Origin of the sequence: Ferruginibacter paludis (assembly GCF_030409685.1) — a bacterium.
GTDB classification, from domain to species: Bacteria; Bacteroidota; Bacteroidia; order Chitinophagales; family Chitinophagaceae; genus Ferruginibacter; species Ferruginibacter paludis.
The window spans coordinates 461,374-519,044 of the sequence record NZ_JAUFQJ010000008.1 but is presented as its reverse complement, the minus strand read 5'-3'; the positions used below and the strand labels follow the sequence as shown (position 1 = coordinate 519,044).

At 42.6% G+C, this 57,671-nt stretch carries 50 protein-coding genes (1 of these 50 running past the window's edge); 25 read left to right on the top strand and 25 right to left on the bottom strand.

The window, feature by feature from the left end:
* The first annotated feature begins 8 nt into the window (after nt 1-8).
* Nucleotides 9-173, top strand: coding sequence for a hypothetical protein (locus tag QWZ08_RS17495; RefSeq protein WP_290338801.1), 165 nt, complete (start codon nt 9-11; stop codon nt 171-173).
* A 56-nt stretch (nt 174-229) separates the two neighbouring features.
* On the opposite strand, the gene QWZ08_RS17490 is transcribed toward QWZ08_RS17495, so the two are convergent.
* From QWZ08_RS17490 to QWZ08_RS17475, 4 genes are all read right to left on the bottom strand, one after another.
* Nucleotides 230-718, bottom strand: a complete 489-nt coding sequence (locus QWZ08_RS17490; protein WP_290338800.1) for an asparaginase domain-containing protein — start codon at nt 716-718, stop codon at nt 230-232.
* 63 nt (nt 719-781) lie between these two features.
* Nucleotides 782-1,603, bottom strand: coding sequence for an aminotransferase class IV (locus QWZ08_RS17485; protein WP_290338799.1), 822 nt, complete (start codon nt 1,601-1,603; stop codon nt 782-784).
* Entirely contained in the window at nt 1,600-2,736 is a 1,137-nt protein-coding gene (locus tag QWZ08_RS17480) for a DmpA family aminopeptidase (RefSeq protein ID WP_290338798.1), read from the bottom strand. The genes QWZ08_RS17485 and QWZ08_RS17480 overlap by 4 nt, the downstream gene beginning before the upstream one ends.
* Before the next feature lie 139 nt (nt 2,737-2,875).
* Nucleotides 2,876-3,748, bottom strand: coding sequence for a hypothetical protein (locus tag QWZ08_RS17475; RefSeq protein ID WP_290338797.1), 873 nt, complete (start codon nt 3,746-3,748; stop codon nt 2,876-2,878).
* A 199-nt stretch (nt 3,749-3,947) separates the two neighbouring features.
* On the opposite strand from QWZ08_RS17475, the gene QWZ08_RS17470 reads away from it, so the two are divergent.
* Both QWZ08_RS17470 and QWZ08_RS17465 read left to right on the top strand, forming a co-directional pair.
* Nucleotides 3,948-4,433, top strand: a complete 486-nt coding sequence (locus tag QWZ08_RS17470; protein ID WP_290338796.1) for a PH domain-containing protein — start codon at nt 3,948-3,950, stop codon at nt 4,431-4,433.
* A 147-nt stretch (nt 4,434-4,580) separates the two neighbouring features.
* Nucleotides 4,581-5,579, top strand: a complete 999-nt coding sequence (locus QWZ08_RS17465; protein WP_290338795.1) for an amidohydrolase family protein — start codon at nt 4,581-4,583, stop codon at nt 5,577-5,579.
* Between the two features lie 43 nt (nt 5,580-5,622).
* On the opposite strand, the gene QWZ08_RS17460 is transcribed toward QWZ08_RS17465, so the two are convergent.
* Nucleotides 5,623-6,891 carry a Gfo/Idh/MocA family protein gene (locus QWZ08_RS17460; protein ID WP_290338794.1) on the bottom strand — a complete coding sequence of 423 codons (1,269 nt, stop codon included), beginning with the start codon at nt 6,889-6,891 and terminating at the stop codon, nt 5,623-5,625.
* A 68-nt stretch (nt 6,892-6,959) separates the two neighbouring features.
* Entirely contained in the window at nt 6,960-7,220 is a 261-nt protein-coding gene (locus QWZ08_RS17455; RefSeq protein WP_290338793.1) for a hypothetical protein, read from the bottom strand.
* Nucleotides 7,221-7,482: 262 nt separating this feature from the next.
* Here QWZ08_RS17455 and QWZ08_RS17450 point away from each other — a divergent pair, with 262 nt between their 5' ends.
* The 5 genes from QWZ08_RS17450 to QWZ08_RS17430 all read left to right on the top strand — a co-directional run bounded on the left by QWZ08_RS17450 (nt 7,483) and on the right by QWZ08_RS17430 (nt 14,678).
* The gene (locus tag QWZ08_RS17450; RefSeq protein WP_290338792.1) at nt 7,483-10,830 is read left to right on the top strand and encodes a ThuA domain-containing protein; all 3,348 of its coding nucleotides are present in this window, start codon (nt 7,483-7,485) and stop codon (nt 10,828-10,830) included.
* 140 nt (nt 10,831-10,970) lie between these two features.
* Complete coding sequence (locus QWZ08_RS17445; protein ID WP_290338791.1) at nt 10,971-11,399, top strand: tetratricopeptide repeat protein; 429 nt, start codon at nt 10,971-10,973, stop codon at nt 11,397-11,399.
* 130 nt (nt 11,400-11,529) lie between these two features.
* Complete coding sequence (locus tag QWZ08_RS17440) at nt 11,530-12,042, top strand: hypothetical protein (RefSeq protein ID WP_290338790.1); 513 nt, start codon at nt 11,530-11,532, stop codon at nt 12,040-12,042.
* 195 nt (nt 12,043-12,237) lie between these two features.
* Nucleotides 12,238-13,818, top strand: a complete 1,581-nt coding sequence (locus tag QWZ08_RS17435; protein WP_290338789.1) for an amidohydrolase family protein — start codon at nt 12,238-12,240, stop codon at nt 13,816-13,818.
* Nucleotides 13,819-13,841: 23 nt separating this feature from the next.
* Complete coding sequence (locus tag QWZ08_RS17430; protein ID WP_290338787.1) at nt 13,842-14,678, top strand: hypothetical protein; 837 nt, start codon at nt 13,842-13,844, stop codon at nt 14,676-14,678.
* Nucleotides 14,679-14,848: 170 nt separating this feature from the next.
* Here QWZ08_RS17430 and QWZ08_RS17425 read toward each other — a convergent pair whose 3' ends face one another.
* Nucleotides 14,849-17,266, bottom strand: a complete 2,418-nt coding sequence (locus tag QWZ08_RS17425) for a TonB-dependent receptor (RefSeq protein ID WP_290338786.1) — start codon at nt 17,264-17,266, stop codon at nt 14,849-14,851.
* A 271-nt stretch (nt 17,267-17,537) separates the two neighbouring features.
* On the opposite strand from QWZ08_RS17425, the gene QWZ08_RS17420 reads away from it, so the two are divergent.
* Complete coding sequence (locus QWZ08_RS17420) at nt 17,538-18,008, top strand: GNAT family N-acetyltransferase (RefSeq protein WP_290338785.1); 471 nt, start codon at nt 17,538-17,540, stop codon at nt 18,006-18,008.
* 136 nt (nt 18,009-18,144) lie between these two features.
* Nucleotides 18,145-18,552, top strand: coding sequence for a DoxX family protein (locus QWZ08_RS17415; RefSeq protein WP_290338784.1), 408 nt, complete (start codon nt 18,145-18,147; stop codon nt 18,550-18,552).
* Nucleotides 18,553-18,688: 136 nt separating this feature from the next.
* Here the strand turns inward: QWZ08_RS17415 and QWZ08_RS17410 are convergent, their stop codons facing one another.
* Nucleotides 18,689-19,696 (bottom strand): YncE family protein, encoded by a 1,008-nt coding sequence (locus tag QWZ08_RS17410; protein WP_290338783.1) that lies wholly within the window; start codon nt 19,694-19,696, stop codon nt 18,689-18,691.
* Nucleotides 19,697-19,707: 11 nt separating this feature from the next.
* On the bottom strand, nt 19,708-20,673 hold the full coding sequence (locus QWZ08_RS17405; RefSeq protein ID WP_290338782.1) for a DUF1259 domain-containing protein: 966 nt from the start codon (nt 20,671-20,673) through the stop codon (nt 19,708-19,710).
* Nucleotides 20,674-21,104: 431 nt separating this feature from the next.
* Between QWZ08_RS17405 and QWZ08_RS17400 the strand changes: the two genes are divergently transcribed.
* Entirely contained in the window at nt 21,105-21,575 is a 471-nt protein-coding gene (locus tag QWZ08_RS17400) for an Lrp/AsnC family transcriptional regulator (RefSeq protein WP_290338781.1), read from the top strand.
* Between the two features lie 3 nt (nt 21,576-21,578).
* On the top strand, nt 21,579-22,562 hold the full coding sequence (locus QWZ08_RS17395) for an EamA family transporter (protein WP_290338779.1): 984 nt from the start codon (nt 21,579-21,581) through the stop codon (nt 22,560-22,562).
* A gap of 251 nt (nt 22,563-22,813) precedes the next feature.
* On the opposite strand, the gene QWZ08_RS17390 is transcribed toward QWZ08_RS17395, so the two are convergent.
* The 4 genes from QWZ08_RS17390 to QWZ08_RS17375 form a co-directional block, all read right to left on the bottom strand.
* The gene (locus QWZ08_RS17390) at nt 22,814-23,650 is read right to left on the bottom strand and encodes an AbiH family protein (protein WP_290338778.1); all 837 of its coding nucleotides are present in this window, start codon (nt 23,648-23,650) and stop codon (nt 22,814-22,816) included.
* 26 nt (nt 23,651-23,676) lie between these two features.
* Entirely contained in the window at nt 23,677-24,303 is a 627-nt protein-coding gene (locus tag QWZ08_RS17385; RefSeq protein ID WP_290338777.1) for a hypothetical protein, read from the bottom strand.
* A 276-nt stretch (nt 24,304-24,579) separates the two neighbouring features.
* Entirely contained in the window at nt 24,580-24,708 is a 129-nt protein-coding gene (locus QWZ08_RS17380; RefSeq protein ID WP_290338776.1) for a hypothetical protein, read from the bottom strand.
* Between the two features lie 64 nt (nt 24,709-24,772).
* Nucleotides 24,773-25,351 carry a hypothetical protein gene (locus QWZ08_RS17375; protein WP_290338775.1) on the bottom strand — a complete coding sequence of 193 codons (579 nt, stop codon included), beginning with the start codon at nt 25,349-25,351 and terminating at the stop codon, nt 24,773-24,775.
* A 362-nt stretch (nt 25,352-25,713) separates the two neighbouring features.
* Between QWZ08_RS17375 and QWZ08_RS17370 the strand changes: the two genes are divergently transcribed.
* Nucleotides 25,714-26,577, top strand: a complete 864-nt coding sequence (locus QWZ08_RS17370) for an alpha/beta hydrolase family protein (RefSeq protein ID WP_290338774.1) — start codon at nt 25,714-25,716, stop codon at nt 26,575-26,577.
* A gap of 785 nt (nt 26,578-27,362) precedes the next feature.
* Nucleotides 27,363-27,929, top strand: a complete 567-nt coding sequence (locus QWZ08_RS17365; protein WP_290338772.1) for a hypothetical protein — start codon at nt 27,363-27,365, stop codon at nt 27,927-27,929.
* A 154-nt stretch (nt 27,930-28,083) separates the two neighbouring features.
* On the opposite strand, the gene QWZ08_RS17360 is transcribed toward QWZ08_RS17365, so the two are convergent.
* From QWZ08_RS17360 to QWZ08_RS17350, 3 genes are all read right to left on the bottom strand, one after another.
* The gene (locus QWZ08_RS17360; protein ID WP_290338771.1) at nt 28,084-29,112 is read right to left on the bottom strand and encodes an acyltransferase; all 1,029 of its coding nucleotides are present in this window, start codon (nt 29,110-29,112) and stop codon (nt 28,084-28,086) included.
* A gap of 326 nt (nt 29,113-29,438) precedes the next feature.
* The gene (locus QWZ08_RS17355) at nt 29,439-32,801 is read right to left on the bottom strand and encodes a T9SS type B sorting domain-containing protein (RefSeq protein ID WP_290338770.1); all 3,363 of its coding nucleotides are present in this window, start codon (nt 32,799-32,801) and stop codon (nt 29,439-29,441) included.
* A 268-nt stretch (nt 32,802-33,069) separates the two neighbouring features.
* Nucleotides 33,070-34,155 (bottom strand): Gfo/Idh/MocA family protein, encoded by a 1,086-nt coding sequence (locus QWZ08_RS17350; protein WP_290338769.1) that lies wholly within the window; start codon nt 34,153-34,155, stop codon nt 33,070-33,072.
* Nucleotides 34,156-34,420: 265 nt separating this feature from the next.
* On the opposite strand from QWZ08_RS17350, the gene QWZ08_RS17345 reads away from it, so the two are divergent.
* Nucleotides 34,421-35,521, top strand: coding sequence for a nickel-binding protein (locus QWZ08_RS17345; RefSeq protein ID WP_290338768.1), 1,101 nt, complete (start codon nt 34,421-34,423; stop codon nt 35,519-35,521).
* Between the two features lie 146 nt (nt 35,522-35,667).
* On the top strand, nt 35,668-36,060 hold the full coding sequence (locus tag QWZ08_RS17340; protein WP_290338767.1) for a DUF4242 domain-containing protein: 393 nt from the start codon (nt 35,668-35,670) through the stop codon (nt 36,058-36,060).
* Between the two features lie 146 nt (nt 36,061-36,206).
* Here QWZ08_RS17340 and QWZ08_RS17335 read toward each other — a convergent pair whose 3' ends face one another.
* On the bottom strand, nt 36,207-39,563 hold the full coding sequence (locus tag QWZ08_RS17335; RefSeq protein ID WP_290338766.1) for a ligand-binding sensor domain-containing protein: 3,357 nt from the start codon (nt 39,561-39,563) through the stop codon (nt 36,207-36,209).
* Between the two features lie 393 nt (nt 39,564-39,956).
* On the opposite strand from QWZ08_RS17335, the gene QWZ08_RS17330 reads away from it, so the two are divergent.
* Complete coding sequence (locus tag QWZ08_RS17330; protein ID WP_290338765.1) at nt 39,957-40,280, top strand: hypothetical protein; 324 nt, start codon at nt 39,957-39,959, stop codon at nt 40,278-40,280.
* Between the two features lie 60 nt (nt 40,281-40,340).
* Here the strand turns inward: QWZ08_RS17330 and QWZ08_RS17325 are convergent, their stop codons facing one another.
* Entirely contained in the window at nt 40,341-40,661 is a 321-nt protein-coding gene (locus QWZ08_RS17325) for a hypothetical protein (protein WP_290338764.1), read from the bottom strand.
* A gap of 897 nt (nt 40,662-41,558) precedes the next feature.
* Here QWZ08_RS17325 and QWZ08_RS17320 point away from each other — a divergent pair.
* From QWZ08_RS17320 to QWZ08_RS17305, 4 genes are all read left to right on the top strand, one after another.
* Nucleotides 41,559-42,548: a hypothetical protein gene (locus QWZ08_RS17320; protein WP_290338763.1), complete on the top strand. Its 990-nt coding sequence runs from the start codon at nt 41,559-41,561 to the stop codon at nt 42,546-42,548.
* Nucleotides 42,549-42,773: 225 nt separating this feature from the next.
* Nucleotides 42,774-43,604 carry a TatD family hydrolase gene (locus QWZ08_RS17315; protein ID WP_290338762.1) on the top strand — a complete coding sequence of 277 codons (831 nt, stop codon included), beginning with the start codon at nt 42,774-42,776 and terminating at the stop codon, nt 43,602-43,604.
* A gap of 155 nt (nt 43,605-43,759) precedes the next feature.
* Nucleotides 43,760-44,641 carry an aldo/keto reductase gene (locus QWZ08_RS17310; RefSeq protein ID WP_290338761.1) on the top strand — a complete coding sequence of 294 codons (882 nt, stop codon included), beginning with the start codon at nt 43,760-43,762 and terminating at the stop codon, nt 44,639-44,641.
* Nucleotides 44,642-45,029: 388 nt separating this feature from the next.
* The gene (locus tag QWZ08_RS17305; RefSeq protein WP_290338760.1) at nt 45,030-46,376 is read left to right on the top strand and encodes a porin; all 1,347 of its coding nucleotides are present in this window, start codon (nt 45,030-45,032) and stop codon (nt 46,374-46,376) included.
* A gap of 115 nt (nt 46,377-46,491) precedes the next feature.
* On the opposite strand, the gene QWZ08_RS17300 is transcribed toward QWZ08_RS17305, so the two are convergent.
* The 5 genes from QWZ08_RS17300 to QWZ08_RS17280 form a co-directional block, all read right to left on the bottom strand.
* On the bottom strand, nt 46,492-47,763 hold the full coding sequence (locus QWZ08_RS17300) for a glycoside hydrolase family 172 protein (RefSeq protein WP_290338759.1): 1,272 nt from the start codon (nt 47,761-47,763) through the stop codon (nt 46,492-46,494).
* Between the two features lie 221 nt (nt 47,764-47,984).
* Nucleotides 47,985-48,524, bottom strand: coding sequence for a hypothetical protein (locus tag QWZ08_RS17295; RefSeq protein ID WP_290338758.1), 540 nt, complete (start codon nt 48,522-48,524; stop codon nt 47,985-47,987).
* Between the two features lie 115 nt (nt 48,525-48,639).
* Nucleotides 48,640-50,925, bottom strand: coding sequence for a xanthine dehydrogenase family protein molybdopterin-binding subunit (locus QWZ08_RS17290; protein ID WP_290338757.1), 2,286 nt, complete (start codon nt 50,923-50,925; stop codon nt 48,640-48,642).
* Nucleotides 50,926-50,949: 24 nt separating this feature from the next.
* Nucleotides 50,950-51,954: an FAD binding domain-containing protein gene (locus tag QWZ08_RS17285; protein WP_290338756.1), complete on the bottom strand. Its 1,005-nt coding sequence runs from the start codon at nt 51,952-51,954 to the stop codon at nt 50,950-50,952.
* Nucleotides 51,955-51,986: 32 nt separating this feature from the next.
* Nucleotides 51,987-52,769: a 2Fe-2S iron-sulfur cluster-binding protein gene (locus QWZ08_RS17280; RefSeq protein ID WP_290338755.1), complete on the bottom strand. Its 783-nt coding sequence runs from the start codon at nt 52,767-52,769 to the stop codon at nt 51,987-51,989.
* Nucleotides 52,770-53,197: 428 nt separating this feature from the next.
* On the opposite strand from QWZ08_RS17280, the gene QWZ08_RS17275 reads away from it, so the two are divergent.
* Nucleotides 53,198-54,022: an aldo/keto reductase gene (locus QWZ08_RS17275; RefSeq protein ID WP_290338754.1), complete on the top strand. Its 825-nt coding sequence runs from the start codon at nt 53,198-53,200 to the stop codon at nt 54,020-54,022.
* A 52-nt stretch (nt 54,023-54,074) separates the two neighbouring features.
* Here the strand turns inward: QWZ08_RS17275 and QWZ08_RS17270 are convergent, their stop codons facing one another.
* Nucleotides 54,075-54,449, bottom strand: coding sequence for a T9SS type A sorting domain-containing protein (locus tag QWZ08_RS17270; RefSeq protein WP_290338753.1), 375 nt, complete (start codon nt 54,447-54,449; stop codon nt 54,075-54,077).
* A gap of 89 nt (nt 54,450-54,538) precedes the next feature.
* Between QWZ08_RS17270 and QWZ08_RS17265 the strand changes: the two genes are divergently transcribed.
* Together QWZ08_RS17265 and QWZ08_RS17260 are read left to right on the top strand one after the other, a co-directional pair.
* Entirely contained in the window at nt 54,539-55,567 is a 1,029-nt protein-coding gene (locus tag QWZ08_RS17265; protein WP_290338752.1) for an LLM class flavin-dependent oxidoreductase, read from the top strand.
* Between the two features lie 449 nt (nt 55,568-56,016).
* Nucleotides 56,017-56,733 (top strand): hypothetical protein, encoded by a 717-nt coding sequence (locus tag QWZ08_RS17260; protein ID WP_290338751.1) that lies wholly within the window; start codon nt 56,017-56,019, stop codon nt 56,731-56,733.
* Nucleotides 56,734-56,807: 74 nt separating this feature from the next.
* On the opposite strand, the gene QWZ08_RS17255 is transcribed toward QWZ08_RS17260, so the two are convergent.
* Nucleotides 56,808-57,221, bottom strand: coding sequence for a DsrE family protein (locus QWZ08_RS17255; RefSeq protein ID WP_290338750.1), 414 nt, complete (start codon nt 57,219-57,221; stop codon nt 56,808-56,810).
* 154 nt (nt 57,222-57,375) lie between these two features.
* Here QWZ08_RS17255 and QWZ08_RS17250 point away from each other — a divergent pair, with 154 nt between their 5' ends.
* On the top strand, nt 57,376-57,671 hold the 5' portion of the coding sequence (locus tag QWZ08_RS17250) for a DinB family protein (RefSeq protein WP_290338749.1). It continues 172 nt past the right edge of the window; only the first 296 of its 468 coding nucleotides appear in the window; its start codon is at nt 57,376-57,378; its stop codon lies beyond the right edge, outside the window.

Here is a 57,671-nt window from a genome sequence, read left to right as displayed (position 1 = left end):
CGACTAAAATGGACAATGCAATGGTAGTTGGTGAAAAATACACAACCACAACTTTCGGAAGAGGCTGGTTTATTTTTCCTGTTTCGGAACAAAAGAGAAGAAAAGCTTTCCGGGGTCTGCCAGCCTGGTCTATTGTTTCCCTACGCTCCACTCAACACTGGCCTGCTCAATGAACGTTTAATCCTATTGTTCACACAATTAGATTTATACAGCCTCCTGTGTAGTTAACTCATTTTATTTCTTCAAAAACGCCCGTCTGCCGGTTCTTCCGTACATTATCCCAGTTAAAGTAGCGGCCATTCATGGCAACGTAAACACCAACGGGCAGGCTTTGCGCAAAAGCCAGGGCACTGCCGAGGTTAAACAATCCATCTGAACTGCCAAATTTAATCGGAATCATGGCACCGGTTAGGATGATGGTTTTATTAATTTTTTTCTGTGCAATTATTTTGGCCGTCTCTGCCATGGTATCTGTGCCGTGCGTAATTACAATTTTAGTTTCATCACATTGGTTGCACTGGTGTACAATCAGCTCCCTGTCTTCGGCCGTCATTTCGAGGCTGTCGATCATCATCAGTGTTCTTATTTCAACGGGTACTTTATTGCGTCCCATTTCCAGCAGGTCGCTCAGGTGCGTATCTTTAAAATACAGTTGTCCGTTCAGCTCGTTGTACTCTTTGTCAAAAGTGCCGCCGGTAATAAATATGCGGATAGCCATATTAATCAGTTTAGATGATGAAGGTAAAAGAAATTTTTGGGCTTGTTTAATGGAAGCACTGTATCACTTAATTCCCTGCAAGCTGAGCAGCCGGTTAAATATTGCTCTTGTAACTGTACCGGGTTTTCCATCACCAATGGTATTGCCATTGATGCTTAAAACAGGTAAGACAATTTTGGTGGTGCTGGTGATGAATGCTTCTTTAACGGAAGTGATCTGTTCAGGATGTATAGCGTCTGCTGCTGTGTTGAATCCGGTTAGTTGCAATATTTTTTTTCGGGTGATGCCATGGAGGATGTTTTTATCCGACGTGATGATTTCATCATTGTTTGTTACAACAAAAAAATTCGATCTCGGGCATTCGCCCATGCCGGAAGCACTGTGGTACAATACATCATCTGCATTGTTTTGCTTGATGAAATGCTGCAGGCGGATGGCTTGCAGGTAATCGATGGTTTTAACATGTGGTAGTTGCCGCTGGTGTTCAAACGTTACCAGCCGGATACCTTTTTCAAAACCTGCTTTATCAAACGTTAAGGCCGATTGTGTCATCAGCAGGTTGGGTTTTGCAATAGTATAACCATCTTCGGAATAGCCACCGGTAAGCGTAATACGGATACCGGAATCCGGGAGGTTATTTTTTTTCATTAATTGCCTGATCACTTTCTCTAGTGCCTTGCGATCAAGAGTAACCTGCAAAAACATGTCAGCTGCAGAAGCATACAACCGGTCGAGGTGATCATCCAAAAAGACAGGTTCTCCCCGGACGGTTTTGAAAAAATCAAAGACACCGTAACCGCGTTGCACCGATAAATCGCTGATTAAAATGCTGGCATCCTGTTTCAACACAAAGTCGTCATTGATCAATACATAGTTTACACTCATTTTTTTATCCGGTTGTATTTTTTTAAAATGGGAATTACTTTATCCAGCGGCAACGCCTCTATCTTATTGCTGTTTTTACCCACCATGGTGGTGGCGGTAAACAGCGAATTAATAATCGCCTCTTCGGTAGCTTCAATTACAGCCATAAACAGGGGAGAGGTGCCGTCGTTTTGCAACAGCGGCGTATTGATTACTGCGTTATTGGTTGTATAAGGCACACGCACTTCAAGGGCAGTTGAAAAAGCAATTACATAATCACCACTGCCGTTGGAGGTAATGCCGCCGGTTTTGCCAAGCCCCAGCATAGCACGTTTGGCGAGGCGCATCAGGTTGCGGTTATCCAGTGGCGCATCCGTCGCAACAATGATCATGCACGACCCATCTACATTATTCAGCAGCTTATCGCTGAAATCAAATTGTCCCAGCTCTTCACCTACGGGCGTACCTGCAACCTGCAGCACACCACCGAAGTTGGTTTGTACCAAAACGCCTACCGTATAACCTCCAAGGCTTGCCGGCAATTTTCTGGAGGAAGTGCCGATACCACCTTTAAAACCAAAGCAAACCGTTCCGGTTCCTGCACCCACTGCACCTTCCTGTACCCTATTGGTGCCGGCGTTTTGCAGCGCAGCCAACACGTCTTCTTTGGTAACATGCCTGCCGCGGATATCGTTTAAATAGCCGTCATTCGTTTCACCCACCACCGCATTCACTGATGCTACTTTTTCATTGCCAGGTTGATTAAGCGTGTATCCAATCAATGCATCCATGGCCACAGGCACGTTCAGTGTATTAGTCAGCACAATGGGTGTCTCAAGGTTGCCCAGTTCATTTACTTGTGTGCTGCCCGCCAGTTTGCCAAAGCCATTGCCCACATAGATTGCGGCAGGTACTTTTTGCTGAAAGATGTTTCCGTCATGCGGCACAATGGCAGTAACGCCGGTACGAATGCTGTCGCCTTTTATCAAGGTAGTTTGGCCAACTTTTACACCGGCTACATCCGTAATGCTGTTAAGCCTGCCGGTTTTCATCACACCAATTTGGATACCATAGTCACGTGCCCGTTTACGTTCCTGCGCCTGCAGCAGGCAGGGAGCACACAATAAAAGGATAAAGAATATTTTTTTACGCATACCTGCAATGAAATTTTTTTTAAAGATAAATCATTGCAGGTATTGATGGCGGGGTTTGGGTGTTCCAGCCATAGTATTCAGTTTGCTACAGTGTACTAGGACGAGAACCATATTGGTGTAGCCGCCGAGGTGAGTTGTTTCACCTGCCTATATAAGTATCGGCTCTAACAGGAATTCCTATTGCAGTAATATCATCTCTTAATTGCCGCCAGTTCTTTTCCCTAAGGCTGCCGGCGCCAAAGAGTTTTGATTGAAAGTCTTTGGTGATGACTCTTAATGAAGTAGATCTTTTATGGGGCGTTTCAATGGCAAATTCATTAATATCGGTAAGATCAAAAACTTTGTTCTTCCAAAAAAAATAATGATTTTTTACATGTAAGCTGGTGCCATCCAACACAAAATAATTCATTTGGGTTCCCAGCGCCAAACCAAAAAGTAAAACACAGCCAACCGGAAACCAAGCCATTTCAGGATGTATTGGATGATTGAGGAACATGATTGTAAAACATACTGCCATAGCAATGATGATAATTGAATTGAAAGTAATCCAGGGATTTCCGGCGTATGTTTTTTTATCAGCAAAAATTAATTTTGTGTTGATATGTGGTGCAGGGTCTGTTATTTTATCTTTTGTGTTATTTGCAATCAACTGCCGCATACTTGCTGTATTGCTATACATGTCGTCCCATATAAACAGCTTTTCTCCATTATTGAAACTAACACAGGTAGCTTCCAACGACTGTCCAAACAGCAATAAAACCGAGTAGTTTTGTTTTGAACTCATTGCCACAGCGTTCACCTCTGTCCAGTGATATAGTTTAAGTTTGAAAAAGTACTTTACTGCAATGGTATTGTCATCCATACTAATCCGTGGAGCTCTTTGAAAGAAGGTGTAAATAAAATACAAACAAAACAAGGCAAGCAGATAGGGAGCAATTACTTTCGGTGCCGGCGCTTTATCATTGTTGCTGTTGGATAACGCAAAAATCATCAGTCCAAAAATGACTATCATAAAAAGAATTGCAAAGAGTTGTCCGGGTTTATAGACAGATTTGACCATAGCCAAAAATAAAGAAGATTGGTGTTTGGTGTAACAGAAAATTTTTTCTTTTACTGGTGCGACTCCGGCAGGTAACAAATTAGTATTGCCAACTAGTTTTGCCTATTTTTGAATTGGAAAACACTATTTCGCTTAGCTATAAAATGCTCGTATGATTTACAAAACGTCATTGGATAACCTGGCCAAGGGTATAACAATAGGAGTGACCATTCTTTTCGCAGGTATCATTATTGGTCAATATTCTATAATCAAAGACGCAGGCCATGCAGCTCCATTTTATACTGCGATTACCTGCCTTCTTATCTATTTACTGGCATTTGCATTTAGACCTGTTAACTATGTTGTAACAAAGGATGAACTAATTGTTGGCAGGCCACTTTTGAATGTTCATATAAAAAGAGGCGATATAAAAAGTGTGGCATTATTAGAGAAAGATAAAATAAGGGGTACAATAAGAACATTTGGCGTTGGCGGTTTATTTGGATACTATGGGAATTTTGCAAACTTTTCTTTAGGCCGTATGACCTGGTATGCAACCCGGAGAGACAAGCCTGTTTTAGTTAAAACCATCGATAACAAAAACATTATTTTCACTCCAAATGATCCTGAAAAATTTGTAGAGGAACTTATCTCATAGTACCCAACCACCGCAGCGGCCAGACTAAAAGAACAAGCATGCAGGATGCACTGCCCGAAATGAAAGATCAGCACTTACAATTTACTGCATAAAAAGAAATTATCTTTATACCATACACTCAAAACCAAACGCTGTAAATAAAAAAGTATGTTGAAACGATTATTGACACTACCATGCCTTGTGTTGCTCCTGCTGATTGGTTCTTATAGTTATTGCCAGGATTCATTAAAAAAGCATCTTCCCATTATTGATGTGCATGTACATGCAATGAAAGTGAATCCGGCCTTTGCTGCGGATATGTGTCCATGGTTTTTAAGTAATATGCCCGGTGGAGACCCCAACCAGCCAGCACCAGCTTTTATAAATACGGATTGCGCTCAACCACTCAAAGCTGCAAAAAGCGATAAGGAATTTCAGGATGCATTAGTTGCCACCATGAACCGGCTGAACATGACCATTATTGCAAGTGGCGATGCAGCAGTTATCCGCAACTGGCAAAAAGCAGCTGCACCAGGCAGGGTGATTCCAAGCATTGGCATCAGTTCATCTAAAGACATGACGGTGGTGGCTTTTACGGATTCTTTGTCGGCTGGTTTTTATAAAGTGATGGGCGAAGTGGCTCCGCAGTATGGAGGCATGTCGCCCAGCGATACTTCACTGGATGGTTATTTTGCTGCCGCTGAAAAATTAAATATCCCGGTTGGGATACACCTGGGTACCGGCGGTAATGGCATGGCGAATATTACTTCTCCAAAATACAGGGCATCTATGGGTAATCCGTTGCTGCTGGAAGACCTGCTGGCGCGCCATCCTAAATTGAAAGTATGGGTAATGCATGCCGGTTACCCGATGATTGATGAGATGATTGCTTTAATGGGCGCCAACGCTTATGTATATGTTGATGTAGCAGGTATGATATGGAGTTATCCTTTGGCAGAAGTGAACGATTATATCAAACGGCTGGTGCAGGCTGGTTTCGGAAAAAGGATCATGTATGGAACTGACCTGATGGTATGGCCAAAGCTGCTGGAAACTTCCATTGGTGTAATTGAAAATGCAGACTATTTGTCTTTCGATCAAAAACGGGACATTTTTTTTAATAATGCGGTACGTTTTTTCAGGCTTGATGAGCGGAAGTATAAATAGTATTTCAATCTACTGCAGTGTTTCTGCCAATGGCTGCCGGTTGCTATTTATCAAACTGTGCCAAATTCAGTTTGGGATCAATCTTTTGATTGGAGCGATATACTTCGTCCCATGTTTTTGTTTGTTGTTTAATAGCAGCTTCCCTGCCCAATATAGCAGTTAAGGTAGACTCTGCACCTGACCGTATTCCATTGAGGTAATTGCCCGTTTCGATACTGCTGATAAAGGCCTTTTCTTTATTGGCATCCGCATCATGCAGCGAAGACAGAAATACGCCGGCAGCCTGCTGCTGCGGTGTTATTGCACTTTCACTTCTTGCGATGCCGGAGTCCCACTTGTTATCTCCGTTGATAAATACACCGCCACTGTAATGCGCTTCTGCAATGCCGTTGGTGCCAACAAACCTGCAGCAAACATCGCCAAACTGGTGGCCTAGTTGTGTGGTATGGATGCTGACATTTACATTGTTAGGATATTGATACACTACCTGGTAATTACTGTAGGTATCACCTATTTCGGTACGGGCCCTTGTGTTGCCCCTGCCGATGGCATTTAAAGGAAGTCCCTGTAATGCCCAGTTGCAAATATCCAGTATGTGAATGCCCTGGTCTAACAATATGCCGCCAGACATTGCATTGAAATAAAAATGATTGCGGATGCGTATTTCATCATCGGATACATTGTTGCGTGTAATGATAGGTACAGAAGAGGAAAGATAATATAGCTGCACGGTAATCAGTTCTCCAATATCACCCCGCTGTATCCTGTTGACCATTTCTGCATACGCACTTGCATGTCGGATCTGGAAACCAATGACCACGCTTTGTTTGCCGTTTAATTTTTCGCCCAGCTGAATGGCCCTTCTGCATCCGGCTACATCGGGTGCCACGGGTTTTTCGCAATACACATGTTTTCCTGCCATAACCGCCGCTTCCAGAAAGCCTACATGGCTGTAGGCTGGGGTAGAGATTTGTACAGCATCCACGTCTTTGTTCTCCAGTAATTTCAGGTATGCTTTTGATCCCTGGTAGATATTGGCTGCCGGTATTGCAGCAACATTTTTAGCGGCGTTCAGGCCATTGAAAACCGGAATGGCTTTTTGCAACTGGTCGTCAAAAATATCTGCCATGGCTACAACACTGCTGTTGGTGTTGGTGATCATGGACGAGAGGACGGCAGTACCCCTGTTTCCACAGCCAATGATACCTATCCGGATAGCTGAGTTGGCCTTTGTACCAAAAACAATTGATGGTTTTAAAATAGAGAAGGCGGAAACAGTGGCGACATTTTTTATAAAGTTTCTTCTTTTCATATGTTTTCGTTAATTGGTTTTATTATCATTACGGCGGTGCGATACTTTATTTTTTTCGTTGCATAAACCTATGAAAAAATGTTGATGAATGCAGTGATGTTATAAGGTGTGGTGTTCAAAGAAGGCAGGCGCAGCAATTTCTGGTAACTGCCTCCTTTAATTCCTAGTACAGCGTCCTTCCTGTTGTCTGATGCAATGGCGCCAACATTTACAGAAAATGCTCCTTTGCCATTTGTAACAATATTCGCTTTTTCAATCAACCTGTTTTTATACATCAGCGGGTAATGTGCCGGCCTGTTGGCATAAGACTTTTTTACGGTGTTCTGCAATTGAATATGAATGGTTGAAAGCGTTGAATCGGTATAAGAAAGTCCGGACAGAAGTTGGTTAGGTTTAAAGATGTAAATGGAGTTACTAAAGATATTTTACGCATTGTTGAAGCCAGTCATCCCCCAAATGTAGGCTCTTAAAATATAGTTTCCTTCCGGTATAGAATCGTATAAGTGAAAGCTGAAAGTCGTAATTACCTAACCGTCAATTAAACATTTTACAATATCTTTCGGGTAAATTAATTACTCTTTAAACATTCAGATGAAAAAGCTTGCCAGTTGCCTTTCACTTGTTGCTGTAGTGTTGTTCTTTAACAGCTGTAGTACCAAAGATTCCAACGCCCGTAAAGTTTTATTGTTTACCAAAACAAAAGGCTATCACCATGAATCCATTCCTGCAGGCATTGCCGCCATACAAAAAATGGGCAAGGATAATAATTTTGGTGTGGACGTAGATTCCAGTTCAAAAATATTTACAGATGCTGACCTTAAGCAATACAAAGCTGTTATTTTTTTAAGCACAACCGGCAACATTCTTAACAGTGATGAGCAGGTAGCATTGCAGCGTTATATACAGGCTGGTGGAGGTTTTATGGGTGTACATGCAGCAGCAGATGCGGAATACAACTGGGCCTGGTATAATAAACTGGTGGGTGCTTATTTTAAAAGTCACCCCGGCAACCCGAATGTAAGAAAAGCTACCGTGAATGTTACGGACACCGGCTTTATAGCCACCAAAGGCCTGCCTGCAAAATGGGAACGTACCGATGAATGGTACAATTATAAAAATATCAATGCTGACCTGAAGGTAGTAGCTACACTGGATGAAGACACGTATGAAGGTGGCGAGAACGGTAAAGATCATCCCATTGCCTGGTACCATAATTTTGATGGCGGGCGTGCATTTTATACCGGTGGCGGGCATACCACTGAAAGCTATAGCGAGCCGTTGTTTCTGCAACATCTGGCAAACGGAATACAATACGCTATGGGTGCCGATTCTGCCAAACTGGATTATTCAAAAGCCTATGCAACCAAAACACCGGAAGAAAATCGCTTTACAAAAACGGTCCTCACCAACGATTTGAATGAGCCGATGGAAATTGCCGTTACACCAACCGGCGTAGTATATATCGTTGAACGCTCCGGCAGTTTTTATGCATACAAACCGGCGGACAATATCACCAAACTCATTCATAAATTCAAAGTATTGCCCGATACCAAAAAGGCTTTTGGCAATGGCTTGCTGGGTATGACGATTGATCCTGATTTTGCCGCCAACAAATATGTTTATTTTTTCTATTCACCGGATTCATTGCCCACACCCACACACCAGAATATTTCCCGGTTTAAAATGATCAAGGAAGATTCTATTGACCTGGCTTCTGAAAAAGTAATCATACAGGTGCCGATTGACCCCGAAGTAAGCGCTCATACAGGCGGTTCACTTGCATGGGATAAAAACAACAACCTGTTCATCTCCACCGGTGATAACACGGTGCCTTTTGAATCGAATGGCTATGCGCCGCTGGATGAAAGACCAGGCAGGCTTACATTTGATGCGCAACGTTCTGCCGGCAACACCAATGATCTGCGGGGTAAAGTAATCCGCATTCACCCGGAAGCAGATGGATCTTACACCATACCGGATGGTAACTTATTTGCAAAAGGCACAGCAGGCACAAGGCCCGAGATTTATACAATGGGCTGTCGTAACCCTTACCGGATAACGGTTAACCAGGCTACGTCAACTTTGTATTGGGGCGAGGTTGGTCCGGATGCGGGCGAGGATTCCAAATATGATCCGCGTGGGTATGATGAATTTAACCAGGCAAAAAAAGCAGGCAACTTTGGCTGGCCTTATTTTGTAGGCGACAGCAAAGCCTATCATGATTCTGATTTTGCTACTCACGCCATCGGCCAGTCTTTTGATATCAATGGACCGGAAAACAATTCTCCCAACAATACAGGTATCAAAAAATTGCCGGCACCCACTAAAGCAATGGTCTGGTATCCTTACCCGGTCTCACCCGAGTTTCCGGACCTGGGCGAAGGGGGCAGGGCGGCCATTGCAGGATACTTCTATCATTACAATAAAAGTCTTGCAAAGAAAAACAGCATACCGGACTATTATGATAACAGTTTGTTTGTAATGGACTGGATGCGCAACTGGGTATTCGCATTGCGTTTTGACGAGAATGAAAATTATAAACGCATGGAAGCATTTATGCCGCTGACAGGCGATTTCAGAAGACCTATTGATATGGACATCACGCCGGAAGGTATTATGTATGTGCTGGAATATGGTGCTGTATACGGCGCAGACAATGATGACGCAAGATTGGTGCGTATCGATTACAATGCGGGCAACCGTGCACCTGTGGCAAAGATCAGCGTGAAGGATAGCATTGGCATTGCTCCGTTAAAAGTTGATTTTAGCAGCAGCAATAGTTATGATTATGATGAAGACGATCAGCTGAAATATGAATGGACATTCGAAGGCAATAAAGCAGGTTCAACAGAGGCCAACCCAACCTATACTTTCAGCAATAAAGGCGTGTATAAAGTATCGTTAAAAGTAACTGATCCCTCCGGACTAAGTTCAGTTGACACGTTGGAAATAAAAGCAGGCAACACGGTACCGGAAGTAGCCATCAACACCACGGGCAACAGTTCGTTTTATTTTGGTGATGCCACACTGGGTTATGCAGCGGAAGTAAAAGATAAAGAAGATGCAACGATCGATCCGGGGCGCATTCATGTTAAACTGGATTATATACCCAAAGAGCAGGGATCATTTAAAACCGTGCAGGGTAAGGGTACCTGGGTAATGCCGGGTAAAGCGTTGATAGCTTCCGCCGATTGTAAGGCTTGCCATACGGTAGATCATACCGTTGTTGGACCGGCATTTACAGCTATAGCAGCAAAATATAGCAACAAACCAGGGGAGATAGCAAGGCTTGCCGGTAAGATCATTACAGGTGGGGCCGGCGTATGGGGAAACGATCACTATATGAATGCACACCCTCAGTTAAGTAAAGACAATGCCACTATCATTGTAAAATATATTCTCTCCCTGGCGCAGCAAAAAACGCAGGACAGCCTGCCTGCAACGGGCACTGCCATGTTGAAGCAACCCGCAGGTGTAACAGGCGGTACCTGGGCATTGACTGCAGCTTACACAGATGGCGGCAGTGGCGTTGTGCCATTAACAACCAGCAAACAACTCGTGCTAAGGCAGCCCACCATACAGGCAGAAGATGCGGATGTAATCAACCGCATGCAGCGGGGTGATAAAATGCTCGGCAGCATTCACAACAAATCTTATTTCGTACTAAAAGGCATTGATCTGAAAGGCATCAAAAACATAGCCTATTATTATTCCTCTGAAAAGATTGACGCAACCCTTGAAGTGCATATTGATTCCATAAAAGGCGCTGTAGTCAGCACATTGAATTACCAGCAAACCGGCGGCTGGAACAAGTTTAAACAGGTAAGCGCCACTGTTAATGATCCCGGCGGGATACATGATTTGTACTTTGTATTTAAAAAAGATACAGAGCCCAACCATGATATGTTTGCACTGGATTGGTTACGGTTTGAGCAGTAAAGAGGGATGTCTGATGGCTGATTTTTTATGGCTGAGTGCTTTTGACTTGCCGATGTTTTAAGTTGATTCTGACTGTGCTCCGTTTGTAAAGTGCATGGAGATAAAAATGCATATTATGTTGAATTAAAAAATGAGAAGGAATGAATTTTGATCCTGATAACAGCATTGTTAAGCTTTGCGCACAAGGCATGGAACTGGAAGGAAACGGTGAAACAGAAGAAGCCCATAAACTATTCCTGCTGGCCTGGCAAGAAGCTGCGAATGACTTTGAAAAATTTATTTCCGCTCATTATATTGCAAGACATCAAAAAACTGTTGCGGACAAATTGAAGTGGGACAAAATTGCTTTACAAGCGGCATTGAAAATAGAGGATGAAACAATGCAGGCAAACTATCCCTCTCTTTACCTCAACATCGCAAAATGTTATGAAGATTTAGGGGATTTTGACAAAGCGAAAGAAAACTATCAATTAGCGTTATTATCTTCTAATAAGCTGCCAGACGATGGGTATGGTAATATGATAATTAGCGGAATTAAGAAAGGGATAGAGCGGATGTCGCAGTGGTAAATTATAATGCATCTTTATCAGGCTTCCTCAATAAAATAGATTGCGGACATGCTTATTATAATCGCAATAGTCGAGGAGTAAAAAAAACTTTGTACAAATTCGTAAATAAAATGTTATCCAAAATCTTATAATGCCAAATTACTTTTCAACATTTAGAAATGACGAAAACACGTCCGTCGAGACTGCGGTAATACAACCTTTACCAGACGAAAATTCGACGGAATCAATTTTCGTTCTCATTAAAGAGAAAAGAAACAATGAACCCATACTGAATTTAAAAATTACTCCTGGAAATTCATCTCCTTTTAAAAATACTCAAATATTCAATGATATCGCACTTATTGGATGGGACGATATTTTTGTGATGTTTAATTTAAACACGAGAAAACAAACTATAATTTCATTAGATGGATATTTTGGCAACTTTAGAATATACGACGATAAAATATTTGTTTGTTCTGCCGGTGATGTTACATGTCTTTCATTGGACGGAGAAGTTAAATGGAAGTCAGAGTCAATTGCGATAGACGGAGTCATAATTAATTCTTTTGAAAACAATATTATTTATTGTTCATGTGAATGGGATCCTCCTGGCGGTTGGCGACCTTATCGATTAAGTTTCCAGACTGGCGCTACACTTTAAAATATCAGGTTATGCTGGCAGCTCTTACCAATCAGCAGATCTAAATTTCAAAACTCACACATCATCATTTCCCTCAAACATTATTAAAACACGCTACTTCAAAATGTAGACACTTAAGAACTATCGTGGGCCGTGTATACGCAATTTAGTTTTCGCTAAACAAAACTTTGTAAATTACGTATTCAACTACTCCTTATGCGTTCAACCATTCTGCTTATTTTTTCAGCAATAATTTTTAATGCGGTAACTGCACAAATAGCCAAGGCACCTTTGGTGAAAGATGGTGAGGGGCCATGGCCGCAACTGATTATCCGCGGCGTTACCTTAATCAACAGCACGGGCGCACCACCCATCGGCCCGGTCGATATCGTTGTGGAGAACAACCGCATTGTAAACGTCGCGAATGTAGGCGCACCGGGCGTTTCCATCGATCCAAAACGCCGTCCGCAACTGAAAGAAGGTGGTAAAGAGATACAGGCAGAAGGTATGTATTTGCTACCCGGCTTTATTGATATGCATGGACATATTGGTGGTACAGAACAGGGCACGCCTGCTGAATATGTGTTTAAATTATGGATGGCCCATGGCATTACCACCATTCGGGAACCGGGAAGTGGCAACGGTCTTGAATGGGTGCTGGATGAAAAAAAATTAAGCGCTGAAAATAAAATTACAGCGCCCCGTATTTATGCCTACTCCTTTTTTGGACAGGGAGCCAAACAGCCCATCAGTACCCCGGAGCAGGCTATCACCTGGGTAAGAGAAAATCAAAAAAAAGGAGCAGATGGCGTAAAGTTTTTTGGCGCCGCACCGCAAATAATGGATGCCGCATTAAGGGAAAATAAAAGACTGGGTTTGCGCAGCGCCTGTCACCATGCACAAATGGATGTGGCTCGTTGGAATGTGCTGAACTCTGCACGGGCAGGCTTAACGTCAATGGAACACTGGTATGGTTTGCCCGAAGCGATGTTTGATGATAAAACGATCCAGAACTATTCGCTCAATTATAATTACGCCAATGAAGCCGATCGCTTTGGGGAAGCTGGCAGGCTATGGAAACAGGCAGCACCACCTTTCAGTGATAAATGGAACAAGGTGATGAATGAATTGATTGCACTTGATTTTACATTGGACCCAACGTTTAATATTTACGATGCTACCCGGGATTTGCAGCGTGCAAGAAGACTGGAGTGGCACGACAATTATACCCTGCCTTCCTTATGGAAATTTTATGAACCCAGCCGGGAATCGCATGGTTCTTTCTGGCTGCATTGGGGAACAGAAGATGAAATTGCCTGGAAAGAAAACTATCGTCTGTGGATGACTTTTGTAAATGAATATAAAAACCGTGGCGGCAGGGTTACTGCCGGAAGCGATGATGGCTTCATTTATGAAACCTATGGCTTTGGTTATATCAGGGAGCTGGAGATGCTGCGTGAAGCAGGGTTTCATCCTTTGGAAGTAGTTCGTTCTGCCACCTTGTATGCAGCACAGGCACTGGGTGCAGAAAAAGATTTAGGCTCAGTAGAAGTGGGCAAACTGGCCGACATGGTGATCATTGATGTGAACCCACTGGAAAATTTACAGGTGCTGTATGGCACAGGAACCATTAAGGTTACAGCTGATAATAAAGTAGTAAGGGCAGGCGGAATCAAGTATACCATTAAAGACGGCATTGTGTACGATGCAAAAAAATTATTGGCGGATGTAAAGAAAATGGTAGAGGTTGAAAAAGCAAAAACAGGCTGGAAATTGAAGCAGCCGGGAGAGGAATAATAATTTCATTCAAACCCCTGCAGATGCAAACCAGCCTTTCAAAAAAACTAAGTCATATTTATCTTTCGGTTGTCCCTTTAGTGACGGCAATTCTGGGCTTTGGCGTTGGTCATATAAGTTATACCATTTACCTGCCGGTTTGGATCATCAATGTTTGCCTGATGATAACCGCCGCCTGGGTGCTGGGGCTGAATGTTGTAAGAAATGCCGATGCTGAAAAAAGAGAGTTGGCCTTGGGTGCATTCTTTTTAATTGTACCCTGGATACTAGTTTCTATTTTCTTTGGCTTCGGGCCACCTCCTTCAACAGCAACTGAATGGACAGCCACGGATGTTGAACAGCAGGTAAGATATTCTATACTGGTTCTTGCCGGTATTTTTATCGTGTTTGGATTTGCCGTCGTTCGGGATAAATTGAAAAAGAAAGGAGAGCATTTTTATTCGCAACTTGGTTTTGTTGCCATCCTTATTTTTATTCCGCTCTTTATCATCAATATGATTTTCTGGGGATATTTTTTAACAGCTGCATTCAACATTTTAGCAGCATCGGGTTCAGAAAAAATGCCTGAATGGTATAAGCCTGTCAGGGCTTTGTTTAGCATGATCTCGGTAGTTGAAGTAGCGCTTACTTATTTAGCCACTGCAGCTTTTGCCGTATCATTAAATCTTGCGGGCCTGTTCAACAAAATACCGGCAAGAATTTATGTTGCTGTTAGCGTACTTGCTTTTGTTATCGTTCTCTTATCTACCTGTTGCCCTGAACCATTCGTTACCGCCGGTTATGCAGTGTCCATTCCAGCCATCCCTTTTATAATGCCTTATTTTATTGGCGTTAATTTATTGCGGCGTTCAGGCAATTAACCTCCGTTAAATTCTTATTACAACTACCTCCGGCAACCAGCTTGTTAAGTAATGATTGAACATACTATTCACACCATTGCTGTGTAGTTATTTTTATTTGCAGATATATAAAAAAGCACCCCCATATAAAATGGTGGTTCCAGCTTTAAAAAAATAGTCGTGCTGTGCAACTAAAATTTATATCCCACGGTAGCAACTACCTGCCTCGGCGTAATGGGCGTAATGCTGTAATTATCATGCACCAGGTAATTTACTTTATTAAACACGTTGGCCAGTTTGCATTGCAGTGATAATTTTTTAATGCTGTATCCTGCGGAAAGGTCAACCGTTGTAAATCCCTGAAGCGGTAGCAGCCTGCTTCCCAGCTGTACCTGCCCGATGGTATTGTTGTAACCACCCAAACGATCACCGGTGTAAAAGCCGGTAATGCCCAGTTTTAAACCTTTTACTGCGGTTTTCTTAAAAGTATAAAACGCAGTGAAGTTAGCGGTATGGTGCGGATTGATCACCACCTGTTCGCCTTCAATATTAGATCCCTTAGCGCCGGAGGTTTTTGTAAAGCGCATGTTGTTATAACCATAGCCCGCAATAAAATAAATGTTTTTTGATATAGTACCATTCACATCCAGTTCAAGTCCGTCGCTGGTTGTTTGGCCTTTCAATTCTTTTACAGTAGCGTCCGAATTCAAAGTTCCGTCCGCTTTAAATTCTGCCTGCTGTGCCAGGTTGCTGTTGATGATTTTATAAATGCTGAAGTTGACAGAAAGTTTGTCATTCAGGAAATTGTTTTTAACACCCACTTCATATTGGTCAACGATAGAAGGTTTCAGCAACTGGCTGTAAATATCCGTACCGGTATTGATGGTGAAATTATTGGAGTAGCTGCCGAATACAGAAGTCGTTTTGGTTGGCTGATACACAATGGCCAGTTTGGGCGAGAAGGCCTGGTTGTTGGCTGTTGCTGCAGCGCCTTTTGTAGTGGCTTGCGTAGCTGTGGTGAAGATGCTGGTCTGTACCGTTTCCTGGTAGCTCCATCTTACACCTGCCAGCAATTTTATTTTATCTGTAAGGTTTACAAAATCCTGTACATAAATACCAACACGGTTACTGGGGGCAGTGGTAGCGGTGGTAACGGCCGCATCGGGAATATCGTTGCGGCGTGTGTACAGGCTGGGGTCGAGTATATTTATTTTATCGTAAGTGGTAACAACCGTTCCGTTACTGGTGATTTTAAAAGCATCTGTTTGGGTTTCAACTCTTGTAAAGTCAGTACCCACCAAAACCTGGTGCAAAATTTTACCGGTTGTAAATTTCCCGTTCAGGTTTACCTGGGTTGTATAGTCTTTTTCAATGCTGTGCGCTCTTGCCAGTGTGCGGTTCCAGTCGCCTGTTTTGCTCACTACATTGGGCAGGCCTGCGCCAAAAGAATTGACATCCGTTTTTTGTACCGATCCGCTGAACGCGAGTTGCCAGCTGTCGTTAAAAGTGTGGTTTACATTAAAAGCGCCGGACTGCTGTTTTACATTGTTATACGCCCAAAGCACATTGATAAATCTGGAAACAGGAATGTTGGAAGGCAGTACCCGTCCACTGTCCAGTGTACCAATGCCGAAGTCTGGGGTAAGCTTTGCATCCAGGTAATCGCCCTGTACCAGCAGCGTTGTTTTTTTGCCAATATTGTATAAAAAAGAGGGATTAAAATAAGTGCGTTTGGTTTTTACCACGTCGCGGAAGCTGCGGTCATTTTCATACGTTCCCACCATTCTGAACGCGAGGTTTTTAAAAATGGGACCATACAAATCAACAATCGGTTTGTACTGGCTGTTGCTGCCCACCTGCATTTTTACTTCGCCTCCATATTCAAACTTTGGTTTTTTTGTTACCAGGTTTACAATCAATCCACCGGATACATTGCCATACAACATAGCACTGCTGCCCTTCATTACTTCCACACTTTCCAGCGTGGCAGCTTCCGGCATACCGGCGATATTACTTACCAATCCATTTTTTAAAATGCTGCCTGCGCCGCCATTAATACCAATACTGTAGCCACGTGCGGTATAAGTTTCATTAACGCCCAGCCTGGTTTGTGTAATGGACACGCCGCTTACATTTCTTACAATATCGCCTACCCGGGTTGCTTGCTGATCGCGGATAACCGTGTTGCTTACAGCCCCAACAGTTTGCGGCAGATCCATGTTCCCAAGCAACGATTTGGCAGAAGAAAGTGTTTTATGATTCAGGGTACGGTTGCTGTTGATAATTACTTCATCCATCTTTTTCATGCTTTCATCCAGCGTCACATTCACCTCACTTATTTGATCAGCTGTTACTGTTATGGACGTTTCCTGTGTTTTCAAACCCACAAAAGAAACAACGAGTATTTGCTCTCCGGCATTTATTTTGCGCAGTATAAATGTACCGTCTGTGCCAGACTGTGTAGCTTTTACAGTATTCTTTACAGTGATGGTTACACTGTTGGCAGGTTGTCCATCGCTTGTTATAACCCGGCCCTGTATGGTGCCTGTTTGTGCGCAGGCGGCGCTGCAAAACAGAAAAAAGAAAATCGCAGTTAGTTGTATGTTCATGATCAGTTTATATTGTTAGAATAGAATGCAAAGGAAATCAAACAAAAAGGGCAGGGCTTTCAAAATCGGGAAATCGGTTTATACAATGCGGAAAAACCGAAATGTAACCACCGGGGATATTTTTATTTATTTATTTGTAACCAGCTGCGCATATTGTTGATGTGATAGCCGCAGCCAGCGCCGGGGTGCCGGCCGCTTTAATTTGCAAACAGCGTAATGAATTGGCCCTGCGAAAAATGCTAAGTTTGCAAAAATTATTTTACTATAACTGATGGAACAAATAACAATAAGAAAAGCCAGGCAGGAAGATATGGAAACACTGCTGCAGTTTGAACAAGGGGTTATCAGTGCCGAACGTCCCTTTGATATTACCTTAAAAGATGATCCCATTCAATACTACAATTTGCAGCAACTGATAGCCGGGGAGGATGCAGAACTGCTGGTTGCGGTAGTTGGTAATCAACTCATCGCGTCCGGTTACGCCCGTATTGAAAAGTCGAAACTGTTTTACAGGCATGTGCGGCACGCTTACCTTGGGTTTATGTATACAGTGCCCGGATACAGGGGCAGGGGCGTAAATGCCCTTATACTGGAAGCATTGAAAAATTGGGCATTATCGCGGCAAATTACAGAGTTGCGTTTAGAAGTATATTTTGATAACCAGCCCGCCATCAAAGCGTATGAAAAAATGGGCTTTGCTAAAAATTTAATAGAAATGCGGTTGGGGCTGGGAGAGGAGTAGAGCAGGTTATCTGCGTACATCGGGATGGCATGAATCAAATCCCTTGTGATGAGCAGGTTTACATCGTTTGAAAGTGTTGTATTTTCATCCCATTAAGTTACCAGGTGAGCAATACCTTACTTATAAATTTATTAAAATGAAAAGTACAGTGAAAACTAAATTATTGTTTATAGTGTCTCTGTTGTTTGGCCTGATGTTTATAAATGCCGGGCTTAGCAAATTTTTTAATTATATGCCCGCACCGGAAAATTTACCCGCTAAATTTTTAAAAGCGATGGCTGCAGTGGCAGCAATTGGCTGGCTTATGCCGCTGATTGGAGTTGCAGAAATCCTTGGCGGCATCTTAATAATCATTCCACGAACAAGAGCCCTGGGGGCTTTGATTATTTTCCCTGTGATGACAGGAATATTTTTGACTACCATAGTACAGGATACTAGTGGTTTACCTGTTTCAATCATTCTCTTTGCGATATTAATTTGGATAATGTACGATAACAGAAAACGGTACCTGCCCCTGGTACAGGAAAACCAGCCGGAAAAATAAGCAATAAATAATATTTCGACCTGCACGAAGCCAAAACGGTGGAGTAGATTGTACAATGCCATCCTGCGTTTATTTAGGTTACAGGTCACGCTTAAAGAAGATAGTTCAGCGAGTACTGATGCTTCCAGGTACCAGCTCAATTTTTTATACCATAAACCAATAATGCTGCGTCACTGTTAAAACTTTTTGGCTTGGCAACTATTAACCGGTTTGATTGCGGAAGAAAGAGCGAGGTTCTTGCCCCTGACCGGGAAGGTATCTTCTCAACTAAAGTATAAGTGTTGGGAGTTTCCTGCTTAAAAATATCAATGTAACCACCACCACAACTAAAATAAATACTGCTGTTTTTTGGGTTGTAAAAAATATCATCTACATCACTATCGGTATCAAAAGCTGTAATCAGTTTTCCTGAATCAGTATCCAGTACCAGCAATTTTGCAGGGTGCCTGCAGCCAATAAATAGCCGGCGACTGATAACATCTAATGCCATTGGAAAATTCGATTTAGCAGCTGTCAACTTCCATCTGTCTGTTACCACCTGCTTTTCCAAACCGATCACTTCAACCTGTTGTTTGCCGGGTACGTTTACATAGATTTTCTTTGCTGCAATATCCAATTGAAATGATTCAGGATGCCCCTGTAGCTTTATATCTGCAACCTGTCTTAATGTAGCTACGTCAATAACTGCAATACCTCCTTCACCATAACCAACATAAATTTTTTTGTTTACGGCATCATAGCGCACATTATCGGCATCGCCTGGTAACTGAACCGACGTTATTTTCTGATAAGTTGCTGTGTTAAAAATAGCACATGCGCCGTTACCACCATTTGCCACAAACAGCATGTTTTTCCCGGTGATAAAAGCGATCCCCTGCGGCTCACTTAAACCGGTGATGCTATGAATAATTTTGTTTGTTCTTAAGTCAACCACCTCTACACTGTTATTTCCGAGTGCGGCTATAAAAATATGTCCGGTAGCACTGTCAAATGCAAGATGATCAATCCTGCCGGCTACGCCGGGCAAAGCAACGGATGTAATCAGTTGAAGTGCCTGGCTCTGTTTGGAAGACTGTGCGTTGCAGCCTTCCAAACAAAAAACAGCCAGTATAATAGCAATACAATAACTTTTTAATTGACTCATTCTGCTACATTTTAATGCCCCATACCTTTTCCGGTTTTGTCTAAGGCTGCTTTTAATCCTTTTGCCAGCTTTTCAACAGGGCCAACACCCCAGTAATGCAGAAAGAAAATTTTTGGTTCTTCATGTACCATGTGATTATGAACAGCTACTACCTCAATTCCATTTTCAATAAGTGTTTTAATTACTGGTTGCACCTCATCCATCAGCATGGTAAAATCCCCGGCAACTGCGGCTCTGTCAGGAGTACCCTGCCATGCAGCCCAGGTATTGAAACCCATAAAGCTGCTGATAGGAACACCATGCTCCCTCAGCATTACATCGGGTCTGCCAATGGTGTATTTGTACACGCCTTTGCTCATTTCTCCTTTATGTCCCATCAAAGAATCCAGCAGGGGGATATTTAAAGTATTTACCACACTGTCAGCTTTGGCTGCTTTGGGATCTGCGCCTCTTGACTGGCTTACCTTGTCTAAAACAGCTTTTGCATTGGCTGCCAGAGTTGCAGCATTGCCAAAACCACCAATATGCATATACATTACATTAGGCCGGTTGCGTACAAAGTGATTGTGAATTGCGGTAATGGAAAGACCCTGCCTGATAACTTCCTGCTGTACCGGTGCTACATCGTTTTCAGATAAGATAATATCTCCCATCATCATTACACTATCCCCGCAGGGGGTAAACGCTATCCACGTACCCAATCCCATGGGGGGGATTATTTTAAAACCATCTACTACAATATGCAGGTCATTTTGCGGAACAGTAATTTTATATTCACCATTTTTTACTGTGCCTTTCATGCCGGTAACGGCAGCAATTTTAGCGGTATCAAGTTTACTGCTTTCGGGGGAACAGGCAAGGGTATCTTTTTTATTTTCAACTATGGCAGATGGCCTGGTGCCGCTATTACAGGAAGCCATCAGCAAAATTGCAATGGCAAATGCACATAATGGAATTGTTTTTATTGACTTTTTCATGTTTATTTTTTTAGCAAATTGGTATTAGTATGCTCCGTCATATCGATAATGATAAAACCCGGATGGATGATTGTTTTAAGCCTCCTAAATATATTGGAAATATTTGTTGCGCTATCGTTAACAAAATCCGCCGGCAACAGCTGCATACTGTTTCACCAATACTTTGAACCGGGTATGCCGGCTGTTGTAATTTATTTTTTGTGGGATTTTTCATACAGACTACAACTGATATAAATCGTTTCGCCTTGTCTCTCTAATGGGATATAAAATGAGGACGTTTTGAAGCTCTGCTCTGCAATTATTCAGGCCATACAGATCACTACCAGAAAAAAAATTTCATGAATGTGGAAATATTTAGCTTTTTGTTCTGTAAATATTTTTTATTTAGAATTTAATTCTGAATAATAGTACATTTACAGAAACATTCAAGTATGGAACTTATCTTAGACAGTACGGATTTAAACATCTTAAAACTGATGCAGGACAATTCCAGGATTTCCAATGCCGACCTTGCACGGGAACTTAAAATGGCGCCTTCGGCCATGCTGGAACGGGTTAAAAAGCTGGAACAGAAAAAAGTGATTCTTCAGTATACCACCCGGATTGATCCCGCTGCCCTGAACCAGAAACTGCTGGCATTTATTTTTATCCGGTCGGCAGAAGGGTTTACCTGCAGCAGTCAAACGGCACAGGCCCTTTCAAAAATTCCGGAGGTACAGGAAGTGCACCATATTGCCGGCGAAGACTGTTTCCTGGTAAAAGTGCGGATAGCAGATGCTGCATCGCTGATGAATTTAATGCGCAACTCCTTTCAGAAAATACCCAACATCGCATCCACCAAATCGGTGATTGTGCTGGAAACCGTAAAGGAGCAACAACAACTAATCATTCCAAAAAAATAAGTCATGCCAACCAGTTCAAAAAAAGAAGTTTCTACACTGCTGGTAGTAATTGCCTTTGCCACGGTTTACCTGGTGTGGGGGTCTACCTATTTTTTTATCCGCAAAGCGGTGCTGCACATTCCGCCGATGATGCTGGGCGCCATCCGTTTTTTGATAGCCGGTTCTTTACTGATGGGGTGGAGTTTGATAAAGGGAGAACGCATAGGCACCTGGCAGCAGATAAAGCCCGCCATCATCAGTGGTTTGTTGCTGCTGCTGGTAGGCAATGGGGCTGTTATATGGGCTGAAAAAACGTTGCCAAGTTCTTTGGTAGCGGTCCTTGTATCTTCCTCACCTTTGTGGTTTGTATTGCTCGACAGACCAAAGTGGAAAGAAAACTTTAGCAACCGCTCTGTATTAACCGGGCTGGTGATCGGCTTTGCGGGTGTTATCTTATTGTTCAGCGAAAATGTTACCAAAGCTTTTGCTTCTCCCGACAGCAGCAAGGCCATTGTTGGTTTGGTGGTGATCGTTATTGGCAGCATGAGTTGGGCAGGCGGCTCTTTGTATTCAAAATACAACTCTAAAACTACGGCTACCATAAGTTCAGCCTGGCAGATGCTGGCAGCAGGCCTGGCTTTTATTCCGGGTATTTTTTTAGGGCATGAATGGAGTGGTTTTCAGTGGCAGGCTGTAACCGCAGATTCCTGGTTTGCACTAATATATTTAATCATTATGGGCTCACTGGTAGGGTACAGTGCCTATGTATGGTTGCTGCAGGTGCGGTCGGCCACACAGGTTAGTACCTATGCGTATGTAAACCCGGTGGTAGCTGTATTGCTCGGCGTATTCTTCGCCAACGAACACATGAGCCCGCTACAGATCACCGGCCTCGTGGTAATTCTTACAAGCGTGCTGCTGATCAACCTGTCAAAATACCGCACGACGCAAAAGAAACCGGAGTTGAATTGTACCGTGAAAGGAGTGGTGGTGGAAATGGGGAAATGAGAAGACTGGTGTTTTTAGATATACACTAAGAAAGCAAAGCATATAACAGTGATTGTAAAAGAAAGAATTGGTGTTGATCCATCAGGCGCCTGACTCCTGTCCGGTGTCCATTTGTTACTAAGGCCTGCGATTTTTTGAGATGGTATGTTTGTTCTGAGAGTAGTAACAGGCCAGCATAGGAAAGCTACCATGCTTCATTCCTAACAGCTTTTCATTGTTTAACACTCCTGCACCTGCCTGATTAGAAGACGCTATTTTGAACTATCAATAAGTTCAATAGGGCTATAACGCTTAAAAAGATTCATTTTATTTCCCGTCATTTGGTCGATTTCAGAATTTAGGCTATCAAGTGCGTTTGAACCAAAGTGATGCAAATAAATTGTCCCTTTGGCCAAGTTGGTACGTTTAGTCCTTTCGACAAAAAAGCTTTTAAAATAACTATGGTCGCTTTCACCAAGGGAATGCCCAAAAATATGTAAGTCCCTACTTGCATTCATAAGCTTTTCCAAAGCAAAAGCATTATAAAAATTGTTACTGGACTTTTTAAGAAACACATCTCGTTTTCTAATCTTTGCGCTATCCTCAATTCCAAAAATTATATTTTTTGCTGCAAGTGATCCATGTACCTTTTTTAACCAACTTGATATTTCCCCGTTTGTTATACCAATTTTTTTAAGAATAATTTCTGTTGCGGATGTGTAGTTATAATCTAAAATGATACACTCATCGATTACAACATGTTCAAGGAATTTGACTGCGTTTGAACTCATGTTTATTTGTGGGTAATCAATTGTTCCTAAATATGACATTAATGCGTCACAGAGTAGTGTAAATTCAGGCTTAATATCTTTGTCCTCATCCTTTTTCAAAGAAACTGAAATTTTCTTTAGCTGATTTTCTATATCTATCCAATTTGCTTCATTATAACGTTGATGGAGCTTTTCAGCAATTGAATTTTTATTGTCTAGCAGTTGCTGAAATTGAGTGCTTTTAATAAAGTCACCATAACTCGTTTTTAAGCCAAGTGACAGATCAAAGCCATTGCCTATGATTACAACTTTTTTTAAGTCAGAAGAAGCTTGGTACATAGAAGGACTTTAAAAATTTTGCTTGACTATAATTTTGATTTTATGGTTTTCAACCTCCTATCTTCTTCAATTTTTTGTTGTATAGCTTCAACGGCAATTTGATGAAGTTTACTATTAAACCGGTCAATATCTTCATTCATAAAGCTGAGCGTGGTTTCAAGGTCGTTTAAAACTTTGTCTCTATCCTGTACAGCCAGTTCTATAACTTCATCAGGAAGCTCAACACGTGCATATCGTGTAGGTATCAAAAATTGAATGGAGGTTTCACGATCAATAAAATCAATATTAAGCTGTGGTTGGTGTGGACTTGTTGGATAATAATACGCTAATGTTTTTTGTTTCCTGTTCCAATTAAGCTTAAATGTATAAGTTACACAAGCTGCATTACGATAATCACCATGAATAGAAATTTCGCCTTTGTTTCGGTCAATTGGTACCCGCTCAATTGTAACATCACGATCATAATTGGCCCTATCTAAAGTTAAACGTTCAAGAAGAAAATCGTTAATGAATTCACTTGCCTCTTTTTCTATATCATTAAACTCTGTATTTGTGTTGATAATGTCTTTCAATTGGGCAATTTTTTTTTGCTCATACTTAAAAAAAGGCTCTTTGGAAAATAACTTAGGTTTTTCAAAAAGTATATTGAACATGGATTAATGTTTTCAGATAAAATTACCTTTAAACAATCTAATATCATTCAAAAGTTTATTCACTTATTAACACCCAGCAATGGCTCAGTTTCTTTGCTGCTGTCGGTAGAATAACTTAACGTAGCCGATGGTTTGTTTTAGCCGCTGTTGGTGAATAATTTAATATAACCGTTAAAGTTTTTTATTCCCCAGGCTTCAGTTGTTATGTCTTTAAAAGAGCCAACTATCACGAGTTGTCAAATAAGACCAAACGACGTTTTTGAAATGATAAAAGTTTTAAGGATGATATAGCGGCATACCAACTATAGCGGGAGATATCTCCAGCAACAAACCTTCCCGCTCAGCAATAACGGGCATCAATAATCGAAGCCGGTAAAAATTCCGGGGTACTGCAATATTCGCCATTGGCCAGCCGGTAACGCAATGCCACTGCAGTAATGATCACAGTACTGGCAGGGGCGGGAAGCGGTCATTGCATTGTCTGTGCAGGAATAAGCGTATCCGTATAGGGAATCTCCATCGTGGTGGCGTGGCTGCCCATTGGCGCAGCACCCATCAGTATACAGCCTGCAACGGTAATGGCACAGGTAACCGCCACTGTATGTTCGGGAGCACTAATGGTTTGTGTTGGTATAAAAGCAGGGATGTGCAGGGTAATTATATTGGCAGCAGGTTGCTCCACCAACAAACCCAGTTTCCACCTTTCGGCAATACCCGGGCAATCAGTAAACCGAAACTGGTTTACAAAAGGAATAGCAGGGACAGGCGGTAAGGTGGCAGCATTAGCAGCACCCAGCCATTTTGCAATAGCGCCCGAAAACCGGATCTGCATCCGCCTGTCTTTGGGAAAAGGCAATGCCGGCTGCAGCAATTGCCGCAGGCTTTTTCCGCAGGCCGAAGCGATGCCGAAATTGCCGTTGCATACTTTGGTAGCAGCAGATAGTTTTACGGCAGCAGGCAGCGACCTTGCCATATAAGTACCGGACCTTTTAAAGAACACCACATTGTTCATCCGGCCACTGAGATAGGTCTCCATTTGTAAAGTCATACTGGTTGATTTTATTGGTAAATGTATTGTGCTCCCTTATGTCTTCTTCGCCTTTGGGAGCTGTGTTGTTTTGTACAAGTACGTTATATCTACGTTGGCTAACGTAGATATAACGCAGGGATGCCGGATGAATAACGAATGAAACCCGGTGTTGGTATATAAACGGCGGGCCTATTATTTATCAGCAATACTTTGGTTGCTTTCTCAAAACTCCATCATGTATTGCAGTCTTTTTTTGCTCCCAACCTAGCAACAACAGCGACTGCCTTATTAGTTGCCGGTAAGGACATTTGGCATTGCAGCTTACAGCCTATATATTTGAGTAGTATGCCAGTTTTCATCATTTAGCTAAAATGTACAACATGCCCCGATTTATAAAACAGTTCTGTCTTCCCTTTTTTCTTTTCACTGTAATCAATGCTACCGCACAATCAGACAGCATTGTATTGAAAGATTTACAATGGGACAAAGCGAACCCCGCAGGTTCAACAGAATTATTTATCCCTTCTGCCGGCTCAATGTTAGCCGGGTTTATTTACAGACCTAACGGAAATGAAAAACATCCCACGTTAATTTTGCTGCATGGCTTTCCGGGCAATGAAAGAAATCTTGACCTGGCACAAATTGTAAGGGCACATGGATGGAACGTGCTCTATTTTAATTACAGGGGTGCATGGGGCAGCCAGGGAAAATTTAGTTTTAAAAATTGTGTGGAAGATGTAAGCAATGTGGTTGCCTTCTGCAACAAACACCAGGACTCTTTAAAAATTGACACAACCAATATTGTATTGTTTGGTCATAGTATGGGCGGATGGGTTTGCCTTAAAGCATTGCAGCAGTTACCCCAAATAAAAAAAGGCTTCGCATTATCAACGTGGAATATAGCCGGTGATTTGAAAAATATCCAAAATGAAAAGCAACTGGCGACGTTGGTGAAAAACCCTAAAATCTTCCCTGATTATTTTGTGCTCAACGCAACAACGCTGGATATTTTTCTTCCCGCATTTAAGGACATTGCCTATTACCAACTGGAAAGGAATGGTAAGGCTTTAAGCGCCAAACAAATAATGATGCTGGATGAGCATACAGGCAACAAAGCAATTGCTGATTCAATCAAAGAACAACATGGTTCGTTTTTCGATTACGAGGTTTGGGAAACAGATCATGGGTTTACAAATAAAAGAGTTTCACTGATGAATAAACTTATTTCGTTCCTTGACAGGTAAATCAGCTTAAGGTAAAGTTCACTTAAGCAGCGGTAAACAATGTAATATATTTTTGTGCAAGCATGGATCTCCAGGCTTCAGTTGGTATGTCTTTAAAATAGCCAACCATCAGGGAGGCCGTTGTTGGTCTTATTGACCAACAACCGAAGCACACCCCATAAAACTTTTAGGTATTGAGTTGTACTCCCATGCTGTTTTTATGCAGAAGCTTGAATACATACATTGGAACCGGTGAAGTCCGGTTATGCAGTTTCCCGGAAGAATATTATTATTCGTCAGCCCATTTTATAATACAGGGATCGATAAGTCTAACATGTTTACACATTACTAAAATACAATGCTACGGTTGTTGGTCAATAAGACCAACAACGATGTTTTGAAAGATTTAGACGCTCTTAAGTTCAATGACGCAATGATACTGACCGAGATTGCATGTCAATAAAACTTCGCACACGCTGCTGCTGGCAGAATAGTTTCGCCGCTGTTTGTAGAATAATTTAGCCTAGCTATTGTTTTCTTTTTTGCGCATATCCCAGACGTTAGCATCCAAAAACAAAAGAGTAAACTACAACGCAGGCTCAGATGAAATCATAAGGCAATGTATTTTTTAATTATTATGTTGTCGTCCTGTAGAAAACAACATAAATCTCCTTAGCAGAAATCTGGCAAATGAGAAGAGGATAAGCAATTTATTTTGGGTAAATAGCAGATCGGATAAAAGAAATAGCTTATTATTATATCAGCAACATGCATATTACCCTTAAAATAATCAAACAGCTTTCCTTATGAATCCAAGAAAATTATTCAACGTTATCCTGAAAATATTCGGGCTCTTTTTTTTACGGGAAATTATCAATACCATTCCGCAACTTGTTACTTCCATTTTTAGATATTTTGTCAGCTCAGATGCAGGACCCATTATTGTAACTTTTCTTGTCTCAATATTTATTCTTTCATTGTATACTCTGCTCGTTATGCAACTGCTGTTTAAAACCAATAAATTTATTGATATGCTTAAGCTTGATCAGGGATTTTCAGAAGAAGCGCTTTCGTCAGATAATCCGGACGAATTCGTAAAAGGCATTTCAAGTACAGCAATATTGACTATTGCGCTGATAGTAATAGGAGGCGTAATTCTAACGGATGAAATCCCCAATTTTTGCAGACAATTATATGTGTATTTCAGTCAGAGTAGTTCAAAATACAACTCAGTAAAGCGGGACTCTTCCTACATGATTTTTTCCGCCGCAAAAATTATTATCGGGCTACTATTTTTGGGAGAAAGAAAAAGAATTGTTGATTTTATTGAGAACAGAACAACAGATAGTGCTGACGAAATAATTGAAGAATAGACTTCAGCGTTCGTAGACAATTGCCGGTCCATACCTCAGGGTAAAATGAATATTAAACGACCAAAACCATCTTTTACAAAAAAGGCGGTACCGCTGATCATTGGCCCCCAGCCAGCCCTGTACCAGCCAACAGATGGGTTACCAGCTCAACACTTTAACCAGCCAATTTTTTTAAGACCGGTATTTTTTTCATTCCCATTATTAACCCGCATGAAATAACCAGGCAGGCAACAGTTATTAAGGGTATGCTTATTATGGGATGAAGGAAATCAAACTTTAATCCGAGCCGCAAAAAAATGTTTAAAATAAGCAGGTGGGAAAGATAAATACCATAGCTATACTTACATATAATATCAACCGCCCTTTGCCAGGTTGAATGGAGGGTATAATTTCTTTGCCTGCAAATTAAATAAACGCAAAAAGACATTACACAAACATTCAACGAAAGATTGTCCATAAAAAGTTCGTTGGTTTCATTCCCGTGTATCGAAATAAAATAAGTACGGATGGCTGTGTACAAAAATCCTGTGAGGAAAAGAGAGAGCAGCAGCAGCTGGTTAAATTTTCGGGTGGTTTTTAAAAGATAATTGCCAAGCACGATATAACCTATAAAACCAGTAAAAAAGTTATAGCTGAAATTAATGTCGTAATCAGACAAATATGGGTCAATTAATAAGAAGAAAAGCCAGAGCACAAAAAAGTAGATGTACTCTTTTTCTGTAGCAACCTTTGTCCATTTTGACAGAAAAGGGAATACCAGGTACATGCTCACAATAACATACACAAACCACAAGTGTGACGCGGTGCCGGATAAAAACTGGTTGCCTGTAAAGGCCAGTAGCTGACCCATACTTTTAGCTGGGTCGGTCAGTTCTTTCCAGGAAAAAAAGAAAAGATACACAACGCTCCAGAAAAGGAAAGGCACTATTATCCGGTGAAACATTTTGGCAAAAAAACTCCTGAGCCGGTTATCGTAATTTTCCAGTGCAAACGAGCCGCTAAGCATAATAAAGACTGGCACAGCCCATCGCACAGATGAGTCAATAAAAATACTGGTCAAAAAATAAGATTTTGAAATAGCAGGATATAAAGACGATATGGTGGAAGCAACATGAAGCACAATGACTGCAATGGTGGCCGACGCCCTTAGATTATTTGCCCATATTAATTTAGCCGAACCCATAATTGTAAAAATTAAACTTAATCATAAACTTTTACTTTTTTTTAATTCAATTTTTTATTCTGTCAGGGCATGGGTTTTCGTCTCATAGTGATTCTTTAATTTCAAAGAATACTAATTGTTACAAGCGCAACTGCTAGCTTATTCCCTTAGTTTTTTTCCATTATTGTAGTGCACGGAGGGGAACTATGGTATTTTTGGGACTGCTAATAATCTTTAAAGATAAAAGATAGCGTCTGCTGAAAAAATGTGGCAAATATGGTTGGCTGATTTTCCTGTTTGCTTTTAGACCCCCATTCCCGCGTAAATCGACTGCCCTTTCATTTCCCTTACCGGATCAGGAGAACAGTACCTTTCAAAGTCTGCACTTTATTATGGTCATCTGTAAATCTAATTAGCCATACATAACTGCTTTGCGGGAGCAATTGCCCTTTTGACTTGCCATCCCAGCTGTCGCCGATTTGACTGGTTTCAAAAACCTTTTCTCCAAACCGGTTGTACACCGTCATAAAGTACTGCTGCACAGTAAATGGGTATTTTACTTTAAACACATCGTTGAGCCCATCTCCGTTAGGAGTAAAGGCTGATGGCATTTCAATTATGCAATTACCTTCCATTATAGTAATGCTATCAAAATAACTACCGCAGGAATTGGAGGTTTGAAGTGAGTAGATGCCTTCCTTTATAACAGTAAAAGTTGGATCATGGCTTCCATCCTGCCAAAGAAAGTTAGCGCTGGTATTAATTGTTGGCCTAAGTAAAAGCTGCTGTCCTTTACACATAAAAGTATCTCTTCCAAGTGTAAACAACGGCAAAGGCCTGTATTGTAAAGCAATTGTATCCGCAACGCTGCAGTGGCCGAGTGATACAGTAACTGCATACAGTCCCTGATTTTTTACGGAATAAGTAGCAGCGGTACTACCGTCCTGCCAGATATAGGTAGCACCTGTATTGGTGGCATTCAGCAGCATTGTTTGTCCCTCACAAAGGGGTGAATCTTTTCCCAGCTGTACTATTGGCAGGGATGTATAAGTTACCTGTAAAGTATCCATTGTGCTACAGCCCTGTTGTGTTGCCTTCAGCCAGTAAATTCCGGGCCCCGTTACATTAAACATATTTGCAGCACTGCCATTGCTCCACAGGAAGTTACCCTGCGGAAGGCTTACATGCAATAATAGATTTTGTCCCTGGCAAAGACTCGTGTCCGGCCCTAAACTAAATACAGGCATGGGATATACGCTGGTCACTTGCAGCGTGTCATAAACATAGCATCCGTTGAAAACTGCTCTGATACTAAAGCTACCTGGCTGATTGATCTTAATCCATTGCTGTTGCTGTCCGGTGTTCCATTCATAGCTGCTAAAACCTGGCCCCGCATCCAATACCAGTTGCTGGTTAGCACAAAAGCTGGTGTCATTGCCAAGCTGTATGGAAGGCGTCTTTTTTACTGTTACAAACAATGAGTCGGAAGTAAAGCAACCTGGTGTTTTTTCGGCAGTGACTTTAAACCAGCTGCTGATTGTTGGCATAGCCGTAATGTATTGCAGGGTATCATTGTTGATATTTTCGCCCGTCCAGTGGTAATGTAAAAAAGCCGCCGGAGCCTTAAGGGTAATATTTTCTTTATTGCAAATAGAGGTATCTGCACCAATATCAAAAGATATGGGCGAATGGCCAGCAACGTAGACTGTATCACTGAATGTGCCCTGGCAGGCATCGGTTACTGTAACATAATAAATACCGGGAGCTTTTACCGGGAAAACAGAGTCTGTTGAACCGTTTTGCCATTTATAGGAAGTGTAGCCTTTTTTAGCATTTAGCAATACTGTATTGCCAGGACAAATAACGGTGTCAGTCCCCAGGTTAAGCAATCCCGGGCTCTGCAATACGGTTAGCCGTACAGAATCTTGCAACAACCGACAGCCACTAATGGTGGCCCGTAATACACCCTGCCAGGGTTGATTAATGATGGCAGTTGCTGTCGTATCATTTTGCTGGTATAAAAAGCTGACCGCCGTAGCTTCGTAACTCCAGGATGGTACAGCACCGCATTCTTTATTTTTATGTATGTTTATCGTGACAGGGGTACCAACGCAGACAGTATCTTTTGATACAGACAGACGAAGTGAATCGCAAAAACTTACCTGTTTACAATTGGATAAAATGGTAAAGGCGTCGTTAGATATGCCTTCAAAAGGATGTAAATCTTCTGAGAGTACATTACTATCAATAACCTGAAAATAGAATTGATTCTTTTCATAGAGCTCTTTCTCCATTATAACGGCTGTAGTATCTGATCCCAGGCAGGAGCCCGTGGTATCGCTGTTGTGCATCCGCATAAATTCGGTATAAGCTGAAGAGGTCTTATTATCACCAACAAAATTGACAATGATTTGTCCGCCGTCATCCATCGGTAAAAAATTGCTTGTCCAGGAGACATACTGATCCGGGTGTGGTATGAACCGCTGCTTTAATACCTGCCCATTTTTAAAGCTTCCATATAATGACTCAGGTTGCAGGCCGGTCGCGTAACCCAGCCTGGCAAAAGCGCCGCTTCCGTCGGCAAACATGGTTGTTACCGTTTGATACCCGTATTGCGAAAAGACTGATCTTAGTACATAGGACTGTACAAAATCAAGATCCGTTGTTAATTCAATATAACCGCTATTTACATTTCTTTGGTCACTGGCAAACTGGTACTCGTCTGTTATACCCCTGCCTGTTAACGCCAGGTTGCCATTATTGAGTTTAATCATTTCATTAGGGCGGAAATCAAGTGACCAGTCGCCCGACACTGGGTCAAGCTGAGTGCCTGCAATAATATGACCTGAAGTCTTGTCTACGTCAATGCCTATGGGTAGTACGCGAAAGCCTGATTCGCTACCCAGAAAAGTCACTTTTGAACTGGTAACGTTGATACCGCATAATATGGGTGTAAAGTTGCTTGTTACTGTGGTACTCCAGACGATGTTACCATTGGCGTCCATTTTAAAGGCAAGCCCAGACCCGTGTGTTCCTCCAATTTTTACGTCACCGCAAAGATAAATGTCTCCGTTTTCGTCTTGCCTACAGTCCAGGATCTCCATGCTGCCTCTGGTGGTATCTATATTCCAGGCTGTTGTCTTAAACGTTTTTTGCCAGATTAAATCTCCCGAAGCAGACATTTTTATCAACAGGAGATCTTCGCGTCCATTGAAGGGCATTGGCAATTCGATGTCACCAGCCAGCAGCAGGGTGTTGTCTGACAGTTCCCAGGTTTTGTATATATCCACCATATAACCCGGGTAACCTGCCCTGATACGCCTGCTCCAGAGTGTATCGCCTAGCTGATTGCACTTTACCAGATGAGCATCTGTCTGATGATTAGCAGTCGCAAGTTCGAAGCCGGATATCAATATATTGCCATCTCTTGTTTTTGTAAGCTGAGCCGGGGCAAACCATTTTCCAGCAATGCTATAATTCAGCCGGAGACTGGTATCAAAGCAAGTGGAAACTTCATCTCCTGGTGAAAGCACGGAAGGAATATGGCTGTACCGTTCTAAAAGAATATTTGTTTTTTGTACACTTTGAGCTGTTCCATTTACAGGCTGGTTGAAAAATGGCCCAGGGTTAAAAAGCCGTCTGATATCAGGTCGCTGGCTGCTGAAGTTTTGGGACTGGCGTAATAATTTTATTTCTCCGGAGGTTGCCACCTGAGCGATCATTTTATAGGGCAGGCACAAAAGCAAACAAATGATTAAGCAGGCTGATTTTGGCAAACTGGTTGGTTTATAATTTTAACGAAAAGTAGCCAATATTTTGATAACAGGTTTTGTAAATACTTTTTTCTTGTGAAAATGCAAACTTTCAAGAAATATTCTCTCGTCACGCGGGGTATAATTGAAAAGCCGGTACAAAATTTTTTTATAAAAATTTGTACCAGCGAATTAAATTTTGCATTCAATAATACAATAGCAATTTTTAAAGTAACGATACAACCTGTCCCGTCCTGATCGATTCATCACACGCAAAAGCAATCCGTAAACTGTTCACTGCATCTTCGGCATGAGCGCTGAGGTCGGTATTTTCCAAAATGGCTTTTAAAAAATAACGTTGCTCCCGGTTGCAAAGTTCCTGGTGATCGGGCTCATCTTCCAGGTTGATCCATTCATCCGGTTTCAGAAATTTTTCATTTTGATCCAGGTCTGCATGATGAAAACGCAACGACTCTGTTTTGGTGTGTGCTTCAATCGACGAAGATTTGCCTGTACCGCCTGCTTCTTTGGCCACGATGGATACTGAGCCTTTTGGACCAAAGACATCCTTTACGAAAAAGGCCGTCTCGCTGATCATTGGTCCCCAGCCCGCTTCGTACCAGCCAACGGAACCATCTTCAAATTTTATTTGCAGCTGACCGTAATTATAATTACCTGCAGGGATGGCTTCGGTAAGTCTTGCACCGATGGCATGTACGGCAACAGGTTTGCTTCTCGTCATCTGGCACATCACGTCGATATAGTGTACACCACAGTCTACAATCGGGCTCAGGCTGTTCATGAGGTTGCGGTGCAGTGTCCACATGGCGCCATCGCTTTGCTGGTTCAGGTTCATGCGCATTACAAGTGGTTTGCCCAATTGCCTGGTTAATTCAATAAAGCGCTCCCACGAAGGATGATGCCGCAGGATATAACCTACCACTAACTTTTTACCGGCTTTATTTGCAGCGGCCACAACGTTTTCTGCCGCCACAACAGAGGCAGCCACTGGCTTTTCTATAAACACATGGCAACCGCTTTCGAATGCTTTAATGGCAAAACTTTCATGTGTATCAGGATAAGTAGAAATGCAAACGGCATCAGGCTGCGTTGCTTTCATGGCGGTATCCATGTCATCAAACAAGGCATATTGATTGCCCAGCCTGGCGTTCAGCAGCTCTTTGGATTTCCCCCTGGATACCAATCCGCAGATTTGAAATCCATCTGTTGTATGATATGCCATCGCATGAGAAGCACCCATGTTGCCACAACCTACTACCAGGATGCGCAAGGCTTTTATTTGACTTTGCATAATAAGAATTTGTTTATGTTATCAAAAGGCGAATGTAAAGTAAAACTTGTTTAATTGTCTTGTGATGGGCGTTCTGGTATTAAAATACCAGCTGATAGTATTGCAAGGGTTGCCGGGTGACTGGCAAAAGCACTGACCTGTGCCTTTAACCCGTTTTAATATTTTGCCAGTGTTTGCCGGATTGTATGATTTATCGCATAATTTTTTCTTAGCTTTAAAGTGACAATTTTTTGCACCGGACTGCATTGCAGCTAAAAAAACAGGGATGCCGATTTACATGGATGTACATATTGTTCCCGGCGTTAAAGCCAATAATGTAGCCGAAGCTCACCGGCTGGATATGGTGCACCAGGAAGAGTTTAAATGCAAGTGCATGACCTATTGGATAGATGAGGAAAGAGAAAATGTTTTTTGCCTGATTGAAGCGCCCTCGAAAGATGCGGTGGAAAAAATGCATGGGAAAGCCCATGGCCTGATACCCAGTAAAATAATTGAAGTAAGTCCTGAAGTAGTGTCGTCTTTTTTGGGAAGAATTTACGATCCCGCCGAAGCGGTTACCACCGATGAAGGGCTGAAGGTTTTTACCGATCCTTCGTTTCGCACGGTACTTGTAATCAAAATTTGTGATCCCGTTTTACTGCAGGCCAGGCTTGGCGTTGATAAAGCCCGTGCACTACTGAACCTGCAGAATGATACTACCAGGAAACAGCTTGTACAATACGGTGGAAGGGAGGTGGAATCTGGCGGTGCCGGGTTTATCATCTCTTTTACATCCGCCTCAAAAGCGGTTTCCTGCGCCCTGGCTATTCAAGAACAAATGAAGGAATATGATGCTGGATTAAGTGGCGCCAGGATGGCCATCAGCGCCGGGGAGCCGGTAGAAAACAGCAATAAATTATTTGGAGATACTTTGCAGCTTGCAGGGTATATGTGCGCCATTGCCGGCCCTTTGCAGGTAGTTGTAGCTGCTGCCGTTAAGGAACTGGTGGCAAAAGATCATTTCAAAATAAAGAGTGATCATTTTTTACTACTTTCTCCGCAGGATGAACAACTGATGCAGCAGTTGTTCGGCATATTGGAAACTAACTGGCAACAGGCTGAATTTGATGTGGAAGATTACAGCCGGGAAATGGCCATGAGTAAATCGCAGTTGTATAGAAAAACAATTCAGCTTACCGGTTTACCACCCAATATATTATTGAAGGAATACCGGCTGGAAAAAGCCAAAGACCTGATGCGGAAAAAGCACTTTAACATAGCACAAATAACATTCGATTCAGGATTCAGCAGCCCATCTTACTTTACCAAATGTTTTAAAAATAAGTACGGTCTTTTACCCATGGCCTACCTCGACCTGCTCCGGTAGGGCATTATACTCAACGAGCTAATTTTATCATTTTTTGAACGATTTGTAGCAGCCCGGATACCATTTTTTGAATGATTTGTAGCAGCCATTCGCCCGGTTGCAATAGTATCTTTATTGTATCAGCTAACAATTTAAAAACTACAACTATGACGTTCATCACCAGGCGGTTTGCACTGCTCATTGCCATCCTGCTATTTACAGGCTATGCCTCCATAGCCCAAAACACCAATGTAACAACAACTTCCACCACTAAAAAATCAACTGAAATGAAGACTTATTTAATCGAAAGAGAAATTCCCGGAGCCGGAAAACTTACTCCGGAGCAATTAAAAGGCATCTCACAAAAATCCTGTTCTGTGCTTACAGAAATGGGGCCTAAAATTGAATGGCTGCAGAGCTATGTAACAGGCGACAAAATCTACTGCATCTATAAAGCCGAAAATGCAGAACTGATAAGGGAACATGCAATGAAAGGCGGATTTCCGGCCAATACCATTGTTGAAATTGGCTCAGTTATAAGTCCTGCTACGGCAAAGTAATTTATAAAGCAGGCATGAATTTTTAAACCCGTTGTATCAACGGGTGTTTCTTTTTGTATTATTTAAGGAAGTGCATCGTAAACTCACGGCAATTATTGAAAAGCCGGTAGGAGGCTTGTTATTGTATCGTTTCGGAAAAGGCTAAATTATTCACCTTCATTTTTAGTCAGAAAGGGAATGGTAAAGAAGAAAGTGCTTCCCTCGCCAGCAGCCGATTCAACCCATATTTTTCCTCTGTGCAGCTCAATGATTTTTTTGCAGTGAGATAAACCAATGCCCGATCCCTCATATTCACTGCGGGTATGCAGCCGCTGAAATATTTCGAATATTCTTTCCTGGTATTGCGGTTCGATTCCGATGCCATTGTCTTTAACAGCAAACAGCCAATGACTGCTTTTCCTTTCTGCATATACTTTTATTTGCGCAGAAACACCCGGCCGGCGGAATTTGATGCCATTTATAATAAGGTTTTGAAACAGCGCTTTCATTTCGGAAGAATAGCCAATGAGCTGTGGCAATTGATCGTGCTGAATGACGGCGCCCGTTTCACGGGTTATCAATGAAATATCCGCCAGCACATTTTCCACTATAATGTTACAGTCGACAATTTGTAGTTTTTTATTGTTGCCGATACGGGAAAACTCCAGCAGGTCGCTTATCAGTTGTTTCATTCTGCCGGAAGCGTCGGAAATAAACCGGAGGTATTTGTCTGCCCGTTCATCTAATTTTCCCTGGTATTGTTTCTCCAGTAATTGTACAAAACCTGCCGTGGTTCTTAGTGGTTCCTGAAGATCGTGCGATGCCACATAAGCAAATTGCTCCAGCTCCCTGTTTTTAATCTGGAGTGCCTCGTTGGCTGCAAAGGTTTCCTGCCGGGCCATTTCAGATTCTGCTCTCGCAACTTCTGCTTCAACCCGGGCTTTATGTTCCAGTTCGTTCGACCTGGTAAGCTCAATTGTTTGCATATTCACCAGCTTTTGCAGATTTTCTTTTTGAGCGTTGATAGTGCGTACACGCCAGCGGTAAAATAATATAACAACTGCGGTAAATGCTAATATAGTAATCATTTTAAACCACCAGGTTAACCAAAATGGAGGGTTGATGATCAGCTGAATGGAAACGGTGTTCGCCGACCATTTACCTTCATTATTTAAACCTTTTACTTTAAAAATATAAGTGCCGGGATCAAGATTGGTATAAGTGGCTATGCGGGAAGGTCCGGCGTTATTCCAGTCCTTATCAAAATTTTCCAGCATATAGGCGTACCTCTTTTTTGGGCCCGTTGTGTAATTAAGCGACGCAAATTCAAAAGAAAAGACGGAGCTTGAGTAGGGGAGCGTTATGGATTTGGTTTCGCTAATGCTTTGTTTTAATGGAGACGGGTCGTTTTTATCAACAGCAATCGCCACTGCTTTATTGAATACCTGGAAACTGGTAATTGCCAATGGCGGATCAAACGGGATGGATTGTATGCTGTCGGGAAAAAACTGGGTAAGGCCATTAAAGCCGCCAAAATACATCACTCCGGAACTGGTTTTACAAAATGCCTGGCCTTTAAATTCATTTGATTGCAGGCCATCTGAAACATCATAGTTTTTAAAAGTTCCTTTGGCCGGGCTAAAGCAACTGATACCTTTATTGGTACTAATCCAAAGATTTTTATTGTTATTTTCCAGGATACCAAAAATTACATTGTCCGGCAGGCCATCGGTTATTGTATAGGCAGTAAATGTTTTTGTTTTTTTATTGAATTTGTTAAGCCCGTTTTTTGTGCCGATCCATATATTCTTTTCACTGTCTTCGTAAACAGAATTCAAATTGTTGTTGCTGATACTGTTCTCGGTATCGCTGTGTAAATAATGCGTAAACTTGCCCGTCTTTTTGTTTAGCACATTCAGGCCTCCGCCATTTGTGCTAACATACAGATCGCCATCGCTATCTTCAAAAACGTGGGCTATAAAATTATTTAATATACAATCCGGATTTTTAGCATCATACTGATAACGGGTGAAGGTTTTGCCATCAGCATTCAGCAGGTTTAACCCGCCCCCGGAAGTGCCGATCCAAATCCGGTTATTCCTGTCTTTTAAGATTGTCCAGGCATTGTTGCTGCTCAGGCTCCCTGCGTTAGCAGTATCATTTTTATAATGCCTGAATTTTTTTGTTAAAGGATTGTATACGCTTACACCTTCAGCCCAGGTGCCAATCCAGATGTTGCCTTCAGCGTCTTCGCATGCACTCAGCACATTATCGCCACAAATACTTTGCGGGTTGTTTTTTATATGCTGCAAATGGCTGAAGCTGCCGTTTGCGGGATTGTAAATATTGAGGCCTCCGCCATCTGTGCTTATCCAGATATTCTTTTTTGAATCTTCAAATATCCCCAGCACTTCGTTATTGCTAATGCCTTTGTCAGACATCATTTGTGCAAAATGGGTGAACCTGGTTTTATCACGGTCAACCAGATCAACACCATTGGCAAAAGTGCCGATCCACATGTTGCTTTTTGTATCCCTGTATACCGCATTGATTGAATTGTCGCTGATACTTTCCCTGTTAATTTTGTCATGCGCATATGTTAAAAATGTTTTTTTAGCATAATTGAAAATGCAAACGCCACCGGTGCCGGTGGCTATCCACAAGTTTGTATCTCCGTCTTCGGTGATGTTGGAAACCACATTGGAAGGGATGGTGCCGGTGTTGTTTTCATCGTGCAGAAAGCGGGTAAATGAGCCGGTTGAAGGATCCAGCAAATTTAATCCCCCGCCATCTGTTCCAACCCATAGCTGATGCCTGCTGTCTTCAAACATCGTTGTTACCACATTGGTGCTGATGGAATGACTATTCTTTTTATCGTATGTAAAGCGGGTAAATTTCCTGCTTGTTCTGTTAAATAAATTAAGCCCGCCATTCGACGTGCAAATCCATATATTATCCCGGGAATCTTCGAAAACATAATTTACATAAGGCGCACCTATACTGCCAGCATCGTTTGGGTCATGGGTAAAGTGTTCAAAGGTATTTTTTACAGGATCAAACAAATCTAAACCTGCATCATAGCCAATCCATACTTTCCCCAAATGATCTTCCAGCAAAGTATTTACACCGATGCCACCCGGGCTGTTTTTATTTGCAGCATTATGCTGGTACCGGGTAAATTGTTCGCTGCTGCTATTGTACCGGCAAAAGCCGTTACCGGTGCCAATCCATAAATCGCCGTTTTTACTTTTTGCAAAGTCTGAGATAAAATTGTCGGAAATGCTGTTATTATTCAGCGGATCATTCTTGTACACTTTAAACGTATAGCCGTCGTATTTATTCAACCCTTCCCAGGTTCCAAACCACATAAAGCCCTGCCTGTCCTGTGTGATACATAAAGCATTGCTGTGTGAAAGACCAGCGTCGGTTCCCAGGTGATCAAAATGAATCGGTTGATTTTGAGCATGCATGAGTAAACAACAAACCTGGAAAACAGCGCAGAGTATAACCTGCAGTTTAATCATGATTCCGGCATTTGGATGTGAAACGTTCAATCGGGGTAAGTTGTAGGTTGTAATTTAAGCTAAATATACCAGCTATTTTTTGTGCTGTCAAATCCGCGGTAAGGTCGCTGCCAACACTTCAGCTTATCAACTTTCCGGGAATAAATACAAAACTGTGATCAACCTGTAAAAGGTGGACAATTATTGCAAAATAAAAATAGCAATGGCGAATTTATAAACGAAAAATGGCCGGATTTTATTTTTTAAAGATTTCAATTGGCTAATGAATCATCAGTGTAGAAAATTTCCTATAACGTAACAGATAATTTCACTATAATTTTCACCCGGTTGCTGTATTACATTTACTGTATTCCCGTTTTTTATCCATCCATCCAAAACAATACAAGCAATACAATGAAAAACAACACTAGCGTGCAGGAAATACTACTGGCGCACAACACCAGGTTTTTACTTCGCAACTGGCTGGCGCAGAAAAATGCGTTTGAAAGCAACCAGGATGCAGCCAAAGATGATCTGAAAGCGGCCTGCTGGAACGGTCTTGTGCCAGAAATTTTACCAGAAATTTTTCAGACAGGTTTGAAGCGGAATTGTTGCCTTTGGGACGTTATTGAAACCAGGGCCTTTATAGGACTGAATTACAGCCAGATTTATCCGATGGATGAAGGGAATTTTTCTATTGATCCCCATCTTTTTATGCCTGTGCAGAATTATAATTAAAACTTGTTAACCAGGCCCCACCCGAAGGTGGTGCCTGGTTTCTATTTTGACCAATCGTTGTTAATTGGCATTCATTTCTTCCATAAGCACATAAGGGTTAATGGTAAATTCCATATCCGGCGTGGCGCTATCTTCACCCAGGTGTGCGTATAGCAGGTGATTGCATTCGGCCAGCTGCCACATGGTGCGGTGTTTGCTGCAGGGGTCATCAAACAATTCCGGCAGCATGGCAGGGATTAATCCATTCCAGCAAGCTTCCGCCAGCTTATTTTGGTTGTTGTTTTTTGATGGCTGGTTCTCATTTTTGTCCGAGTATTCCCGGCCAGAAAATTCGGTATTGGTCATCAGCAATATTTCCTGTGTTGTAAAAATATTTTTCATAATCAAAAGCTTTAAAACAGCTTATACTTTAGATGTGTGAAAGGCGCTAAAGCAATAATATGTAGTGATAAATAAATGTTAAGGCTTTAGTACCTACCAGTTTCATGCACATCTTAATATACGATTGCCGTTAGCAGTTGGTTTGAATTCTGCAGGATAAAATAAAAACAAGTGTTTTCATTCACTGCCGATTCTCCTGAAATACGTCTGCCAGCAGCCGCAGATGGTACAAAATCAGCCACTTGCCATCTGTGTAACAAAGGATACCGTTCCTGTGAGGTTCTTTTGAGACATTGCATGTTAAAACAATTCATGGATACAACAGGCGTAATTATTTTTAGTATTATCATCCTTCACCTGCTGGTTGGATTTGGCTACCTGGTATATAAATTAGGCCCACGGAAAAACGCGAAATAGGTAGTTGGCAGGTTGCTGTGGATGCTTATTTGCTCATCAGTTCATCCGGCATTTTAGTAAGCGGCAATCACATGCAGGTGTAGTAATTATTTCGGCGCTTGCGGCACTTTACCTTTGCGGAACAGGTGAAACAACACAGTCACTCAGAACCTGGTGAGCTGCTTTTTTATCACAAACAAGCGTTCTGTTTTAAGTTGGTAAATACAAACCCCTACAGACTTTTCAGCCTGACGAGCTAACTCCCCTTAAAGAAATTTACAAAAGAGGCTTGCTGCAAAAAACACAAAAATAGCTATCAGGGATGATCGGTATTTTTCGCCTGCATCGCAATAGCCCGGGTACATCTTTACTGCCTGGCTTTTACAAATTGTCGTTCCTGTATACTTGGTCAACAAAATATACGTTGTTTTTTAATGAAGGGTTATAATGGTTCAATACGCTCAAAGAGAGCCAGCAAACTGCAGTAATACTAAATAAAAAATGATGACGACAGCTTTACTAAGAAACATTTGCATCGTACTGTTTTTTACGGCCTGTTCCTCTGCGGCACGCAATGCCGGTAACAGAAAAAGCGGCAACAGCGCAACTACACAGGATAAGTTAACGGCTGCACCCGCCGTTGATCCGCAGGATTCGATTGCCGGAAAGCAACCCTTATCACTGCTCGACTTACCGCAAACTGAAGAAGGCGAAATTGTGCTGACAAACGGTTTTTATGAAGCTGATTTTAAAAGTTATTGCCTTCAACCCGGTACCCCTTCACCCACTGCGAGGGATGCATACCTCCAGGCTCCCATAAAGGGATATCGAAAAGAAATTGTAGCAACGATATTAAATAACTCACGCAAAAAGACCTGGTTGCCCCAGCGAAACATACAACTGTTATTATGGTCTGTGGTGAGCGGTTCCAGTTACAACCGGCTCGCCCCGGATGTGCGGAATACGGCAAGCCAACTATTATCATCTCAACAAATATTTGAACTAAAGGGCGGGGTAATGGGCGTTGTAAAAACAGTAGCTTCCGTATTACCGGATAACCCGTTGGCCGGGACTTACAGAAGCATGCAACAATTGTTTGACGCAGGCAATTCATCCTATGAAGCTTTTGAACGCATCGCCGTGCAGCGTGAACTATCAGCCATTACAAAGCCTGCGCTTAAAACAGATCAATGGTATAAACAGGATGGTGGCTATTTTGTACGCTATTTTCCTGCCAGTTATCAACAGGTAAAAATACAGGTATATGTGGCGACGCCCGGGGCAGATTCCCTTACAAAAACCGGTGATGTATTGCTTTTTAACCCCGCAGCCATGATGGCCATACCTGTCAATTCAAATGCCCAACGTCTGGGTATTGGTGCAGCTGTGCTGAATGCCGTAATTAAAATTATCCAGGTAGAAAGGAGTAATCCGGCTCCTGCAAAACAACCGCGTAGCACTGGCCCTAAAAATGGTAAAGCAGCCTCCTGAAAAAATACTTCACTGTGCAGCTACCATCCCTGCAGTGATTACCTGCAGGGTGGCTTACAATACGGATATACATTTCCGTGATCTGTAATTATGAGCAATAATTGGAACGGGCACCGGGGGCCTTTCAAAGTACTATTATGGAATAGCCGCAGTCAGCCAACCTGGTTTGCACATCAGTGCTTTCAATTAAACTTCTCTACATTCGTATAAATATTTAGTTGCTTCATGGCAGCGACAACCAGTATCACCTTTATGAATGTAATGTATACCGACATTGGCATCAACCTTACCAGTAAACAATTTAATCACGATGCGGCGGCCGTTGTACAAAGAGCGATTGGCGCCAACGTACAACCGATGATTTTGACAGGTACAAGTACAGCCAATAGCAGGCAGGGCGCAGCACTGGCACAGCAGTACCCTGGTGTGCTGTTTGCAACTGCAGGTATTCATCCGCATGATGCCAGACATTTTAATGAAGAAAGTATCAATGAACTAAGGCTGCTGTTACTGCAACCCGCCGTGGTTTCGGTAGGAGAGTGCGGGCTGGATTTTGACCGGGATTTTTCGCCAAGGTCTTTACAGGAAGAGTGTTATGAAGCACAGTTGCAGCTGGCAGCTGAAATTAAGAAGCCGCTGTTTTTACACGAACGTGCTGCATTTGCAAGGTTCAACAGCATTACAGATAATTTTTCAACTGGCTTGCCAAATGCGGTAGTGCATTGTTTTACGGGTACCTTGCAGGAAGCAAAAACTTACCTGGATAAAGGATATTACCTTGGTTTTACCGGCGCTGTCAGCGATGTAAAGCGGTTTGCACATTTAAAAGAAGTGATTGCCTATATGCCAATGGAACGTATGATGATAGAGACGGATGCACCCTACATGATGCCAAAAAATGTTGACCGGCAGGTGCTGCTCCCTCACCATGAAAGAAGGAATGAACCCGCCTTTTTACCTTATGTAGCGGCCACCATTGCGCACATAAAAAATATTGCTTTGGCGGATGTGGCAATACAGACCACAATGAATGCTAAAAAGTTTTTTGCCTTATGATACTGTTTCGGTGAAGCAGCTAAGCCAGCCTTTTTTATTTCTTGCATACATTGTTTGAATTGTGCAAGCAATGGATTGAAGTTAGCAACTACCTGTTTTTTCCTCCATCCTACCTTTGCGTCATTAATTCTCACACTAAAAATCAATTAACAAATATGAACGCAAAGCAAATTATTATCGGGGGAAAGAGTACCACTCCATTAACAGTAAACCGTTTGGGCTATGGTACAATGCGGCTGACAGGAGAGGGTATTTGGGGAGAACCCGCCAACAGGGCGGAAGCACTGCAAATTTTAAAGCAATGTATTAGCAGTGGTGTTAATTTTATAGACACGGCAGATTATTATGGCGATGATGTTACCAACAGGCTGATAGCAGAAGCCCTGCATCCGTATCCTGCCGGGCTGGTGATCTGCACAAAAGTGGGCGGCGCAAGAAAGCCTGATAAAAGCTGGATACCATTCAACAGGCCCGAAGACCTGCGCAGCAGCATTGACAATAACCTGCGCACCTTAAGGCTGGAAAAGTTACCGCTGGTACACTTCAGGGTAATTGCCGGTAGTGATGTGCCTTTTAAAGAATCAATGGCAGCCATGTTTGAAATGCAAAAAGAAGGCAAAATAGCACACGTTGGCGTAAGCAACGTAAGTGTGGCTGAATTGGAGATGGCAATGCAAATGGGGCCGGTTGCCACAGTAGAAAATATGTATGGCCATGGTCAGCGTACCTCTTTAAATATGGTACATGGCGGAGAAAACAGGGGCGGAGAAGAAGTTCTTTCCATATGTGAGCAAAACGGTATTCCGCTGGTGCCTTATTTTTCATTGGTGCAATCAATGCCAAAACAAGACGACCGGATTTTGACCATTGCAAAAAAATACAACGCCACAACAGTACAGGTTAATTTAGCCTGGCTGCTGCATCGGTCTCCCTGGATATTACCAATCCCCGGCACTTCATCCCTGCAACATTTTGAAGAAAATTTATTGGCTGCCGACATTGAATTGAGCGAAGAAGATATGCTGTTCCTGAACTAGATTATTCAATTTTTTCTTTACAGTACTTTCCTTTTAATCCACTAAAGGAAAGTACTTTTTTAGCGTCTTGCATCTTTCAACAATTAAATCCAAAGCAGTTTTACCAACACAGGTTGATTCATAAGCAAATGAATGGCAAATTTCATATCCCGGGTTTGTCATTTAAATGCCTGCACAAAAACAATTCCTCAGTACTTTCCAGCCATTTAACTTGAACTCATTTTTTCAGCCCAATGCATGTGGTGATACAGCGTTTATTCTTTAATAAAGGGGATAATAATTTTAGCCGCTATCTTGCAAAATCAGTAGCTTACGCCGCTATTAAAAATCAACATCTTGCTTAAGGTCAAAATAGTTTGCTGCTATTTTGAACAAATATTACCGATTCATGAAGAATAACCTGCGTGTTATCGCGGCTTTGCTATGCAGTATCGTAACCAATGCACATGCACAATTTCCCGATAAATTAAAAAACGGTTTAAGATATTATACGGATAGTAAAGACAGCTCCAGATACATTGGCTTCGGTATGACGGCCCAGTTATGGGCCCGCAATACGTCCAATAATCCTTACTCGCTGGTGCAGGGCACTCCGCAAAATAACACGACCGATTTCAGTATCAGGCGTATTCGTTTTGTACTGAGTGGCGCAATAAGTGACCGTGTCAATTTCTTTGTACAATTCGGCCAAAACAGCCTGAATTATTTATCGGCTCGTAAAGCCGGCAGTTTTTTTCATGATGCAACAGCAGACTATGCGATCGTAAAAAAGCACCTGTCTGTAGGGGTAGGCCTCAATGGTTTTAACGGGCCATCCCGTTTTGCCAATGCAAGTGTGGCAAGCATTGCGGTGCTGGATGTACCCGCTTACCAGGAAGTTACCAATGACACTTATGACCAGAATGTACGGCGGCTTGGCATGTACATGAAAGGCAAATTGGGCAAACTGGATTACCGCCTTTCTGTTGGAAAACCTTTTGTCATTCAAACCGCTTCAGGTTCAGGGATTGAACCCATTAATGCAAATGCTGTTTTTTCAACAAGGCCACCAGCCATGAATACGCAGGGATACTTTATGTACCAGTTTCTTGACCAGGAAAGCAATTTTTCGAGCGGCACAACCGGCACTTATCTTGGCAGGAAAAAAGTGTTCAATATCGGAGCTGGCTTTAACCACCAGAAAAATGCCATGATGCGCTATGCAGATGTTGCGTTGAAAGATACCGTGGGCGAAGCTATTAATTTGTTTGCGGTGGATGTATTTTATGATGCCCCGGTTAGTGAAGAAAAGGGTACTGCTTATAACTTCTACGCCAGTTTTTCCAGGTATAATTATGGAACGGGTTTTATCAGGGTCGCAGGGGCGGATAATCCTGCCAACGGATCATACAACACAGGTAGCACATTCAGCAAATTAAATTTTGGTAACGCTTTCCCGGTCATTGGCAGCGGCAACGTGGCGTATCTGCAAACTGCCTATAAATTAAAAGACAGGTTGTTTGGCAACGAGGGAACCTTGCAGCCTTTTGCAGATCTGCAGTATGCAAAATACGACCGGCTGAACGACAGGATGTATGTTTTTGATATTGGTTTACACTGGCTGTTGTATGGCAATAACACCAAGCTTACTTTAAATTATCAGAACCGGCCTTATTTTGAACAGGATGCCAATGGCGCACTGGTACAGCGTTCCAGGCGGGGAGAACTGGTATTACAATATCAATTGTCTTTTTAAGCCGGCTATGATCACTTTTAACTGCTGCTACTTTAATTACCGGAATTATTTGTTGGCTGTATTCAGCTGCATGTTAAGAATTGGGATGAAATGCGACGGCACATCAGTCTTAAATTTATTCTTTCGGTTTTAGCTTTTCCCAAACAGCTGTTTTTAAATTATATAGTCTCAGTTGTAATGGTGGCAGCGCGGGTAAACCATTTTCTGGTCTATCAAGATAAAAATAGGCAGTGGCACAAACATCATCACTGCGCAAAAAATTAGTGGAGGTAACGGGGAAGTTTTCATCTTCTAATTTCGGTGGATTGTGTTCATCCAGCAGGCGGCGCTGTGTTGTCTTTTTCCCATCCTGTCCCAGCATCCACACAGGCGTTACAATTGCACCCCCGGCTTTCATTTTTAACAGGCCGTTCTTATCCGAATTACCAATTTGCTGTATAGTTACTTTACAGGCAGTATGAAAATACACAGGGTCAGGAATATGATAGCGGTAAAAGGCGTATATATCCTGCTCTTTGGATGCAATGGGCGAGCCAGTGTATCGCAGCGCAAATTCGCCCTGTCCCCATCCGGAGCCGATATAATCTTCAGTGCCCGTACCAGCAAGCGAAGGATTTTTTTGATCACCATCCAGGTAAACTTTTACTTCTCCTTCGCCAAACCATGTACCGCGGTACAATGAGTCACCGATTACGCCAATGTTGGTACCGATGAATCTTCCCCTGCCTTTCACTTCGGGCAGTATTACGTAATCCACGCCGGGCGTGGTTTTTATATTACGATTCCAATAAGTATGAAAATATAGTGCATCAGCCGGTATGGTTTTCATCTTCGATAAATTGATATCATACCAAAGCCAGAGTTCTGTAGAAGATTCGTTGGTAACGGTGATGTAAGCAGATCTCCTGTAAGGCATTGGGATGGTAAAGCTAAACGAACGGGCTTCGGGGCTGGAAAATAATTCGTTGTCGTACCGTGCAATAAGCCCGTGTGCGATACCAAAAAAGTCACCGATGGGAGCGGAGACAGCCGGCTTTTTTGCGCCGTCCCAGTACATATCAATGCGCACAGCCCTTCGCTGTTCGGGGTTAATGCCGATGGTGCCGCTCAGCCACATGCGGTGGATGATACCCGCCCCTTTCATATCCAGTATGCTTTTGGTTTCGCCGGGAGCAATGATAAAAAATGCATTCCCTTTTTCACCCTTGTTGGTTAATGCACCCTGGCCTTTTTCACCTGTTGGATTTTCGGGACTTACCCAAACGGATTGTACGCCGGCAGGGGGAGCCTTGAACAAGGGGTCTGCAGTTTGTGCGCATAACCGGAGCGCTGCAAAAAAGAAGGATGTCGCCATCAAAAAGGTGGCAGATGAAAAAGATTTTTTCACGTGTTGTTATTAATGATAAACTGTTTTGAGCAGACGGGGATACTATAATCAGACTTTTAAATGTAATGATTTTTATGGCACAAACAGAAGAAGTGTTTTGCCAGGGAAAATAAATAGCTCCCGGAAGGTATTGAGCCGGTTCGGATATAAAATAGCTTTTCGCCCAGCATCAAATGCTATCTTTTTTGGCAAATAAAAGATCTGAATGTAAAGAGAATAACTTAATATTTAAAAGGGGTCGCAGCAACGTTGGGGCTTACCTGGTTAAAAGGCATAAACGGATAGCAGCTCCGCTCAACGCCAATACTGCCGGAAATCGAAAAGGTTTTTTGATCATTTACGTACATCAGGCCCAGGGAGGCGCTTGCCGGCATATCAAAATGGTTACGTGCAAACAGGTTGTTATTCTGCCCAAATTTGCCGGTATTGGAAAACATAAAAGAATGATTGAAATTGACGGAAGCCGGTGCGGCGGCCAAATTGGCAAAAGCAAACCAGTTGTTATTCAGCCGGCGGTTTAACTGAATGCCTACCGGAACAGAAAAGACAGTGGCGTTACAGCCTTTAAAAAATGTAAAGCTGGAAGAAATACCGGCATACCTGCTGATAAACCATTTCGGCTGAGGCAAACTGTCATTCATTTGATTCATCCTTGTAAATTGTTGCTGTTGCAGATGACTACCATAACTTCCAGGTAAAACTGTCTGAGCTTTTACAAAGGAAGTAAAAATCAATGCTGTCAATAGAAGTTTGCTGCGCATACATTTCAGGTTATGCTATAAAAATACAACATCCAAAGGAATAAGAAATGCACAAGGCAAAACTTAACATTTGGTCAAGTTTTTTGATATCAGGCATGACCAGCACTTTGAGATATTAAGACTTAAGCAACATTTTATCTGGTGTAAAGGGAAGATCACGTAACCTTTTTCCAGTGGCGTTAAATACAGCGTTGGCAATGGCTGCAGATACACCCGTGGTGCCAATTTCACCGATGCCCCGTGCACCAATAGGTGATATGTGCGGATCGGGTTTGCCGATAAAATGAACATCAATATCAGGCACATCAAGGTTTACCGGTACATGATAATCCGCCAGTGTTCTGGTGGTAGGATTGGCCCATCGGTGATCATATGCAGTTTCCTCCATCAGGGCAGCACCGATGCCATAAATAACGCCTCCGATAATTTGCGAACGGGCAGTTTTTTCATTCATGATTCTGCCAACGTCCTGCACACTCACAAATCGCTTTACCCTGATGGTTCCAAAATCTTCATCTACCCAAACTTCAGCAAATTGTGCCCCGAAAGAATGAAAAGAATATTTTTCTTTATCGCTGTTTTCTTCTTTATCGATGGGTGCTTCCATACACGGTGCTGTTGGAGCACCAAGTCCGCTGCCAGATGCAGGCATAGCCGTAGTGCAGGCTTCCACGATATTTTTATTATTGCGGCGCATGATGTCTGCGTAGGAATCAGCTGTTGTTTTATCAGCCGTTACAAAAAAATTACCGTCAGCATAACCAATGTCTTCCGGTCGTCTTCCTTTTAAAGAAGAACCAGCGTCAGCAGTGGCCAATGCCAGCAACTCTTTTCTTACCATTTCTGCTGCCGCCATTACCGCCGGGTTAACGCTTGCCGTAGTCATAGAACCTCCTGAAACAGGTGCCGGGGGAAAACTTGAATCACCAATCTTTACAGTTATTTTTTCAACCGGGATACCCAGCGTTTCAGAGGCGGTTTGTGCGATGATGGTATAGGTGCCCGTGCCAATATCCTGGGAGGCGCTTTGTACTATCACCGAGCCATCCGCCATCAGTTGCACTTTTGCGGATGCCGCACTTCTGCCGGCTGGATAGGTTGCAGTAGCAACACCGTAGCCAATTAACTGTTTGCCTTTCCGCAATTGCCCCGGTTCAGCTTTGCGTTGCTGCCAGCCAATTTTTTCAGAACCTATGGTATAACAGTCCAGCAGATTTTCGCTGCTGAACGGATGCTTTTTGGATGGGTCTTCAGCTGTGTGATTCAAAACCCTGAATGCAACCGGGTCCATCTTCATTTTATAAGCCATTTCATCGATGGCAGATTCGAGCGCAAAGGTGCCGGGCGTTTCACCGGGTGCACGCATATAAGTTGGTGTGCCAATATTTAATTTGGCAATTTTGTAGGTTATTTCACGCAAAGGCGCTTTATACAACACCGCTGTTTGCTTACCGCTGGGTTCAAAAAAATCAGACTTGTTTCCATAACTATCTGTGTGATGGCGAATAGCCGTAAGCATCCCTTGATCATCTGTAGCCATTGCCATTTTTTGCTGTGTAGCCGGTCTGCGTCCGACATTGGTCTGCATCATTTGCCGGGTGATGGCCAGTTTAACGGGCCGCTGTACAAGCTTTGCCGCCATTGCAGCAAGTAACATATGCCCCCACTGGGAGCCTTTACAACCGAAGCCTCCCCCAACATAAGGAGATACAATTTGTACATTTTCCGGTGTGAGACTGAAGTGATAAGCCAGCGTGCCACGGGCACCCATTACACCCTGAGTTGAATCATACAGAGTCAGCTTATCGCCGCCTTCCCAAACCGCAATGCTTGCGTGCGGCTCCATGGGATGATGATTTTCTGTAGGTGTGGTATAAGTGTAACTGATTTTATTTGCCGTTGCATCAATGACGGGTGCGGTCTTTCCTTCATTCACCTGCGCATCCTCCCCCTGAACTTTCTGAGGTTTGTATCCATTGGGTAATTCAGTATTTAAATCAATGGCGTGTTTTTCTTTTGAATAATTTACTTTCACCAGGGAGGCCGCAGCTCTTGCCTGTTCATAGGTTTCTGCAACTACCAATGCAATGTATTGTCCAAAGTAATACACCAGGTTATCCTGCAAGGGAAGGAGTTGTTCACCCAACATACCACCTGTCTTTACTTTTGGATCGATTGCTTTTAACTGTGGTGCATTTTCAGGCGTTAATATTTTTATAACACCTGCACTTTTTTCCGCTGCCGAACTATCGATAGCAGTGACGCTTCCCTTTGCAATAGTTGAGCGCACCGGGAAAGCATACACCATATTTGGCTGATTAAATTCAGCGGCATATTTTGCTGCGCCGGTAACTTTCAATAATGCATCAACGCGGTTGATTGGTTTACCAATGATTGCCATTTATCCTTCGGTTTAATGATTTTCTTAAATCGTTTTTCCTCCATTCGCAGCCTGCATCAGGGCCCTTACAAGGGCCTTTCTGCCCAGCTCCACTTTATATAAATTATGTTCAAGCGGTTTGGCCAGTTTCATCTCATTGGCTGCGGCTATCTTAAAATTGGCTTCGGTTGCTTCCTTATGTAGCAAATATTTTTCTGCAACGCTTGCCCGCCATGGTTTATGTGCCACACCACCCATGGCAATACTGACCCTTACAATTTTGTTATTCTTTAACTCCATTGCTGCTGCCACTGAGATGAGTGCGAATGCATAACTGGCCCTGTCCCGCACTTTCAGGTAATAAGAATTTTCAGCAAAGTTGTTTTTGGGTATTTCTATAGCCGTTATCAGTTCTCCGGGTTGCAGCGTATTATCTTTCTGCGGCTGATCGCCGGGTAAACGATGATAAGCTGTAAAAGGAATGCTGCGCTGTTTGCCATTAGCGCCCTGCACTTTTACTACGGCATCCAATGCCGCCAGCGCTACGCACATATCAGAAGGGTGCACCGCTACGCATTTATCTGACCATCCAAAAATGGCATGCATCCGGTTGAGGCCTTTCATGGCACCACAGCCACTACCGGGTTCCCGCTTATTACAGGGCATCGCTACATCATAAAAATAAGTACAGCGGGTACGCTGGTTTAAATTGCCGCCATTGGTTGCCATATTGCGTATCTGTGCAGAAGCTCCGGATAAAATAGCCTGGCTAAGCATCGGAAAATTTTCCCTTATCGCCGGGTCGTTGGCCGTACGGGCGTTTTTTTCAACAGCTGGTATAACAATGCTTCCGGTGGCAGAAGCCGGTGATACAATTTTCATCACATCGATGTTGCCAACTTCCACCAGTTCAGTCGGGCGCTCCACATCTTCCTTCATTAAATCCAGCAGGTTGGTACCACCTCCCAATAACCTCGCATGCGGATTTGCTATCAATATTTTTGATACTTCATTGCTGTCGGCTGTGGTGGAAAATTTAAATGGCCTCATGAAATGTTACTTTATAAGTCTGATAAATCTGGTCAGGCAAACTGCCAGTTTTGTGCAACTTCCTTTCCGCTATGCACTTCTTTTATAGCTGCAATAATATTGGGATAGGCGCCGCAACGGCAAATATTTCCCGACATGCGTTCCCGGATCTCATCGTCCGAAAGCTGCACGGAGAGTGATTTTTCCCTGATGTTTTCAGTGAGGTAACTTGCTTCGCCTTTCTTCGCTTCATCCATTAAAGCCAGTGCGGAACATATTTGCCCGGGTGTACAATACCCGCATTGAAAACCATCATGTTTTATAAATGCGGTCTGCATAGGATGCAACTGGTTGTTTTTTGCAAGGCCCTCAATGGTAGTTACGTTTTTACCCTGGCAGCAGGCCGTTAGAGTAAGACAGGATAAAACCCTGTTGCCATCAATGATGACCGTACAGGCGCCGCACTGCCCATGGTCGCAACCTTTTTTGGTGCCGGTCAGCTGTAGTTTTTCACGCAGGCTGTCCAGTAAAGTCATTCGGGAATCCACCTCCAGTGCGACCGGCGAACCATTTACATTGAAAGAAGCGTTTACACCATTTTCTATACTGTTTATGGGGATGGTGCCGGGTACAAGTACGGAAGGCGCTGCAAAAAGCTCATCCGGTCCGATGTATTGTGCTGCTGCAAAGCCACCGGTAATTACGGCGAGTTGCTTTAGAAACTGTCGCCGGCTTACACCGAAGATCGTCATGTCTTCAGGATCACCGGTTATCATGTCTTCGATTATTTGTTTTTCATCCTCATTAAAATCAGCAGCTTGTTTTTGATCTGTCATAAAGAAAATTTAAACATGGATCACTATACAGTTAAAAATTTGAAAGTACTGTTTGACTATTTTTGACTGGGGCAGGGCGTTATAACATGCTCGTACAAACGAGCACACAAAAAAAGAACCAGATTGTATAAATGATAGTGAATGTTAAATTGTTTAATAAATAACAAATTATAATGTGCCTGTTTGATACAATCCATCGCAACAAGGATAGTAAACCTTTATCGCAAACTACATAAGGGGTAAAAGGGCTGATTGCTGCTACAAAAATTCCCCAATAGTAAATTGATTTCGCTTTATTTCCTCATGCAGGTTTTGATTCATCAATGTATTTTAAGCGGATTAGGGTACGGTCTTATAAAAAAAGAATTGTTATGACATTTGCGGCACAAGCAATGATAAGTTTAAGTAAATTTATCCAATCAAGCAATATGTTACAACGAATTATACCATCATCGGGTGAAGCGCTTCCTGTAATCGGAATGGGCACCTGGCAAACATTTGACGTCGATAACACGCAACACTATCCTGCATTAAAAGATGTATTGAACGAATTTCATTCCGCTGGCGGAAGTTTGATAGACAGCTCGCCAATGTATCGCAATGCTGAAACGGTGATCGGCGACCTGACCTCGGAAATGGAAGTAAAAGACGATTTCTTTTACGCCACCAAGATTTGGACAACCGGTCTGCAGGAAGGTATTGACCAGTTAAACGCCTCTTTTATAAAGATGAAAAGAACCACCATGGACCTGGTGCAGGTACACAATCTCGTTGACTGGAAAATACATCTGCCGCAATTGCGCCGGCTGAAGACCGAAGGCAAAATCCGGTATACCGGCATTACCCATTATACAGACGACAGTCATGATGAACTGGAAAAAATAATGATTGCGCAAGTGCCGGATTTTGTACAGTTCAATTACTCCATTTTAAACCGGCATGCCGAAAAGCGCCTGCTGAATATTGCTGCGGACCTCGGCGTTGCTACCATTATAAATCGTCCCTTTGGAGAAGGCAAATTGTTTGCAAAAGTGAAAGAAAAGCCTTTACCAATATGGGCTGCGGAATTGGGCATCGACAGCTGGGCTGCTTATTTTTTAAAATACATTATTGCAAATCGCTTTGTTAACTGCGTAATACCTGCTACGGGTAACCCATCCCATGCCAGGGATAATCTAAAAGCTGATGGAGGTATTTTACCGGATGCCGCAATGAAGAAGCAAATGATAGATTACCTGGAGAAATTACAATAAATACAAAAAGGGTAAAGCGGATGACTTTACCCTTTGAAATCAAAATTTTGATCTACCTGACTATGATCTTTTCGGTTAAATCCTTGCTACGGATAAAATACAAGCCTTTGGCATAATTATTCAGATCAAGCCATTGTAACCCGGGAGCAAATTTAGTTTTCTTCACCAGCATACCATTGGCATTAAAGATCGATAAAGTAACAGGCTCATTTATTTGTAATTGACATTCATGCGCTGATGTGCTGTTGTTGAGCAGCGAAAAAGAGCGGGTATTGCCTTCTACTTTTAATATCCTTGTATCGCTATAACTTTTATTACCGCTGAAATCTGTTTTCAGCAGGCGGTAATAATTAGTGCATTTTTGAGGATTTGACTGTATATAGCTATAGTCTTTTTTACTATTGCTGTTGCCTGCTGCCGGTATCATAGCCAGGTCGTGTCAGTTTACGCCTGAACGCACCATTGAACTTTACGGTTTGCAAACTGTTATCAGCGTACAAATTTTCGGTTCAAATCATGCAAAATAATACACCACACAATATCGACTTTTCAGTACTGGACCTTGCAACAATAAAAGAGGGGGATACAGCAGCGGATAGTTTTCACAATAGTCTGCGGCTTGCAAAGCATACTGAGCAATTGGGATACAGCCGGTATTGGGTTGCCGAGCACCACAACATGCCGGGAGTGGCCAGTTCTGCCACGTCTGTTTTAATCGGTTACCTCGCGGCTGGAACCAATAACATCAGGGTAGGATCGGGCGGTATTATGCTCCCGAACCATGCGCCTTTGATAGTTGCAGAACAGTTTGGAACGTTGGCCTCTCTTTATCCGGGCCGCATTGATCTTGGCCTGGGCAGGGCTCCGGGCACTGATCAGGTTACCGCCTACGCGATCAGGGGAGAAAATATCAGGGCCGGCGACACTTTTGCGCAGGACATCCAACAACTTCAGCAGTTTTTTTCTGCAAATAACAGTAATGGCCGGGTAAGGGCGATTCCCGGCGAAGGGCTTGATATCCCCATTTGGATTTTAGGTTCCAGCACAGACAGCGCACTGCTCGCTGCTGCCCTGGGCTTGCCATACGCTTTTGCCAGTCACTTTGCACCGGCACAGTTTTTAACTGCTATTGATTTGTACAGGAAAAATTTTCGTCCTTCTGGCAGTTTAGCAAGTCCATATGTTATCAGTTGTGTAAATGTGATTGCAGCTGATACAGACGCGGAAGCAGCCCGGCTGGCCACTTCGCTGCAGCAAATGTTTTTTGGCATTATAAGTGGCAGAAGAAGGTTATTACAACCGCCTGTGGATGACATCAATGACGTTTTGGACGCATCTGAATTGGCCATGTTGCAGCAAATGCTGGGCTATACATTTGTTGGCGGACCGGAAAAAATAAAAGATACAATGCAACTTTTTTTAGATAAGACAAAGGTGGATGAAGTGATGGCGGTCTCTCACATCTATGACCAGGATGCAAGGTTGCATTCCTATGGAATATTTGCGGAGGTGATGAAGCGGATTATGTTGAAATCAGCTGTTTAATTTATATCAGTGGTGTTTGTTTTCCACGGTCTGACCTTCGGTACCGACCGTGGAAAAGTTGCGGTCGGTACCGAAGGTCAGACCGCAACTTTTCACAGATCAGGAAAGCAAGGGCACCACGAATTGAAGACGGCGCATTGGGCTGAAAAGTATAAGAGGGCGATGCAACAATGCTGAATCAATTTCTAAAAGCCCGGACAAAATTAATTGCCTTTTTGCCTGGTTCGCCGCTGAAGTATAAGCAACAATGACCTGCCTGCTGTCTTCCCTGGCCATTTAACCATTAACAACCAATTGATTCCAAAATAACCGGGCATAACACACGATTTTTTTTATTGCCAGATTCTGTGTGTAACCGAAAATTATCACAACGGATCGCTTGCAAGTGGCGATTCTAATTTGTATTTTTCGTGGTCAAAATATATCTTCTACAATTAAAATTACGAGCAATGGAACTCAACATGTTAAATCAACCTACAGCCAGGCGTGGATTTATAGGTTTCCTGGCTTCCGGTGCTGCCACCCTTGGCGTGGCATCGCTGGCGTTTCCCCTTACCATGAAAGCTGGAGTGGAGTCAACCGGTAACAATAAAATTGAAACGGCCCCTGAAGATCCTGATGCGTGGTTTGCCAAAATAAAAGGCAAACACCGTATTGTTTTTGATGTCACACACCCTAAAGAAATATTTCCCTTTGCCTGGCCAAGGGTTTTTTTATTAACGAATGAAGGGACCGGTTCCGCGGCAAATGATTGCAGTGTCGTTGTGATACTACGGCATGATGCCATTCCGTATGCTATGGAAGATAAACTGTGGTCCAAATACAAATTTGGAGAAATGTTTAAAGCCGATGACCCCGCCACGAAAGCTGCCGCCACCCGAAATCCTTTCTGGAAGCCACAGAAGGGCACTTTTAAGGTGCCTGGTTTTGGAGAAGTAGCCATTGGAATAGATGAACTGCAGGCCAGTGGTGTTATGTTCTGTGTATGCGATGCGGCGATAACCGTTTACAGTGCGGCAACCGCTGATAAAATGGGACTGAAGGCAGAGGATGTAAAAAAAGAATGGCTGCAGGGATTACTGCCCGGTATGCAGCCTGTTCCTTCCGGCGTGTGGGCAGTAGGCCGTGCACAGGAGCATGGTTGTGCTTACTGCTCGGTAGCCTGAACAAGGGCATACTATTTTGTTGCAGCGCCGCACATGTATTTGCGGCGCTGCTTTTTTAAATAAAACCATTGCATTTAGTGTGCTACTTTAATATAGCCCCAGCCTTCATGCTGCTTGCTGATAATTTCGTAGATGCCATCCGGTACCACCTGTACGCCGGGTAAAAGATCAGCCTCAACAAGATTGCCTCTTTTCATGGTAAAGGCACATACTTTAAAGGTCACATTTTTACCAGCCATAAGGTCTTGAATGGGCTTTGCCTGGCCTGATTGTGCTTTGGTGACAAGTGGAAGCCCCTGACCGTAAATGACTACCTCCAGCTTTGCGTCAGGATTTTCCTTGACGATCAGTGTCGCCTCACGGATGAGTGCCTGCTGACTGATTGAATCTTTTGTGCTCATATCAAAAACTACGCGGTAATCGGGCTGTTGCGCCAGTAAAAAATGAAACGTCAGTAAGAAAAACGTGCAGAGTCTTATTTTTTTCATACCTGTTATTTTAGGGGATGAAAATTACAAATACTTTTGATGAATTGCAATCGCCGGGGGCTCATGCCAGATAGATGTATAAAAAGGAGATGCTATTTTAAGTGGTGTATATTTGAAAAGAATCGTCAATTAATTGTACAAAAAGGGTTTAAAAATGAAAAAATTATCTGGTCTCGTAAAGCAGCTGGAAGGGCAAATTACAAATGCTGCAAAAATAAATCCCGCCATTTCCCAGGCCAGTGTGGGCTGGCACATTGAACACAGTTTACTTGTGTTAAATGCGGTTATGAATGCGCTAAAAAAGTCAGATGCCGCGAAATATAAATGGAAGTTCAATTTGATGAGAACCTTTATTTATACGATTGGAAAAATTCCCGCAGGAAAAGTAAAAGCACCGGCTGCTGTACAGCCGAAAGGGGAATTCAATATAGAAAAAATACAAGCAGATTT

What these genes read in the sequence shown, in the direction of transcription:
- QWZ08_RS17495 (WP_290338801.1), top strand. Translation starts at nt 9, where the DNA reads ATGGACAATGCAATGGTAGTTGGTGAAAAATACACAACCACAACTTTC.
- QWZ08_RS17490 (WP_290338800.1), bottom strand. Translation starts at nt 718, where the DNA reads ATGGCTATCCGCATATTTATTACCGGCGGCACTTTTGACAAAGAGTAC.
- QWZ08_RS17485 (WP_290338799.1), bottom strand. Translation starts at nt 1,603, where the DNA reads ATGAGTGTAAACTATGTATTGATCAATGACGACTTTGTGTTGAAACAG.
- QWZ08_RS17480 (WP_290338798.1), bottom strand. Translation starts at nt 2,736, where the DNA reads ATGCGTAAAAAAATATTCTTTATCCTTTTATTGTGTGCTCCCTGCCTG.
- QWZ08_RS17475 (WP_290338797.1), bottom strand. Translation starts at nt 3,748, where the DNA reads ATGATAGTCATTTTTGGACTGATGATTTTTGCGTTATCCAACAGCAAC.
- QWZ08_RS17470 (WP_290338796.1), top strand. Translation starts at nt 3,948, where the DNA reads ATGATTTACAAAACGTCATTGGATAACCTGGCCAAGGGTATAACAATA.
- QWZ08_RS17465 (WP_290338795.1), top strand. Translation starts at nt 4,581, where the DNA reads ATGTTGAAACGATTATTGACACTACCATGCCTTGTGTTGCTCCTGCTG.
- QWZ08_RS17460 (WP_290338794.1), bottom strand. Translation starts at nt 6,891, where the DNA reads ATGAAAAGAAGAAACTTTATAAAAAATGTCGCCACTGTTTCCGCCTTC.
- QWZ08_RS17450 (WP_290338792.1), top strand. Translation starts at nt 7,483, where the DNA reads ATGAAAAAGCTTGCCAGTTGCCTTTCACTTGTTGCTGTAGTGTTGTTC.
- QWZ08_RS17445 (WP_290338791.1), top strand. Translation starts at nt 10,971, where the DNA reads ATGAATTTTGATCCTGATAACAGCATTGTTAAGCTTTGCGCACAAGGC.
- QWZ08_RS17440 (WP_290338790.1), top strand. Translation starts at nt 11,530, where the DNA reads ATGCCAAATTACTTTTCAACATTTAGAAATGACGAAAACACGTCCGTC.
- QWZ08_RS17435 (WP_290338789.1), top strand. Translation starts at nt 12,238, where the DNA reads ATGCGTTCAACCATTCTGCTTATTTTTTCAGCAATAATTTTTAATGCG.
- QWZ08_RS17430 (WP_290338787.1), top strand. Translation starts at nt 13,842, where the DNA reads ATGCAAACCAGCCTTTCAAAAAAACTAAGTCATATTTATCTTTCGGTT.
- QWZ08_RS17425 (WP_290338786.1), bottom strand. Translation starts at nt 17,266, where the DNA reads ATGAACATACAACTAACTGCGATTTTCTTTTTTCTGTTTTGCAGCGCC.
- QWZ08_RS17420 (WP_290338785.1), top strand. Translation starts at nt 17,538, where the DNA reads ATGGAACAAATAACAATAAGAAAAGCCAGGCAGGAAGATATGGAAACA.
- QWZ08_RS17415 (WP_290338784.1), top strand. Translation starts at nt 18,145, where the DNA reads ATGAAAAGTACAGTGAAAACTAAATTATTGTTTATAGTGTCTCTGTTG.
- QWZ08_RS17410 (WP_290338783.1), bottom strand. Translation starts at nt 19,696, where the DNA reads ATGAGTCAATTAAAAAGTTATTGTATTGCTATTATACTGGCTGTTTTT.
- QWZ08_RS17405 (WP_290338782.1), bottom strand. Translation starts at nt 20,673, where the DNA reads ATGAAAAAGTCAATAAAAACAATTCCATTATGTGCATTTGCCATTGCA.
- QWZ08_RS17400 (WP_290338781.1), top strand. Translation starts at nt 21,105, where the DNA reads ATGGAACTTATCTTAGACAGTACGGATTTAAACATCTTAAAACTGATG.
- QWZ08_RS17395 (WP_290338779.1), top strand. Translation starts at nt 21,579, where the DNA reads ATGCCAACCAGTTCAAAAAAAGAAGTTTCTACACTGCTGGTAGTAATT.
- QWZ08_RS17390 (WP_290338778.1), bottom strand. Translation starts at nt 23,650, where the DNA reads ATGTACCAAGCTTCTTCTGACTTAAAAAAAGTTGTAATCATAGGCAAT.
- QWZ08_RS17385 (WP_290338777.1), bottom strand. Translation starts at nt 24,303, where the DNA reads ATGTTCAATATACTTTTTGAAAAACCTAAGTTATTTTCCAAAGAGCCT.
- QWZ08_RS17380 (WP_290338776.1), bottom strand. Translation starts at nt 24,708, where the DNA reads ATGGCGAATATTGCAGTACCCCGGAATTTTTACCGGCTTCGATTATTG.
- QWZ08_RS17375 (WP_290338775.1), bottom strand. Translation starts at nt 25,351, where the DNA reads ATGACTTTACAAATGGAGACCTATCTCAGTGGCCGGATGAACAATGTG.
- QWZ08_RS17370 (WP_290338774.1), top strand. Translation starts at nt 25,714, where the DNA reads ATGCCCCGATTTATAAAACAGTTCTGTCTTCCCTTTTTTCTTTTCACT.
- QWZ08_RS17365 (WP_290338772.1), top strand. Translation starts at nt 27,363, where the DNA reads ATGAATCCAAGAAAATTATTCAACGTTATCCTGAAAATATTCGGGCTC.
- QWZ08_RS17360 (WP_290338771.1), bottom strand. Translation starts at nt 29,112, where the DNA reads ATGGGTTCGGCTAAATTAATATGGGCAAATAATCTAAGGGCGTCGGCC.
- QWZ08_RS17350 (WP_290338769.1), bottom strand. Translation starts at nt 34,155, where the DNA reads ATGCAAAGTCAAATAAAAGCCTTGCGCATCCTGGTAGTAGGTTGTGGC.
- QWZ08_RS17345 (WP_290338768.1), top strand. Translation starts at nt 34,421, where the DNA reads ATGCCGATTTACATGGATGTACATATTGTTCCCGGCGTTAAAGCCAAT.
- QWZ08_RS17340 (WP_290338767.1), top strand. Translation starts at nt 35,668, where the DNA reads ATGACGTTCATCACCAGGCGGTTTGCACTGCTCATTGCCATCCTGCTA.
- QWZ08_RS17335 (WP_290338766.1), bottom strand. Translation starts at nt 39,563, where the DNA reads ATGATTAAACTGCAGGTTATACTCTGCGCTGTTTTCCAGGTTTGTTGT.
- QWZ08_RS17330 (WP_290338765.1), top strand. Translation starts at nt 39,957, where the DNA reads ATGAAAAACAACACTAGCGTGCAGGAAATACTACTGGCGCACAACACC.
- QWZ08_RS17325 (WP_290338764.1), bottom strand. Translation starts at nt 40,661, where the DNA reads ATGAAAAATATTTTTACAACACAGGAAATATTGCTGATGACCAATACC.
- QWZ08_RS17320 (WP_290338763.1), top strand. Translation starts at nt 41,559, where the DNA reads ATGATGACGACAGCTTTACTAAGAAACATTTGCATCGTACTGTTTTTT.
- QWZ08_RS17315 (WP_290338762.1), top strand. Translation starts at nt 42,774, where the DNA reads ATGGCAGCGACAACCAGTATCACCTTTATGAATGTAATGTATACCGAC.
- QWZ08_RS17310 (WP_290338761.1), top strand. Translation starts at nt 43,760, where the DNA reads ATGAACGCAAAGCAAATTATTATCGGGGGAAAGAGTACCACTCCATTA.
- QWZ08_RS17305 (WP_290338760.1), top strand. Translation starts at nt 45,030, where the DNA reads ATGAAGAATAACCTGCGTGTTATCGCGGCTTTGCTATGCAGTATCGTA.
- QWZ08_RS17295 (WP_290338758.1), bottom strand. Translation starts at nt 48,524, where the DNA reads ATGCGCAGCAAACTTCTATTGACAGCATTGATTTTTACTTCCTTTGTA.
- QWZ08_RS17290 (WP_290338757.1), bottom strand. Translation starts at nt 50,925, where the DNA reads ATGGCAATCATTGGTAAACCAATCAACCGCGTTGATGCATTATTGAAA.
- QWZ08_RS17285 (WP_290338756.1), bottom strand. Translation starts at nt 51,954, where the DNA reads ATGAGGCCATTTAAATTTTCCACCACAGCCGACAGCAATGAAGTATCA.
- QWZ08_RS17280 (WP_290338755.1), bottom strand. Translation starts at nt 52,769, where the DNA reads ATGACAGATCAAAAACAAGCTGCTGATTTTAATGAGGATGAAAAACAA.
- QWZ08_RS17275 (WP_290338754.1), top strand. Translation starts at nt 53,198, where the DNA reads ATGTTACAACGAATTATACCATCATCGGGTGAAGCGCTTCCTGTAATC.
- QWZ08_RS17270 (WP_290338753.1), bottom strand. Translation starts at nt 54,449, where the DNA reads ATGATACCGGCAGCAGGCAACAGCAATAGTAAAAAAGACTATAGCTAT.
- QWZ08_RS17265 (WP_290338752.1), top strand. Translation starts at nt 54,539, where the DNA reads ATGCAAAATAATACACCACACAATATCGACTTTTCAGTACTGGACCTT.
- QWZ08_RS17260 (WP_290338751.1), top strand. Translation starts at nt 56,017, where the DNA reads ATGGAACTCAACATGTTAAATCAACCTACAGCCAGGCGTGGATTTATA.
- QWZ08_RS17255 (WP_290338750.1), bottom strand. Translation starts at nt 57,221, where the DNA reads ATGAAAAAAATAAGACTCTGCACGTTTTTCTTACTGACGTTTCATTTT.